General features: G+C 33.0%; 59 protein-coding genes, 3 tRNA genes and 2 pseudogenes (1 of these 64 running past the window's edge). 35 read left to right on the forward strand and 29 right to left on the reverse strand.

Annotated elements, in window-relative coordinates:
* From H6578_03980 to H6578_04000, 5 genes are all read right to left on the reverse strand, one after another.
* A partial coding sequence (locus tag H6578_03980; GenBank protein MCB9226313.1) for an efflux RND transporter periplasmic adaptor subunit occupies positions 1-304 on the reverse strand: 304 nt, incomplete at its 3' end.
* Positions 305-322: 18 nt separating this feature from the next.
* Positions 323-1,570: an ABC transporter permease gene (locus H6578_03985; protein ID MCB9226314.1), complete on the reverse strand. Its 1,248-nt coding sequence runs from the start codon at positions 1,568-1,570 to the stop codon at positions 323-325.
* Positions 1,563-2,228: an ABC transporter ATP-binding protein gene (locus H6578_03990; protein ID MCB9226315.1), complete on the reverse strand. Its 666-nt coding sequence runs from the start codon at positions 2,226-2,228 to the stop codon at positions 1,563-1,565. The genes H6578_03985 and H6578_03990 overlap by 8 nt, the downstream gene beginning before the upstream one ends.
* Positions 2,229-2,414: 186 nt before the next feature.
* On the reverse strand, positions 2,415-2,714 hold the full coding sequence (locus H6578_03995; GenBank protein MCB9226316.1) for a two pore domain potassium channel family protein: 300 nt from the start codon (positions 2,712-2,714) through the stop codon (positions 2,415-2,417).
* Positions 2,715-2,725: 11 nt separating this feature from the next.
* Positions 2,726-4,252, reverse strand: a complete 1,527-nt coding sequence (locus H6578_04000; GenBank protein ID MCB9226317.1) for an aldehyde dehydrogenase family protein — start codon at positions 4,250-4,252, stop codon at positions 2,726-2,728.
* Positions 4,253-4,456: 204 nt separating this feature from the next.
* Between H6578_04000 and H6578_04005 the strand changes: the two genes are divergently transcribed.
* Positions 4,457-5,428, forward strand: a complete 972-nt coding sequence (locus tag H6578_04005) for a D-glycero-beta-D-manno-heptose-7-phosphate kinase (GenBank protein MCB9226318.1) — start codon at positions 4,457-4,459, stop codon at positions 5,426-5,428.
* Positions 5,429-5,431: 3 nt separating this feature from the next.
* The gene (locus H6578_04010; protein MCB9226319.1) at positions 5,432-6,058 is read left to right on the forward strand and encodes a hypothetical protein; all 627 of its coding nucleotides are present in this window, start codon (positions 5,432-5,434) and stop codon (positions 6,056-6,058) included.
* Positions 6,059-6,076: 18 nt separating this feature from the next.
* Here the strand turns inward: H6578_04010 and H6578_04015 are convergent, their stop codons facing one another.
* The 4 genes from H6578_04015 to H6578_04030 all read right to left on the reverse strand — a co-directional run bounded on the left by H6578_04015 (position 6,077) and on the right by H6578_04030 (position 8,405).
* Complete coding sequence (locus H6578_04015; GenBank protein ID MCB9226320.1) at positions 6,077-6,646, reverse strand: aminoacyl-tRNA hydrolase; 570 nt, start codon at positions 6,644-6,646, stop codon at positions 6,077-6,079.
* Between the two features lie 13 nt (positions 6,647-6,659).
* Positions 6,660-7,298, reverse strand: coding sequence for a 50S ribosomal protein L25 (locus tag H6578_04020; protein ID MCB9226321.1), 639 nt, complete (start codon positions 7,296-7,298; stop codon positions 6,660-6,662).
* Between the two features lie 8 nt (positions 7,299-7,306).
* On the reverse strand, positions 7,307-8,251 hold the full coding sequence (locus H6578_04025; GenBank protein ID MCB9226322.1) for a ribose-phosphate pyrophosphokinase: 945 nt from the start codon (positions 8,249-8,251) through the stop codon (positions 7,307-7,309).
* A gap of 80 nt (positions 8,252-8,331) precedes the next feature.
* Positions 8,332-8,405: transfer RNA gene (locus H6578_04030), tRNA-Arg, on the reverse strand.
* Positions 8,406-8,625: 220 nt separating this feature from the next.
* On the opposite strand from H6578_04030, the gene H6578_04035 reads away from it, so the two are divergent.
* From H6578_04035 to H6578_04045, 3 genes are read left to right on the forward strand one after another with little or no spacing between them, the layout of a single operon-like run.
* Positions 8,626-9,144, forward strand: coding sequence for an acyl-CoA thioesterase (locus tag H6578_04035; GenBank protein ID MCB9226323.1), 519 nt, complete (start codon positions 8,626-8,628; stop codon positions 9,142-9,144).
* A 22-nt stretch (positions 9,145-9,166) separates the two neighbouring features.
* Positions 9,167-10,126, forward strand: a complete 960-nt coding sequence (locus H6578_04040) for a magnesium transporter CorA family protein (GenBank protein MCB9226324.1) — start codon at positions 9,167-9,169, stop codon at positions 10,124-10,126.
* Between the two features lies 1 nt (position 10,127).
* A complete protein-coding gene (locus H6578_04045; GenBank protein MCB9226325.1) occupies positions 10,128-11,081 on the forward strand; it encodes an alpha/beta hydrolase in 954 nt (317 codons plus the stop codon).
* 7 nt (positions 11,082-11,088) lie between these two features.
* On the opposite strand, the gene H6578_04050 is transcribed toward H6578_04045, so the two are convergent.
* The 3 genes from H6578_04050 to H6578_04060 all read right to left on the reverse strand — a co-directional run bounded on the left by H6578_04050 (position 11,089) and on the right by H6578_04060 (position 13,646).
* Positions 11,089-11,643, reverse strand: a complete 555-nt coding sequence (locus H6578_04050) for a hypothetical protein (protein ID MCB9226326.1) — start codon at positions 11,641-11,643, stop codon at positions 11,089-11,091.
* 59 nt (positions 11,644-11,702) lie between these two features.
* Positions 11,703-12,614 carry a methionyl-tRNA formyltransferase gene (locus tag H6578_04055; GenBank protein MCB9226327.1) on the reverse strand — a complete coding sequence of 304 codons (912 nt, stop codon included), beginning with the start codon at positions 12,612-12,614 and terminating at the stop codon, positions 11,703-11,705.
* Positions 12,615-12,722: 108 nt separating this feature from the next.
* Positions 12,723-13,646, reverse strand: coding sequence for a hypothetical protein (locus H6578_04060; GenBank protein ID MCB9226328.1), 924 nt, complete (start codon positions 13,644-13,646; stop codon positions 12,723-12,725).
* Positions 13,647-13,699: 53 nt separating this feature from the next.
* On the opposite strand from H6578_04060, the gene H6578_04065 reads away from it, so the two are divergent.
* Positions 13,700-14,290: a methyltransferase domain-containing protein gene (locus H6578_04065; GenBank protein ID MCB9226329.1), complete on the forward strand. Its 591-nt coding sequence runs from the start codon at positions 13,700-13,702 to the stop codon at positions 14,288-14,290.
* Here the strand turns inward: H6578_04065 and H6578_04070 are convergent.
* Together H6578_04070 and H6578_04075 are read right to left on the reverse strand one after the other, a co-directional pair.
* Positions 14,287-14,670: a transcriptional repressor gene (locus tag H6578_04070; protein ID MCB9226330.1), complete on the reverse strand. Its 384-nt coding sequence runs from the start codon at positions 14,668-14,670 to the stop codon at positions 14,287-14,289. The genes H6578_04065 and H6578_04070 overlap by 4 nt on opposite strands.
* Positions 14,657-15,670, reverse strand: a complete 1,014-nt coding sequence (locus tag H6578_04075; GenBank protein MCB9226331.1) for a tetratricopeptide repeat protein — start codon at positions 15,668-15,670, stop codon at positions 14,657-14,659. The genes H6578_04070 and H6578_04075 overlap by 14 nt, the downstream gene beginning before the upstream one ends.
* Before the next feature lie 249 nt (positions 15,671-15,919).
* Here H6578_04075 and H6578_04080 point away from each other — a divergent pair, with 249 nt between their 5' ends.
* The 9 genes and pseudogenes from H6578_04080 (at position 15,920) to lon (ending at position 31,623) form a co-directional block, all read left to right on the forward strand.
* Positions 15,920-16,306, forward strand: a complete 387-nt coding sequence (locus H6578_04080; GenBank protein MCB9226332.1) for a hypothetical protein — start codon at positions 15,920-15,922, stop codon at positions 16,304-16,306.
* A 26-nt stretch (positions 16,307-16,332) separates the two neighbouring features.
* Complete coding sequence (locus H6578_04085) at positions 16,333-19,554, forward strand: hypothetical protein (protein MCB9226333.1); 3,222 nt, start codon at positions 16,333-16,335, stop codon at positions 19,552-19,554.
* Positions 19,555-19,615: 61 nt separating this feature from the next.
* Entirely contained in the window at positions 19,616-21,478 is a 1,863-nt protein-coding gene (locus H6578_04090; GenBank protein MCB9226334.1) for a hypothetical protein, read from the forward strand.
* A 359-nt stretch (positions 21,479-21,837) separates the two neighbouring features.
* Positions 21,838-22,026: a hypothetical protein gene (locus H6578_04095; protein ID MCB9226335.1), complete on the forward strand. Its 189-nt coding sequence runs from the start codon at positions 21,838-21,840 to the stop codon at positions 22,024-22,026.
* A gap of 281 nt (positions 22,027-22,307) precedes the next feature.
* On the forward strand, positions 22,308-22,577 hold the full coding sequence (locus H6578_04100) for a hypothetical protein (GenBank protein ID MCB9226336.1): 270 nt from the start codon (positions 22,308-22,310) through the stop codon (positions 22,575-22,577).
* A 202-nt stretch (positions 22,578-22,779) separates the two neighbouring features.
* Positions 22,780-24,561: a hypothetical protein gene (locus H6578_04105; protein ID MCB9226337.1), complete on the forward strand. Its 1,782-nt coding sequence runs from the start codon at positions 22,780-22,782 to the stop codon at positions 24,559-24,561.
* Positions 24,562-24,684: 123 nt separating this feature from the next.
* Entirely contained in the window at positions 24,685-26,412 is a 1,728-nt protein-coding gene (locus tag H6578_04110) for a gliding motility-associated C-terminal domain-containing protein (protein ID MCB9226338.1), read from the forward strand.
* Positions 26,413-26,530: 118 nt separating this feature from the next.
* Positions 26,531-29,149: an ATP-dependent chaperone ClpB gene (gene clpB, locus H6578_04115; protein ID MCB9226339.1), complete on the forward strand. Its 2,619-nt coding sequence runs from the start codon at positions 26,531-26,533 to the stop codon at positions 29,147-29,149.
* A gap of 81 nt (positions 29,150-29,230) precedes the next feature.
* Positions 29,231-31,623, forward strand: a pseudogene (gene lon, locus H6578_04120) (endopeptidase La).
* Between the two features lie 10 nt (positions 31,624-31,633).
* Here lon and H6578_04125 read toward each other — a convergent pair.
* Both H6578_04125 and lysS read right to left on the reverse strand, forming a co-directional pair.
* Positions 31,634-33,401, reverse strand: a pseudogene (locus tag H6578_04125) (arginine--tRNA ligase).
* A gap of 2 nt (positions 33,402-33,403) precedes the next feature.
* A complete protein-coding gene (lysS, locus tag H6578_04130; GenBank protein ID MCB9226340.1) occupies positions 33,404-35,116 on the reverse strand; it encodes a lysine--tRNA ligase in 1,713 nt (570 codons plus the stop codon).
* 145 nt (positions 35,117-35,261) lie between these two features.
* Here lysS and H6578_04135 point away from each other — a divergent pair, with 145 nt between their 5' ends.
* From H6578_04135 to H6578_04170, 8 genes are all read left to right on the forward strand, one after another.
* Positions 35,262-35,486, forward strand: a complete 225-nt coding sequence (locus tag H6578_04135) for an addiction module protein (GenBank protein MCB9226341.1) — start codon at positions 35,262-35,264, stop codon at positions 35,484-35,486.
* A complete protein-coding gene (locus tag H6578_04140; protein MCB9226342.1) occupies positions 35,483-35,776 on the forward strand; it encodes a type II toxin-antitoxin system RelE/ParE family toxin in 294 nt (97 codons plus the stop codon). The genes H6578_04135 and H6578_04140 overlap by 4 nt, the downstream gene beginning before the upstream one ends.
* A gap of 151 nt (positions 35,777-35,927) precedes the next feature.
* A complete protein-coding gene (locus H6578_04145; protein ID MCB9226343.1) occupies positions 35,928-36,155 on the forward strand; it encodes a hypothetical protein in 228 nt (75 codons plus the stop codon).
* Positions 36,145-36,543, forward strand: coding sequence for a type II toxin-antitoxin system VapC family toxin (locus tag H6578_04150; protein ID MCB9226344.1), 399 nt, complete (start codon positions 36,145-36,147; stop codon positions 36,541-36,543). The genes H6578_04145 and H6578_04150 overlap by 11 nt, the downstream gene beginning before the upstream one ends.
* Before the next feature lie 145 nt (positions 36,544-36,688).
* Complete coding sequence (locus H6578_04155; protein MCB9226345.1) at positions 36,689-38,218, forward strand: DUF853 family protein; 1,530 nt, start codon at positions 36,689-36,691, stop codon at positions 38,216-38,218.
* 87 nt (positions 38,219-38,305) lie between these two features.
* Positions 38,306-38,378, forward strand: a tRNA-Gly gene (locus H6578_04160).
* Between the two features lie 105 nt (positions 38,379-38,483).
* Positions 38,484-38,567: transfer RNA gene (locus tag H6578_04165), tRNA-Leu, on the forward strand.
* A 108-nt stretch (positions 38,568-38,675) separates the two neighbouring features.
* Positions 38,676-39,059: a hypothetical protein gene (locus H6578_04170; protein MCB9226346.1), complete on the forward strand. Its 384-nt coding sequence runs from the start codon at positions 38,676-38,678 to the stop codon at positions 39,057-39,059.
* Here H6578_04170 and H6578_04175 read toward each other — a convergent pair whose 3' ends face one another.
* The gene (locus H6578_04175; protein MCB9226347.1) at positions 39,060-40,046 is read right to left on the reverse strand and encodes a glycosyltransferase family 2 protein; all 987 of its coding nucleotides are present in this window, start codon (positions 40,044-40,046) and stop codon (positions 39,060-39,062) included.
* A gap of 33 nt (positions 40,047-40,079) precedes the next feature.
* Between H6578_04175 and H6578_04180 the strand changes: the two genes are divergently transcribed.
* From H6578_04180 to H6578_04190, 3 genes are read left to right on the forward strand one after another with little or no spacing between them, the layout of a single operon-like run.
* Positions 40,080-40,583 carry a DUF4112 domain-containing protein gene (locus H6578_04180; GenBank protein ID MCB9226348.1) on the forward strand — a complete coding sequence of 168 codons (504 nt, stop codon included), beginning with the start codon at positions 40,080-40,082 and terminating at the stop codon, positions 40,581-40,583.
* Positions 40,584-40,601: 18 nt separating this feature from the next.
* Positions 40,602-40,820 carry a hypothetical protein gene (locus H6578_04185; protein MCB9226349.1) on the forward strand — a complete coding sequence of 73 codons (219 nt, stop codon included), beginning with the start codon at positions 40,602-40,604 and terminating at the stop codon, positions 40,818-40,820.
* A gap of 12 nt (positions 40,821-40,832) precedes the next feature.
* On the forward strand, positions 40,833-41,534 hold the full coding sequence (locus H6578_04190; GenBank protein ID MCB9226350.1) for a hypothetical protein: 702 nt from the start codon (positions 40,833-40,835) through the stop codon (positions 41,532-41,534).
* A 73-nt stretch (positions 41,535-41,607) separates the two neighbouring features.
* Here H6578_04190 and panB read toward each other — a convergent pair whose 3' ends face one another.
* Entirely contained in the window at positions 41,608-42,423 is an 816-nt protein-coding gene (gene panB, locus H6578_04195) for a 3-methyl-2-oxobutanoate hydroxymethyltransferase (protein ID MCB9226351.1), read from the reverse strand.
* A gap of 220 nt (positions 42,424-42,643) precedes the next feature.
* Between panB and H6578_04200 the strand changes: the two genes are divergently transcribed.
* From H6578_04200 to H6578_04210, 3 genes are all read left to right on the forward strand, one after another.
* Positions 42,644-44,140, forward strand: coding sequence for an asparagine--tRNA ligase (locus H6578_04200; GenBank protein MCB9226352.1), 1,497 nt, complete (start codon positions 42,644-42,646; stop codon positions 44,138-44,140).
* A 12-nt stretch (positions 44,141-44,152) separates the two neighbouring features.
* On the forward strand, positions 44,153-44,584 hold the full coding sequence (locus H6578_04205; GenBank protein ID MCB9226353.1) for a GNAT family N-acetyltransferase: 432 nt from the start codon (positions 44,153-44,155) through the stop codon (positions 44,582-44,584).
* 77 nt (positions 44,585-44,661) lie between these two features.
* The gene (locus tag H6578_04210) at positions 44,662-45,567 is read left to right on the forward strand and encodes a hypothetical protein (protein MCB9226354.1); all 906 of its coding nucleotides are present in this window, start codon (positions 44,662-44,664) and stop codon (positions 45,565-45,567) included.
* A 40-nt stretch (positions 45,568-45,607) separates the two neighbouring features.
* Here the strand turns inward: H6578_04210 and H6578_04215 are convergent, their stop codons facing one another.
* The 8 genes from H6578_04215 to H6578_04250 form a co-directional block, all read right to left on the reverse strand.
* Positions 45,608-45,805, reverse strand: coding sequence for a hypothetical protein (locus tag H6578_04215; protein MCB9226355.1), 198 nt, complete (start codon positions 45,803-45,805; stop codon positions 45,608-45,610).
* Positions 45,759-46,187 carry a hypothetical protein gene (locus H6578_04220; GenBank protein ID MCB9226356.1) on the reverse strand — a complete coding sequence of 143 codons (429 nt, stop codon included), beginning with the start codon at positions 46,185-46,187 and terminating at the stop codon, positions 45,759-45,761. Before H6578_04220 ends, H6578_04215 begins: the two co-directional genes overlap by 47 nt.
* A 95-nt stretch (positions 46,188-46,282) precedes the next feature.
* The gene (locus H6578_04225) at positions 46,283-47,272 is read right to left on the reverse strand and encodes a putative sulfate exporter family transporter (protein MCB9226357.1); all 990 of its coding nucleotides are present in this window, start codon (positions 47,270-47,272) and stop codon (positions 46,283-46,285) included.
* Between the two features lie 5 nt (positions 47,273-47,277).
* A complete protein-coding gene (locus tag H6578_04230; GenBank protein ID MCB9226358.1) occupies positions 47,278-47,664 on the reverse strand; it encodes a rhodanese-like domain-containing protein in 387 nt (128 codons plus the stop codon).
* A complete protein-coding gene (locus H6578_04235; protein MCB9226359.1) occupies positions 47,651-47,863 on the reverse strand; it encodes a hypothetical protein in 213 nt (70 codons plus the stop codon). The genes H6578_04230 and H6578_04235 overlap by 14 nt, the downstream gene beginning before the upstream one ends.
* Positions 47,864-47,966: 103 nt before the next feature.
* A complete protein-coding gene (locus H6578_04240; GenBank protein MCB9226360.1) occupies positions 47,967-48,869 on the reverse strand; it encodes an alpha/beta fold hydrolase in 903 nt (300 codons plus the stop codon).
* Entirely contained in the window at positions 48,850-49,575 is a 726-nt protein-coding gene (locus H6578_04245; GenBank protein ID MCB9226361.1) for a lysoplasmalogenase, read from the reverse strand. The genes H6578_04240 and H6578_04245 overlap by 20 nt, the downstream gene beginning before the upstream one ends.
* Positions 49,576-49,596: 21 nt before the next feature.
* Positions 49,597-50,007, reverse strand: a complete 411-nt coding sequence (locus H6578_04250) for a 6-carboxytetrahydropterin synthase (GenBank protein MCB9226362.1) — start codon at positions 50,005-50,007, stop codon at positions 49,597-49,599.
* A gap of 44 nt (positions 50,008-50,051) precedes the next feature.
* On the opposite strand from H6578_04250, the gene H6578_04255 reads away from it, so the two are divergent.
* From H6578_04255 to H6578_04275, 5 genes are all read left to right on the forward strand, one after another.
* Positions 50,052-51,167 (forward strand): hypothetical protein, encoded by a 1,116-nt coding sequence (locus tag H6578_04255; GenBank protein ID MCB9226363.1) that lies wholly within the window; start codon positions 50,052-50,054, stop codon positions 51,165-51,167.
* A gap of 65 nt (positions 51,168-51,232) precedes the next feature.
* Positions 51,233-52,366 carry a hypothetical protein gene (locus H6578_04260; protein MCB9226364.1) on the forward strand — a complete coding sequence of 378 codons (1,134 nt, stop codon included), beginning with the start codon at positions 51,233-51,235 and terminating at the stop codon, positions 52,364-52,366.
* Complete coding sequence (locus H6578_04265) at positions 52,356-52,829, forward strand: gliding motility lipoprotein GldH (GenBank protein ID MCB9226365.1); 474 nt, start codon at positions 52,356-52,358, stop codon at positions 52,827-52,829. The genes H6578_04260 and H6578_04265 overlap by 11 nt, the downstream gene beginning before the upstream one ends.
* Complete coding sequence (locus H6578_04270; GenBank protein ID MCB9226366.1) at positions 52,826-53,707, forward strand: sterol desaturase family protein; 882 nt, start codon at positions 52,826-52,828, stop codon at positions 53,705-53,707. Before H6578_04265 ends, H6578_04270 begins: the two co-directional genes overlap by 4 nt.
* Complete coding sequence (locus H6578_04275) at positions 53,697-54,200, forward strand: hypothetical protein (GenBank protein ID MCB9226367.1); 504 nt, start codon at positions 53,697-53,699, stop codon at positions 54,198-54,200. The genes H6578_04270 and H6578_04275 overlap by 11 nt, the downstream gene beginning before the upstream one ends.
* A gap of 7 nt (positions 54,201-54,207) precedes the next feature.
* On the opposite strand, the gene idi is transcribed toward H6578_04275, so the two are convergent.
* Positions 54,208-54,729 (reverse strand): isopentenyl-diphosphate Delta-isomerase, encoded by a 522-nt coding sequence (gene idi, locus H6578_04280; protein ID MCB9226368.1) that lies wholly within the window; start codon positions 54,727-54,729, stop codon positions 54,208-54,210.
* Complete coding sequence (locus H6578_04285) at positions 54,726-55,250, reverse strand: gamma carbonic anhydrase family protein (protein MCB9226369.1); 525 nt, start codon at positions 55,248-55,250, stop codon at positions 54,726-54,728. The genes idi and H6578_04285 overlap by 4 nt, the downstream gene beginning before the upstream one ends.
* A gap of 69 nt (positions 55,251-55,319) precedes the next feature.
* Here H6578_04285 and H6578_04290 point away from each other — a divergent pair, with 69 nt between their 5' ends.
* Positions 55,320-57,176 (forward strand): ABC-F family ATP-binding cassette domain-containing protein, encoded by a 1,857-nt coding sequence (locus H6578_04290; protein ID MCB9226370.1) that lies wholly within the window; start codon positions 55,320-55,322, stop codon positions 57,174-57,176.
* A 3-nt stretch (positions 57,177-57,179) separates the two neighbouring features.
* Here H6578_04290 and frr read toward each other — a convergent pair whose 3' ends face one another.
* A protein-coding gene (gene frr / locus H6578_04295; GenBank protein ID MCB9226371.1) for a ribosome recycling factor crosses the window boundary here: on the reverse strand, positions 57,180-57,671 show its 3' portion. 72 nt of this gene lie beyond the right edge of the window; 492 of the gene's 564 nt are visible here — the last part of the coding sequence; its start codon lies beyond the right edge, outside the window; the stop codon is at positions 57,180-57,182.

The following is a 57,671-nucleotide window of genomic DNA, read 5'->3' on the forward strand; positions in this document are numbered from 1 at the left end:
GTGTTAAATTTTCGGTATTAGGTATAATTTTTATTTTGGCTATTAAATCGCCTTTGGTAACTATAGAACCCGAACCCACATAAATTTCATCTAACAAACCCGACACCGAAGATTTTACATTCACTTCTTTTCGGGGTAAAATAGAACCGTTTGCCATTGTTTTTTTATAAATATCTATATACGTTCCTTGCTCGGTTTGATATACAATTTCGGGTGTTTTAGATTTTTTAATAACAAAACTTGCAAACCAAATAATACCGCCTAAAAGGCACGCAAAAAGAAATCCGAAAAAAAGGTTTTTCATAATACTGTTTTTTAAAAATTATTCTGTTCTTAAGGCTTCAATAGGTTTAATTTTAGAGGCAATAATAGCAGGAATTAAACCGGCAATAAATCCTGCGAAAATAAAAATAATAAGGGCTGTTACTGCCACAGAAACATCTACTTCCGGATTGGCAAAATATTCTATTTCTATTCCCATAGAAACCAAAGCATCGGCAAAAGTTTGTATTAAAAGCATACCTGCTATCAAACCAAAAAATCCGGAAATAGAAGTGATAACCAAGGCTTCTTGCGTAACTAACGACACCACCGACCACGGTGTAGCTCCTAAGGCTTTTCGCACACCTATTTCTTTGGTTCTTTCTTTTACCGTTATGAGCATTATTACCGAAATAGCAATAACGCCCGCCAATATAGTGCCTAATGAGGCAAACAAAACAAAGCCATTTATACCTAAAAATAAGCCTTGAAACATTTTAAATTCACTCTGTGTATTCCACGAGCCTACAGCCATATCATCATCCGGATGAATTTTGTGTTTAATGTTAAGTACTTTTCTTGCAGATTCTTCTATTTCATCAGCATCATAACCCTCTTTCATAGTTAAAATAATAGTGCCTGCTTTGTTAGACATATTAAATGTTTGCTGCAAAGCTGTGTATGAAGAATAAATAGTTTCTTCATCATCTTTGGCTTGCTCTCCCATAGAAACAGATTTAAAAACACCCACTACATTAAAATAAGCTCCTTTTATATTTACATATTGCCCTATGGGATTTTCTCCCTCAAATAAATTATCGGCTATTAGTTTGCCTATTACTACCACTTTCCTTTTTTCATCTATATCTTTTTTGTTAATCATTCTGCCTTCTATAATATTGAAGTTTTGTATATGACTGAAATCTTGATTAACTCCCTGCAAATTGTACGAACCATTTTTTTTACCTCTACTAATAATTATTCCCCAAAAACCTAAGCGTGGTGTAATATATTCTACACCTTCCACTTTGCTTTTAAGTAAATTAATATCATCTATATCTAATTCTATTCTTCTGCCCGGGGGCAAACCATTGTAGGGCATAGAGGTTTTCCAGCTCCACAAAAACATAGAATTATTAGCCAGTCCTTCAAAGTTTTGCATTACGCCATTTTCTAAGCCTTTGCCTGCACCCAAAAGAAAAACTAACATAAAAATACCCCAGCCAACCAATATAGACATTAAGCTGGTTCTAAACTTATGCTGCCAAAGACTGCTCCCTATTTCTTGCCATGTTTCTAAATCAAACATTTTGTACTAAACCGTCTTTAAGTTGAATAATTCTATTGGTATTATTGGCTACTTCTTTATCGTGGGTAACAATAATTATAGTCATACCTTCTTTATTTACTTCTTTAAATAAAGTTATAATTTCTTTAGAAGTGTTAGAATCTAAAGCACCTGTAGGCTCATCGGCTAATATTAATCTTGGATTTCCTACTAAGGCTCTGGCTATAGAAACTCTTTGATTTTGCCCTCCCGATAATTCATTAGGAAGATGATTCCAGCGGTCGCCCAAACCTACACGCTCTAAATAATCTCTTGCTATTTTATTCCTTTCCTTTCGTTTTATGCCTTTGTAGTAAAGCGGAAGTGCCACATTTTCCATTGCATTTTTAAAGGGAAGTAAATTAAACGATTGAAATACAAAACCCAAGTAATGGTTTCTATATTGTGCCGATTGCACTTGCGATAAATCTTTTATTAAAGTATCGCCCAGCCAGTATTCGCCTTCATTATAGTTATCTAAAATACCAAGCACATTTAGCAAGGTAGATTTCCCGGAACCCGAAGGTCCCATTATAGAAACAAAATCGCCTTGGCTAACGGTTAAATCTATACCTTTCAGCACTTTTAATTCTTGCGTTCCTGTTTTATAGCTTTTATGTAGGTTTTTTATAGTAACCATATCAATTAATGGGAGATGAATATAAGTAAATTTTTCTATTCTATGTTTTTTCTATGATAGCTTAGGGTTTATTAACAAAATAGCCTTTGGTATATTCTAACTGCTAATTGACTAATAAATTGTTTGAAGAAAAGGGTAAATTCAAAATAGTTTGCAATAAGAAACAATATAAAAATGACAGTATAATTATTTTTTATCTTTATTATTAATCCTGTGGTCGTAAAATTCATTTATAAAAGCCAACACTAACCCTATACCCATAATTACATAAAAAACAGTAAATATTTTACCTGCATTTGTTTGTGGGCTAAAATCGCCATAACCTACTGTTGTTAATGTAATAACTGAAAAGTAAAAAGAATCTAACCAGTTCCATTTTTCAATAAAGTGATAAAATACCGTACCCACAGATAGTGTAAGTATTGTTGCTATAATCAACCCTCTATTTTTGCTACTTCTAAAAAAACTATTTTTATCAAACAGCATAAAACAAGATTTTACAAGTCAAATTTTATTCCCTGTGCCAATGGTACTGTTTTACCATAATTAATAGTATTAGTTTGTCTTCGCATATAAGCTTTCCATGCGTCTGATCCGGACTCTCTGCCACCTCCTGTTTCTTTTTCTCCACCAAAAGCTCCACCTATTTCTGCTCCGCTGGTACCTATATTTACATTAGCTATACCACAATCGCTACCTGCCGAGCTTAAAAACTCTTCCATTTCAATCATATTAGTCGTCATAATGGCAGAGCTAAGTCCTTGAGGTACATTATTTTGCATAGCTATGGCATCTTCTATATTTTTGTACTTCATTACATATAGTATAGGAGCAAATGTTTCGTGTTGTACTATTTTATAATAATTTTCTACTTCCGCAATACAAGGTTTTACAAAACAGCCACTTTCATAATTATTGCCTTCTAATACTCCTCCTTCTACTATAAAGTTTCCACCTTCTTCTTTCACTTTTTCTATACTATTTAGGTAAGCTTTTACAGCCTCTTTATCTATTAACGGTCCTACATGGTTGTATTCGTTTAAAGGATCTCCTATTTTTAATTGCCCATAAGCTTTTTTAAGTGTTTCGGTTACTTTATTATAAATACTTTCATGAATAATTAACCTACGAGTAGAAGTACAACGCTGCCCACAGGTGCCTACTGCTCCAAATACTGCTCCTACTAAAGTAGCATCTAAATCGGCACTTTCTGTTATAATAATAGCATTATTTCCACCTAACTCCAATAAACTTCTTCCCAATCTTTCTCCTACTGCTCTGCCCACGGCTTTTCCCATTCTGGTGCTTCCCGTAGCAGAAACTAAAGGTACTCTGTTATCGTGGCTTAACAATTCGCCTATTTTATAATCTCCATTAACTATACATGAAACGCCTTCCGGAACATTATTTTTCTTAAAAACTTCTTTTACAATATTTTGGCAGGCAATACTACACAAAGGCACTTTTTCTGAAGGTTTCCAAACGCAAACATCTCCGCACACCCATGCTAAAGCGGCATTCCAACTCCATACTGCTACAGGAAAATTAAATGCCGAAATAATACCCACTATTCCTATGGGATGCCATTGTTCATACATTCGGTGGTTTGGTCTTTCAGAGTGCATGGTTAAACCGTGTAATTGTCGGGAAAGACCAACGGCAAAATCGCAAATATCTATCATTTCTTGCACTTCACCATAGCCTTCTTGTAGGCTTTTTCCCATTTCGTAGGAAACCAGTTTACCTAAAGCATCCTTATGTTTACGTAGTGCCTCGCCTACTTGGCGTACCACTTCTCCCCTTTTTGGTGCCGGCCATTTTCGCCATTCTACAAAAGCTTGCTGAGCTGTTTCTATAACCTTGTTATAATCATCTTTAGATGCACTTGTAGATTTAGCTATTAAACTACCATCTACAGGAGTATAAGAATTTATTGTTTCTCCATTTCCTTTTAAGAAATTAGAGCCTGTGCTAACACCTAAATTTTCTTGATTTATTCCTAATTCTTGCAAAAAATCTTTCATTATTGTGGTTTTGTTTGTTTGATAGCAAAGATAAGATTTATATATTAACCTAACTTAGGTTATTAACTTAACTTGGGTTATAAATGCAAAAAATGAGATGACTTTTATAAGGTTAAAAGAACAAGTGTAGTACAAAATTCCTTATTTAGTGCAAGAAGATTAACCGAACTCAGGTTTAAAATTAAACATTACCTTTGCCACACAATGTTTAATAGGAAATTTGATAAAAACACATTTTCAAAACTCAATGTATTAGTAATAGGCGATGCTATGATAGACGCTTATTATTATGGCAAAATAAACAGGCAAAGCCCGGAGGCAAATGTTCCTATTGTAGAAATAGACAATAAGGAAAACAGATTAGGCGGAGCGGCAAATGTTGCTTTAAATATTGCTACACTTGGGGCAAAAGCTCATTTAATGTGTTTTAAAGGAAATGATAATAATGCAGATGAATTGGAAAAAATGTTGCAGAAGTGCCAAATTAAGTATGTTCCTATTCCTTGCAATAGAAAAACTACCGTAAAAGCCAGAGTTTATAATGGCAATGAGTATGTGCTTCGCTTAGATGAAGAAGACACTTTTGGTATTAAGGAGCAGGAACTGCAAGTGCTTGAAAAATCACTAAATAATTTTTTGAGTTTAAATGAAATTGATACTGCCATATTACAAGATTATAACAAAGGATTTTTTACCAAAGAAAGCATTGCTATAATTTGTCAGTTATTGTATAAAATGAATATTCCATTTACGGTTGACCCTAAAAAAGATAATTTTTTTGCATACCGAAATGCTACTTTATTTAAGCCAAATTTAAAGGAGATAAACTGGGCGTTAGAATCTAAAATTGAAGGAACTGATTTTGAAAACATTAAAAATGCTTGCAGTAAATTAATAGTTAGAAATAGCAGTAAAAATATATTAGTAACCTTAGCAGAAAATGGAGCAATAGCTGTTAACAGTTCAGAAAGCTATTATGAAAAAGCACATAAAAGAAATGTGATAGACGTAAGCGGTGCTGGCGATACCGTTATAGCCGTGGCAAGTTTGCTTTTAGCATTAAATGCTCCTTTAAATGAAATTTTGTATTATAGCAATTTGGCAGGAGGATTAGTTATAGAAGAGAGAGGAGTGCAAGCCTTAAAAATTTGGAAATTAGCTAACAAAGAAAATTAATAAATGGTATTTAATTTGCCCAATAATTATAAGTTAAGAGAATCTTATAAAGAAAGAAATTTGTATTATAAGTTTTTTGCAGGGTATTTTTTTAATGAATTTATTTCTACCATAGATGAGAGAACAATAGCCTTTATAAAACGGCTTAAAGAAATTGTTTTAAATGAGGAAAATAGATTTATTGGAGATAAAAAGATTACATTAGAACAATTAGATGCTATCCAAAATGAAACTAAATACATAACTTTTGATTATCATGTAGCTCAATTTTACAAGGGAAATAAAGATAGAGGCGAAATGTCTGACATTTTAATATATTCTAAACAAAATTTTATATCCATAGAGTGTAAATATCTTTCTAATATGAGTTATAAAAAAGATATTGAAGAAGTACAAAGCAGAATTAAAATTGCAGAAAGTGAATTTAACTCTAAAGGCATACAAGTATTACTTATGAAAGAATCTAAATTTAAAAACAGTACTAATTCTAATAAAGAAAATAGTTTTGCCAAAAAAATTGAAAATCACAACCATGTAATTCCAACTATTATATTATTTTGGGAAGATTTATTAGCAATGACAACAGATACTGCTGTTAAAGAATATTTGATAAATCAGCTTAAAAGATAGCGAGTTAAAATAATGGAACTACTTTCCATTATTGGCATCCATGGCTTGTACTATACCTAAATGGATAAAATCTTTTATAGCTACAATGGCATCGTTAATATAGCTTGGAAGTGCCTCTTGCTCTTTATTAGTCCATCTTCCTAATACATAATCTATCTGCCTGCCTTTAGAAAAATTACTGCCTATTCCAAATCTTAATCGGCTATAATTTTGATTTCCCAGCACGGCTTCTATGTTTTTTAACCCATTATGCCCGCCTGCCGAGCCTTTGGGTTTTAAGCGTATTCTACCAAAATCTAAATCCTTATCATCTACTAAAACCAAAATATTTTCTATAGGAACATTAAGCTCTTGCATCCAATATTGAAGAGCTTTACCACTTAAATTCATGTAAGTAGTAGGCTTAATAATATGTACCAATTTATTCTTTAATCGGAAATCTGTATAAAAAGCAAGACGCTCCATTTGAAATGAAACGTCTTGTTCTTTAGCTATTTCATCGGCTATATTAAAACCAATGTTGTGTCTAGTATCTTCATATTCAGCACCTATGTTTCCCAGTGCTACTATTAAATACTTATTGCTCATTTGCTCTGTTGGCTTATTCTGCTGCTTCAGTAGATTCAGTAGCTTCGCCTTCAGCTCCTTCAGCATCTTCTTCGCCTTCTTCATCGTCTTTTAAGCCTGCACTTCTTAAAGTTCTTGGTACTATAACTTGTACTATTGGGTTAGAGCCCGGTGTTACCACTTCAAAAGATAAATCTTTTAACTCTTTTACTTTAATAGATTTACCTATACCTAAGTTAGTAATGTCAACTACTATTTCAGGAATAAATTCTTCCGGCTTAGCTTTAACGGTTAATTTACGTAAGTTTTGGCTAAGTACACCTCCGTTTTTTACACCTCTGGCTAATCCTGAGGTAGCAATAGGAATTTCTACTTTTACTTTTCTGCCTTTTACTAACTCTTGAAAATCAATGTGAAGGATTTTATCTGTAACAGGATGAAAATCAATATCTTTTAATACTGCTTCTCTTGTTTGCCCGTTTACAGTAACTTTTGCAATAACGAACTTATCCGTATATACAACATCTTTCAATTGGTTTAAAGTAGCTGCAAAATGTACATTGTCTTTGCCACCATACATTACGCATGGTACAAGACCTTCGTTTCTTAGGGCATTTGTTGCTTTTTTGCCCATGTCTGTTCTAGCTTGCGCTTCAAATTCAATTTTGTTCATAATTTTTTTTAAACTGATTGTGTTATAAATAGTGAATTAATAGATTTATGCTCGTGTGTATTTCTTATTGCCTTAGCAAATAAGCCCGACACAGTAAGCACTTTAATTTTATCGCTTTGTTGTTTTAGCGGAATCGTATCCGTAACAATCAACTCTGTTAATTTAGATTTTTCTATGCGTTCATACGCTGGTCCCGATAATACGGCATGGGTGCAAATAGCACGTACACTTTTAGCACCTTTTTCCATTATTAAATCTGCGGCTTTACAAATTGTGCCGGCAGTATCAATTAAATCGTCAACCAATATTACATTTTTGCCTTTAACATCTCCTATCAATATCATTTCTGCCACTTCATTTGCTTTTTTTCTATGTTTATCACATATTACAAAATCTGTTTCAAAATGATGAGAGTAAACTCTGGTTCTTTTAGTAGAGCCTACATCGGGAGAAGCAAAAAGTAAATTACTCATTTTTTGTTTCTCTAAATAAGGAATAAAAATAGCTGTAGAGTTAAGGTGATCCACCGGAATATCAAAAAATCCTTGTATTTGCCCTGCGTGCAAATCCATTGTCATTACTCTGTTTACTCCTGCTGCCACTAATAGGTTGGCTACCAATTTAGCACCTATGGCTACTCTTGGTCTGTCTTTTCTGTCTTGCCTTGCAAAACCGAAATAAGGAATTACAGCTGTTATATAATCGGCAGAAGCTCTTCTATTGGCATCTACAATCATTAGTAGCTCCATTAAATTTTGGGCAGGAGGCATAGTAGATTGAATTACAAAAACATAATTTCCTCTTACAGACTCATGTATAATAGGTTGAAACTCTCCATCGCTGAAGTATTGCATATCAAAATTAGCAAGCTTCTCTCCATAGAAATCGCTGATTTTTGCAGCCAAATCTTTAGATGCTCCACCTCCTAATAATTTTACTTCAACGTGATTCATTTTGGTAGTTGCCTTATTTGGGGTGCAAAGGTAGTTTTTTTTTGTGATTTAAGGTAATTTATTGCCTTAATTAATTAAAGTGACCTCGGAAGGATTCGAACCCTCAACCCTCAGAGCCGAAATCTGATATTCTATCCAGTTGAACTACGAGGCCATTTATTACATTGTATCCAAAAAATAATTTCACATACTTTTATAAAACCACCCCCTACCTTCGGCAGGTAAACTTTTCCCCTCCTTTCCAGGTGGGGGAACATTATGGAATGTGAAATTATTTTTCAGACTTTATATAATGCAAAGGTAAATAATTTATTGGCTTAAATTTCTAAACCAAATATAGTACTTTTGCAAATAATAAAATTTATACATCCACTATGCAGAAAAAAACGCCCAGCTATTCAAGAGCTTTTATGACAGAAATTGTGCTTCCTAACGATACTAACGCACTTAATAATCTTAGAGGTGGCAAAATTTTGCATTGGATGGATATTGCTTCTGCCATAGCCGCAGGAAAACACTCCCAAGCGGTGGTAGTTACAGTGTCTGTTGACCAAGTTTCTTTTGATAACCCTATAAAAATAGGCGATGTAGTAACTATTGAAGCAACGGTAACACGAGCTTTTAACTCTTCTATAGAAACTTATTTAGAAGTTTGGGCAGAAAACTTACCTTCGCAAAATAAATATAAATGTAATTCGGCATATTATACTTTTGTGGCTTTAGATAGTAATGGCAAACCTAAAAAAGTGGATGAACTGGTGCCTGAAACAGAAATTGAAAAACAAAGATATGAAGGAGCTTTAAAACGAAGAGAAATACGCTTAATGCTTGCAGGAAAAATAAAAGCAACCGAAGCTGACAGCCTAAAATCTTTGTTTGAACAAAATAAATAATTAATTTTAAAGCTATTGGGTTATGATTCAAATTTTTAAAAAAAATGGCAATGAACTTGTAGAAATACAAGAAATTCAAAAAGATTGTTGGGTAAATATATATCCACCTTTCACTAAGGAAAATTTGGAAGAAATAGCTGCTACTCACGATTTGCCTTTAGATTATCTTACCGACTCGCTTGACCGCGATGAGCAAAGCCGTTTTGAAAGCGAAGAAGAAGCCGATTTGGTGGTAGTAAATACGCCTATACTAAACAACGATTTAATTGAAAATGAAGCTTTATACTTAACTATTCCTATAGGAATAATAAGCAAAGAAGATTATATAATAACTATTTGTAGTTATGAAAACAGGGTAATAGATGACTTTTTAAACAATAACATAAAAGGTTTTAACCCTGCCGACCATGCCATGTTTACCCTGCTTTTGTTTAATAGAAATGTGTATTATTTTCAATATTACCTGCGTGAAATAAACAATAAACGCTATGCTTTTGAAAACGAAATTTATCGTTCTTCGCGTAGTAAAGATTTAAAACACCTACTTGACCTTCAAAAAAGCTTAATTTATTTTGTAACTAATTTAAGAAGTAACGACCTTATGATGAACAAAATAAGACGTACAAATTTTTTAAAAATACGTGAATTTGAAGAAAAAGACGATTTTTTAGAAGATGTAGTGGTAGATAGCGGACAGGCTATAGAAATGGCAGATATTTATACCAATATTTTAAATGGCACTATGGATTCATTTGCATCAATTATTTCTAATAATTTGGGAATAATAGTACAAAGGCTTACTGCGGTTACTATTGTGCTTATGATTCCTACCTTGGTAGCCAGTTTTTATGGTATGAATATTCGTTTGCCTTTTCAAGAAGGATATGAACACAGCTATATTCCCTTTTTTGTGGTAATGGGTATTTCTTTGTTTTTGTCTTTTTTATTAGGTTGGTTTTTTATGAAAAAAAGATGGTTTTAAAATGAAAATACTTAGATATACCATTATTGTTTTAACAGTACTTTTTGTTATTGTTTTTTCTGTTTTGATATTTAGACAAGACGAAACCATAAGCAGGCAAGAAGCAATAGAAAAATTAAATGTTCCTAATTCTCATTTTTATGATTGGAATGGTATAAATGTACATTATACTCAAGTAGGCGATACGGGAGATGTAGTTCTTTTAGTACATGGTTTAAGCGGTTCTACCGATAATTTTAAATTATTTACCAATAAACTTAAAGATTATTACAGAGTTTATTCCATTGATTTGCCTGCTTTTGGGCTTACAGAAGTTCCCAATATAGACGGGCTGAAAGAATATGATATAGATTTAATAGCATACCACCAACAGTTTATTTTAGATTTTTTAAAAGAAGCGGGTATAGATTCTTGCCATATTGTAGGCAATAGCTTAGGCGGTTTGGTTTCTTGGGAGGCAGTAGTGGCAGACCAAAGCAAATTTATGTCGCTAACATTATTAAACAGTGCCGGCTACGATTTAGATAAGGTAAAAAACCATGTGGCAGGTGGTTTAGATAATCCCATAGTTAAATGGATAGCCAAAAAAGGAACGCCACTTTTTGTTAGCAGAAAAATAATAGAACGCACTTTTTATAGAGATGATTTAATTTCGGACGAAGGCGTACAAGCGGCATATTATACCAATAACAAAAAAGGAACTTTGCAGTGGATGTCTTTTTTGGTAGGAAGCAATTTTACACCCGATACGGCAGATATTGCTACTATTCATATTCCTACTTTAATTGTATGGGGTCAGCAAGATGAACTTATAAATGTAGAACACGCCTTCAAATTTGAAAGAGATATAGTTAATAGTAACTTAATTATTTATGACCAAACTGGACATTTACCTATGATAGAACAAGTAGATAAATTAGCCACAGATTGGATGGCTTTTGAAAGAGATTTATAAAGTTGGTTTAAAAACCTTGTCTTTTTAATGGCACATTAAATGTACCGTTAGTAACTGTTCTTATGCTAGTTCCTAAATTTTCTTTTGCGGTATATTCAAAAGTGCCTGTTGTGCGTGTTTCTGTTATTTCTGTAAAGGTTATTGTACCATGAATTATAGCTGTGTCTGTATTTGAATAATCCGGACTTAACCATGCAAAAGGTTCATCTGACCCATAATTTTCATAATAGTAAGCATTGTGGTTTAGGTTAAATTTAAGTGGGTAAGATCCTGTTGTTGTTATCCCATTTGTATATACTGTAAAATTAATATTTCTATCAATACTGCCTTCATTTCCTGTTACATAAAGTGCATATAAATTAGAGCTACCTCCTACACCTTTTGTAAAAACAGCTTCTGCAAAGTCCGCTTCAAAATTTATTGGATTTGCTTCATTAACTACTGCTGTTAAAATACCATCATTTTGTGGCGTGTTATCATCGTCATTGCCGTCATTATCACAACTATTTGTAAAAACTAAAGCAAAACAAATAAACACTATACTTAATAAGTTCTTTTTCATAAATTATAATTTTGGTTACAGGTATGAAATTAACTATTTATTCTAATGTTTTATCTTTTTTACCCAAAATTATTTTCTAACTCTTCCTTATATGCATTTATAAAATCTAAAGCAGTGCTACGTTTTTTACCTTCCATTTGCAAACCTATTATTTCTATTGGCAATGTGCCTGTGCCTACCAATAATTTTTTATTTACTATAGTTGCTTTGCCGGGTTTTAAGTTTAAATTTTCTTTATAGAGTTTTGTGGTGTGTATTTTAACAATTTTACCGTTTAAATAAGTAAAAGCTGTAGGAAAAGGATTTAATCCTCTTACTAAATTATGTACTTCTTCAGCAGATTTTTTCCAGTCAATTAAGCAGTCTTCTTTAAAAATTTTAGGTGCGTGCTTGCTTTCTTTGCTCAAATCTTGAGGAATTTCAGTATAAGTATTATCATTTATTTGATTTAAGGTTTCTACCAATAATTTTGCTCCTATATTCATTAATCTGTAATAAACTTCTCCGGTAGTGTCGTTTTCGTTTATTGGCGTTTTGGTTTGTGCTATTATATTGCCTGTATCTATTTGATGTTTTAAAAAAAAGGTAGAAACTCCGGTTTCTTTTTCGCCATTAATAACTGCCCAATGTATGGGTGCTGCTCCTCTATAATTTGGCAAAAGCGAACCATGTAAATTAATTGAGCCTAATGGTGGCATACTCCAAACTACTTCGGGCAACATTCTAAAGGCTACCACTACATTCAAATCGGCATTTAAAGCTTCTAACTCTTTTAAAAACTCTTCATTTTTTAAATTTGTTGGTTGTAAAATATTTAAACCTTTTTCTTTGGCAAATACTTTTACTTCACTTTCTTTTAGCTTTCGTCCTCTTCCTGCGGGCTTATCGGGTGCTGTTATAACGCCTACTACATTATAGCCTGCATTTAAAATGGCTTCTAAGCTTGCTACGGCAAAATCGGGCGTACCCATAAAAACTAATCGGTTTATTTTATGCACAGTCTTTTTATTTTGCACAAAGGTAAAAATAAAAAAGCTCCGAAATTTCGGAGCTTTTTTTATTGCTGGTTGAAGGTAATCTTACTTTAATTCAAACTTCTTAATACCCACTAAATATCCTTCTTGGTATATTTCTGCGGTGTACATTCCTGCTTCTGTAATATTGTTAGCCCAATCTAAACATATTTTTTTGTTAGAACCATCGTAATCAAATTCTGCTTGTTTAGAATATCTAATTTCTTCGCCATTTTCTTTGCTGGTAAAAGTACCACTTCCTTGATTTTGTACAAACATGGTTTCGCCTTTAGGGTTTACTAATCTCAGTTGCATAGTTACTTTTCCGTCTTCACGTACTTTGTTTTCTCCGGTTTGGTAGCAAACTAAAATTTTATCTAATGCCTTAACTTTGTTTACTTCTCTTTCTGCACCGTTGCTTTTTACTTTAACACCGCTTGCAGTTAGTTCATCAGCTTGCAATAATGAACCTAATTCAAATTTATTAGATAAATATTTCTTCTCTTCGGTTAATATAGCTGTTGTTTCTTTTTGCGAAGTTAAATCTTGCTCTAATTGATGTTTTACTTCAATTAGCTCTTCATTTTGTGCAGTTAGGTCGTCTATTTTACTTAAAAATTCTATTCTTTCAGACTCAAATTCTACAATTTTATCTTTTAATTTATTTAATTGCGATTTATTATATGAACTTTGATTTTTCCATTTTTGAATTTCTTCTAAATGACCTTTAATTTCATTTTCTCTTTCTAATAATAAGGCATCTAACTCTGCATTTTTGCCTTTTAAGCTTTCAATTTCGGTTAATTGACTATTAAATTCAGCCTGCAAACCCGCTAAATCGTCTTTTAAATTAACTACTTCTGTCTTTTCAGCCTCTAAATCTTTAGAACCTTTAAACAAGAAATAGGCACCAACAAGGTTGATTAACAATAATATAAGTATGATTACTAAATAGATTGTCTTTTTTGAGCTTGGATTAGTCTCACTCATTTTCTTTAAATTTGTGTGCAAAAATAAGATTATTCTTCTAAATACAAACAGTTATGCATACAAACACAAAAGAATTTTGGGACAATCAGTATAAAAAAAATCAAACGGGGTGGGATTTGGGCAATATTTCTACACCTTTAAAAGAGTATTTTGACCAAATTAAGAACAAATCAACTAAAATTCTTGTTCCCGGTGCGGGCAATGCTCATGAGGTAGCGTATTTGCATAACAATGGTTTTGACAATGTTTTTTTATTGGATTGGTCTGAAAAAGCTATTGAAAATTTTAAGCAAAATAATCCAAATTTTGATGAAAAATACTTGTTGTGCAAAGATTTTTTTGAGCTTGATAATAAGTTTGAACTGATAATAGAACAAACATTTTTTTGTGCTTTACCTCCAACAATGAGAAGCGATTATATTGCTAAAATGCATGAATTGCTTACAGAAAATGGAAAACTTGTTGGACTTTTGTTTAATATTCCTTTAAATAGCGAACATCCTCCGTATGGAGGCAATAAAAGTGAATATGAAAGTTTGTTTGAAAATAAATTTGACTTTAAAATATTAGATGCAGCTTACAATTCAATAAAACCAAGAGCCGGCAGTGAATTGTTTTTTATAGCCAAAAAGAAAGCTGTTTAATTACATTCCGGGCAAACACCGCTTACTGTAAAGTTATAATCTTGTGCGGTATAATTTTCGGGAAGCTTAAATGTAGGTATTACATTGTGTAGGCAGGTTACTTTATTGCAAACCGTACAGCTAAAATGTACATGGTGGTGGTCGTGGTGATGGTCGTGTTCGCAATTTTCGCAAGATGAATATTTAGCTACACCGTCAAAATCTAATACTTTGTGCACCTTACCTTCTTCTAAAAGCCTTTCTAAAACTCTATATGTTGTTACTCTATTGCATAAATTACCTATTTTATCTTGAATATCTTGTTGAGACAAGGCAATTTCAGAGTTTTCTATTAAGCCAATTATTGTAGTTTTAGCGGTAGTGGTTCTATAGTTCTTCATTTGTAAGTCTTTTTATAGCTTGCTGTATTGCCGTATCATTAGGCAATAATTTTAAAGCTTGATTGTAGTTATTTATAGCTTCTTCTTTGTTGTTCATCAGTTCGCAAACATAGCCTTTCATGTAGTATGCTCCTGTATATTGCGGTTGTATTTTAGTAGCTATATCAAAATTTTTATATGCTTTATCAAGGCTGTCCAAGTCTATATAACAATATCCCACATTAAAAAAAAGTTCTTCATCTTTAGGGTTTTTATTTATCATTTCTTTATAGGTATTTATTGCTTTTTTTGTCTGTTTATTTTGCTGATAATGGTAAGCAATGGCGTATTTAGCTTCCCTACTGTTTGAATCTATACGCAAGGCGTTATTAAAATATTGTAATGCTGTTTCATTGCCTATTTCGTCATACATAAGACCTAATTGCATATAGGCATTATAAAACTGAGGATCCATTTCTACACAAGTTTGAAAATTTGAAATAGCCTTATCCAAGTTATTTAAGTCTCTATAAATCAATCCTTTAAAAAAGTAAGCATTAGCATTAAATTTATTAATTCTAAGTAAATCATTTGCAAAGTTTAAAGCTTGTTCGTATTGTTTAGCATAAAAGCTGTACTCTATTATTCTTTCATACAGTGTTTCATTTTCTTTATTATTATTAATTCCCTTTCTTAATGCATTAATTGCATCTTCTACCCTACTTAGTTTTAAGTATAATTCCGATTCGTTAATAACATAATTGATATTGCTACTATCTAAAAAAGTAGCACTATAAGCATCGGTTAGAGCTTTAGGAAAATTTCCGTTATTTTTATAGTAAATAGACCGATTATAGTAATTTTCGGCATTTCTTGGTGCTACTTCAATTAAGCTATCTAAAGAAGCTAATTCAGCGGGTTTATTATTGCTGTTTTTTTCTAAGGTATTGTTTTCATTTCCTTGATTTGAATGGCAAGAAATTAGAAAAATTAAGAAAAATAAAAAAAAAGATATTTTCATGAGGTTAAATTAAGAGATATTGGTTTTTTATTATTATATTTACACCCATTAGAGACTAACTAATTTTAAAACTAACCTTTACATAAGTAAAAAACTCTGTTTTAAGTATTGTTTTGTGTAAATCAACCACAAAAGTAATACAATTGTTATTATTTGCCAATCAAGTTTTTTTTGACAAATGGTAACAGAAAAAATTAAAGTGTAGTTATTGAATTACAAGTCCTTATTTTTTTATTTAAAAATATATTTATGAGAAATTTAATCTATACCGTCCTGTTATTATTTTTTGGCATTTTTTATTCCAACTTATCTGCTCAAACTTTTAAATCACCTGAAGAGAAAATATTGTATAATGTTAAAAACAATATAGACAGATATGAAGGCGTCTATAGAAAATATGAAATTTCATTTGAGCACAATGTGGATGAAGAAAAAATGTCAAATGAAGAAATGGAAGCGTATATTAAAGCTAATTTTCCAGAAGGAACTACTATGCAAAAATACTCTTCTAAAGAGGATAAAATAATTTTAATAATTCTTTTTCCTGCAGCTCTTAATATTTTTGAGTATAAAAATACGATTTACTCACTAAAAACGAACGCTGTTAGTTTTAAATTTATAGAGTACACTATCTAACTCATTACCTAAAAAAACACAAAAAAATGATAAAAAAAATACTGACCTTTTTATTAATAATTTTCGCTATTTCAGTGTACGCACAACCAGCAAATGACAATCCTTGTGGTGCCATTACACTCAATGTGGGTAGTAGTTGTAACTATTCTACATATACTACGGTAGGTGCAACATATACTTCTTCACCTTCAGCCACATGTGGTTATTATAGCAGTTGCTCAAGTAGAATACGTGATGTTTGGTTCAAATTTACTGTTAGTTCTTCTTCACCCACCTTTATAAGTACATCTGCATTAGGATTAACTGATGGAGTTATAGAAATATTTTCAGGAAATGTTTGTGGGGGAACAGGAACACTAATAACATGTATAGATGATGGTTCGCAAGGAACAATGCCAGACTACTTACTTAACGGGGTACCTATAGGAACAGAAATATATATTAGATTTTACTCATACCAAGGTGGGTATTGGTTCTTCGGCACTAGTTGTAATAGTGCTAATACAGGTACTTTTGGGTTATGTGTTTCCACTAGTCTTTGTAATGGTGTTGATATACCGGGGCAATCATGTGCCACAGCTACTCCAATATGTGATTTGAATGGACTTTGTGGAAGAACATCTGAATACTATACGGTAGATACTTGGTCTTCATTGACTAATAGTTTTAATAACTGTGGAGGTGCATCAATAGAAAATAATAGCTTTATCAGTTTTATAGCAGCAGCTAGTACTGTTAATTTAAATGTAACGGTTTCAAATTGTTATGATGGTGATGGAATACAAATGTTTGTTTTTACTGCTCCTTCTTGTGGTGGATCTGTAACTTCAATATTTTGTGGCGGTAGTGGAAGTGTAGGACTAACGGGAAGTAATAACTTAACGTTTACAGGATTAACTCCATATAATACATATTATTTAATGTTTGACGGTTTTGCAGGAGACGTATGCGATTACACCATCAACGTTGATGGTGGATCTGGTATTCTACTACCCGTAGATGCAGGTAGTGATAAAACAATTTGTGTCGGTAGCAGCACAACATTGAACGTTACAGGTGGACAAGGACCATATACATGGTCTGTAATAGGTGGTTCTACAGTGGGAACAGGAAGCTCAATAAGTGTCAGTCCATCAACTACAACTAGTTATGAAGTTGACGGAACTTCAGGCAATATACTATGCCCGCAATCAAGTAAAGATACCGTTGTAGTAAATGTGAACCCAACGAAATATGGCACAGATACAAAATCTGCATGTGGTTCTTATACTTGGATAGACGGTAATACTTATACATCAGATAACAGTACAGCTACACATACTATATCTGGTGGTGCTGCTAATGGTTGTGATTCTGTAATAACTTTAGATTTAACTATCAATAATACTGTTAATAGCACGGATGTGCATACCGCTTGTAATACTTTTGACTGGATAGACGGCAATACTTACACTTCTTCTAATACCTCCGCTACGCATACTATATCTGGTGGTGCAGCTAATGGTTGTGATTCTGTAATAACTTTAGATTTAACTATCAATAATACCGTTAATAGCACGGATGTGCATATCGCTTGTAATACTTTTGACTGGATAGACGGCAATACTTACACTTCTTCTAATACCTCCGCTACACATACTATATCTGGTGGTGCTGCTAATGGTTGTGATTCTGTAATAACTTTAGATTTAACTATTAATAATACTGTTAATAGCACAGATGTGCATACCGCTTGTAATACTTTTGACTGGATAGACGGCAATACTTACACTTCTTCTAATACCTCCGCTACACATACTATATCTGGTGGTGCAGCTAATGGTTGTGATTCTGTAATAACTTTAGATTTAACTATCAATAATACTGTTAATAGCACGGATGTGCATACCGCTTGTAATACTTTTGACTGGATAGACGGCAATACTTACACTTCTTCTAATACCTCCGCTACGCATACTATATCTGGTGGTGCAGCTAATGGTTGTGATTCTGTAATAACTTTAGATTTAACTATTAATAATACCGTTAATAGCACGGATGTGCATACCGCTTGTAATACTTTTGACTGGATAGACGGCAATACTTACACTTCTTCTAATACCTCCGCTACACATACTATATCTGGTGGTGCTGCTAATGGTTGTGATTCTGTAATAACTTTAGATTTAACTATCAATAATACTGTTAATAGCACAGATGTGCATACCGCTTGTAATACTTTTACCTGGATAGACGGCAATACTTACACTTCTTCTAATACCTCCGCTACACATACTATATCTGGTGGTGCTGCTAATGGTTGTGATTCTGTAATAACTTTAGATTTAACTATTAATAATACTGTTAATAGCACAGATGTGCATACCGCTTGTAATACTTTTGACTGGATAGACGGCAATACGTACACTTCTTCTAATACCTCCGCTACACATACTATATCTGGTGGTGCAGCTAATGGTTGTGATTCTGTAATAACTTTAGATTTAACTATTAATAATACTGTTAATAGCACGGATGTGCATACCGCTTGTAATACTTTTACCTGGATAGACGGCAATACTTACACTTCTTCTAATACCTCCGCTACACATACTATATCTGGTGGTGCAGCTAATGGTTGTGATTCTGTAATAACTTTAGATTTAACTATCAATAATACCGTTAATAGCACGGATGTGCATACCGCTTGTAATACTTTTACCTGGATAGACGGCAATACTTACACTTCTTCTAATACCTCCGCTACACATACTATATCTGGTGGTGCTGCTAATGGTTGTGATTCTGTAATAACTTTAGATTTAACTATCAATAATACCGTTAATAGCACGGATGTGCATACCGCTTGTAATACTTTTACCTGGATAGACGGCAATACTTACACTTCTTCTAATACCTCCGCTACACATACTATATCTGGTGGTGCTGCTAATGGTTGTGATTCTGTAATAACTTTAGATTTAACTATCAATAATACTGTTAATAGCACAGATGTGCATACCGCTTGTAATACTTTTACCTGGATAGACGGCAATACTTACACTTCTTCTAATACCTCCGCTACACATACTATATCTGGTGGTGCTGCTAATGGTTGTGATTCTGTAATAACTTTAGATTTAACTATTAATAATACTGTTAATAGCACAGATGTGCATACCGCTTGTAATACTTTTGACTGGATAGACGGCAATACGTACACTTCTTCTAATACCTCCGCTACATACTATATCTGGTGGTGCTGCTAATGGTTGTGATTCTGTAATAACTTTAGATTTAACTATTAATAATACTGTTAATAGCACGGATGTGCATACCGCTTGTAATACTTTTACCTGGATAGACGGCAATACTTACACTTCTTCTAATACCTCCGCTACACATACTATATCTGGTGGTGCTGCTAATGGTTGTGATTCTGTAATAACTTTAGATTTAACTATCAATAATACCGTTAATAGCACGGATGTGCATACCGCTTGTAATACTTTTGACTGGATAGACGGCAATACTTACACTTCTTCTAATACCTCCGCTACACATACTATATCTGGTGGTGCTGCTAATGGTTGTGATTCTGTAATAACTTTAGATTTAACTATCAATAATACTGTTAATAGCACAGATGTGCATACCGCTTGTAATACTTTTACCTGGATAGACGGCAATACTTACACTTCTTCTAATACCTCCGCTACACATACTATATCTGGTGGTGCTGCTAATGGTTGTGATTCTGTAATAACTTTAGATTTAACTATTAATAATACTGTTAATAGCACAGATGTGCATACCGCTTGTAATACTTTTGACTGGATAGACGGCAATACGTACACTTCTTCTAATACCTCCGCTACACATACTATATCTGGTGGTGCTGCTAATGGTTGTGATTCTGTAATAACTTTAGATTTAACTATCAATAATACTGTTAATAGCACGGATGTGCATACCGCTTGTAATACTTTTGACTGGATAGACGGCAATACTTACACTTCTTCTAATACCTCCGCTACACATACTATATCTGGTGGTGCTGCTAATGGTTGTGATTCTGTAATAACTTTAGATTTAACTATCAATAATACCGTTAATAGCACAGATGTGCATACCGCTTGTAATACTTTTACCTGGATAGACGGCAATACTTACACTTCTTCTAATACCTCCGCTACGCATACTATATCTGGTGGTGCAGCTAATGGTTGTGATTCTGTAATAACTTTAGATTTAACTATTAATAATACTGTTAATAGCACGGATGTGCATACCGCTTGTAATACTTTTACCTGGATAGACGGCAATACTTACACTTCTTCTAATACCTCCGCTACACATACTATATCTGGTGGTGCTGCTAATGGTTGTGATTCTGTAATAACTTTAGATTTAACTATCAATAATACCGTTAATAGCACGGATGTGCATACCGCTTGTAATACTTTTGACTGGATAGACGGTAATACTTATACATCAAATAACAGTACAGCTATGCATACCATTACTGGTGGTGCTGCTAATGGTTGTGATTCTGTAATAACTTTAGATTTAACTATTAATAATACTGTTAATAGCACGGATGTGCATACCGCTTGTAATACTTTTACCTGGATAGACGGCAATACTTACACTTCTTCTAATACCTCCGCTACACATACTATATCTGGTGGTGCAGCTAATGGTTGTGATTCTGTAATAACTTTAGATTTAACTATCAATAATACCGTTAATAGCACGGATGTGCATACCGCTTGTAATACTTTTACCTGGATAGACGGCAATACTTACACTTCTTCTAATACCTCCGCTACACATACTATATCTGGTGGTGCTGCTAATGGTTGTGATTCTGTAATAACTTTAGATTTAACTATCAATAATACCGTTAATAGCACGGATGTGCATACCGCTTGTAATACTTTTGACTGGATAGACGGCAATACTTACACTTCTTCTAATACCTCCGCTACGCATACTATATCTGGTGGTGCTGCTAATGGTTGTGATTCTGTAATAACTTTAGATTTAACTATCAATAATACTGTTAATAGCACAGATGTGCATACCGCTTGTAATACTTTTACCTGGATAGACGGCAATACTTACACTTCTTCTAATACCTCCGCTACACATACTATATCTGGTGGTCAGCTAATGGTTGTGATTCTGTAATAACTTTAGATTTAACTATCAATAATAATACTGTTAATAGCACAGATGTGCATACCGCTTGTAATACTTTTGACTGGATAGACGGCAATACTTACACTTCTTCTAATACCTCCGCCACATACTATATCTGGTGGTGCAGCTAATGGTTGTGATTCTGTAATAACTTTAGATTTAACTATCAATAATACTGTTAATAGCACGGATGTCATACCGCTTGTAATACTTTGACTGGATAGACGGCAATACTTACACTTCTTCTAATACCTCCGCTACCATACTATATCTGGTGGTGCGCTAATGGTTGTGATTCTGTAATAACTTTAGATTTAACTATCAATAATACTGTTAATAGCACGGATGTGCATACCGCTTGTAATACTTTTGACTGGATAGACGGCAATACTTACACTTCTTCTAATACCTCCGCTACACATACTATATCTGGTGGTGCTGCTAATGGTTGTGATTCTGTAATAACTTTAGATTTAACTATCAATAATACCGTTAATAGCACAGATGTGCATACCGCTTGTAATACTTTTACCTGATAGACGGCAATACTTAACTTCTTCTAATACCTCGCTACGCATACTATATCTGGTGGTGCAGCTAATGGTTGTGATTCTGTAATAACTTTAGATTTAACTATTAATAATACTGTTAATAGCACGGATGTATACCGCTTATAATACTTTTACCTGGATAGACGGCAATACTTACACTTCTTCTAATACCTCCGCTCACATACTATATCTGGTGGTGCTGCTAATGGTTGTGATTCTGTAATAACTTTAGATTTAACTATCAATAATACCGTTAATAGCACGGATTGCATACCGCTTGTAATACTTTTGACTGGATAGACGGTAATACTTATACATCAAATAACAGTACAGCTATGCATACCATTACTGGTGGTGCTGCTAATGGTTGTGATTCTGTAATAACTTTAGATTTAACTATTAATAATACTGTTAATAGCACGGATGTGCATACCGCTTGTAATACTTTTACCTGGATAGACGGCAATACTTACACTTCTAATACCTCCGCACACATACTATATCTGGTGGTGCAGCTAATGGTTGTGATTCTGTAATAACTTTAGATTTAACTATCAATAATACCGTTAATAGCACGGATGTGCATACCGCTTGTAATACTTTTACCTGGATAGACGGCAATACTTACACTTCTTCTAATACCTCCGCACACATACTATATCTGGTGGTGCTGCTAATGGTTGTGATTCTGTAATAACTTTAGATTTAACTATCAATAATACCGTTAATAGCACGGATGTGCATACCGCTTGTAATACTTTTGACTGGATAGACGGCAATACTTACACTTCTTCTAATACCTCCGCTACGCATACTATATCTGGTGGTGCTGCTAATGGTTGTGATTCTGTAATAACTTTAGATTTAACTATCAATAATACCGTTAATAGCACGGATGTGCATACCGCTTGTAATACTTTTACCTGGATAGACGGCAATACTTACACTTCTTCTAATACCTCCGCTACACATACTATATCTGGTGGTGCAGCTAATGGTTGTGATTCTGTAATAACTTTAGATTTAACTATCAATAATACCGTTAATAGCACGGATGTGCATACCGCTTGTAATACTTTTACCTGGATAGACGGCAATACTTACACTTCTTCTAATACCTCCGCTACACATACTATATCTGGTGGTGCAGCTAATGGTTGTGATTCTGTAATAACTTTAGATTTAACTATTAATAATACTGTTAATAGCACAGATGTGCATACCGCTTGTAATACTTTTGACTGGATAGACGGCAATACGTACACTTCTTCTAATACCTCCGCTACACATACTATATCTGGTGGTGCTGCTAATGGTTGTGATTCTGTAATAACTTTAGATTTAACTATCAATAATACTGTTAATAGCACGGATGTGCATACCGCTTGTAATACTTTTGACTGGATAGACGGCAATACTTACACTTCTTCTAATACCTCCGCTACGCATACTATATCTGGTGGTGCTGCTAATGGTTGTGATTCTGTAATAACTTTAGATTTAACTATTAATAATACCGTTAATAGCACGGATGTGCATACCGCTTGTAATACTTTTGACTGGATAGACGGCAATACTTACACTTCTTCTAATACCTCCGCTACACATACTATATCTGGTGGTGCTGCTAATGGTTGTGATTCTGTAATAACTTTAGATTTAACTATTAATAATACTGTTAATAGCACAGATGTGCATACCGCTTGTAATACTTTTACCTGGATAGACGGCAATACTTACACTTCTTCTAATACCTCCGCTACACATACTATATCTGGTGGTGCTGCTAATGGTTGTGATTCTGTAATAACTTTAGATTTAACTATCAATAATACTGTTAATAGCACGGATGTGCATACCGCTTGTAATACTTTTGACTGGATAGACGGTAATACTTATACATCAAATAACAGTACAGCTATGCATACCATTACTGGTGGTGCTGCTAATGGTTGTGATTCTGTAATAACTTTAGATTTAACTATTAATAATACTGTTAATAGCACGGATGTGCATACCGCTTGTAATACTTTTACCTGGATAGACGGCAATACTTACACTTCTTCTAATACCTCCGCTACACATACTATATCTGGTGGTGCAGCTAATGGTTGTGATTCTGTAATAACTTTAGATTTAACTATCAATAATACTGTTAATAGCACAGATGTGCATACCGCTTGTAATACTTTTACCTGGATAGACGGCAATACTTACACTTCTTCTAATACCTCCGCTACGCATACTATATCTGGTGGTGCTGCTAATGGTTGTGATTCTGTAATAACTTTAGATTTAACTATCAATAATACCGTTAATAGCACGGATGTGCATACCGCTTGTAATACTTTTGACTGGATAGACGGCAATACTTACACTTCTTCTAATACCTCCGCTACGCATACTATATCTGGTGGTGCTGCTAATGGTTGTGATTCTGTAATAACTTTAGATTTAACTATCAATAATACCGTTAATAGCACGGATGTGCTACCGCTTGTAATACTTTTACCTGGATAGACGGCAATACTTACACTTCTTCTAATACCTCCGCTACATACTATATCTGGTGGTGCAGCTAATGGTTGTGATTCTGTAATAACTTTAGATTTAACTATCAATAATACCGTTAATAGCACGGATGTGCATACCGCTTGTAATACTTTTACCTGGATAGACGGCAATACTTACACTTCTTCTAATACCTCCGCTACACATACTATATCTGGTGGTGCTGCTAATGGTTGTGATTCTGTAATAACTTTAGATTTAACTATCAATAATACCGTTAATAGCACGGATGTGCATACCGCTTGTAATACTTTTGACTGGATAGACGGCAATACGTACACTTCTTCTAATACCTCCGCTACACATACTATATCTGGTGGTGCTGCTAATGGTTGTGATTCTGTAATAACTTTAGATTTAACTATCAATAATACTGTTAATAGCACGGATGTGCATACCGCTTGTAATACTTTTACCTGGATAGACGGCAATACTTACACTTCTTCTAATACCTCCGCTACACATACTATATCTGGTGGTGCTGCTAATGGTTGTGATTCTGTAATAACTTTAGATTTAACTATTAATAATACCGTTAATAGCACGGATGTGCATACCGCTTGTAATACTTTTGACTGGATAGACGGTAATACTTATACATCAAATAACAGTACAGCTATGCATACCATTACTGGTGGTGCTGCTAACGGTTGTGATTCTATTGTTACGCTTAATTTAACTATAACAAATACAGTAAATAGTATAGATATACAAACTGCTTGTAACACTTATACTTGGATAGACGGTAATACTTATACATCAAATAACAGTACAGCTACGCATACTATTGCAGGTGGAGCAGCTAACGGTTGTGATTCTATTGTTACGCTTAATTTAACTATAACAAATACAGTAAATAGTATAGATATACAAACTGCTTGTAATACTTTTACCTGGATAGACGGCAACACCTATACATCTTCTAATAATACAGCAACGCATACTATAACAGGCGGAGCAACTAACGGCTGTGATTCTATTGTTACACTTAATTTAACTATAACAAATACAGTAAATAGTATAGATATACAAACTGCTTGTAACACTTATACTTGGATAGACGGTAATACTTATACATCAAATAACAGTACAGCTATGCATACCATTATTGGTGGAGCAGCTAATGGTTGTGATTCTATTGTTACGCTTAATCTTACGATTAACAATTCAGTAGTAGCCACATCAACATCTACCTCTTGTAATCCTGCCGATGTAGGTACTAACATGACAGGACCATTTACTATGGCAAACGGTTGTGATTCTACGCATTATGATACCGTAAGTTTAGCCTCTATAAATGTAAGTGCTCATGCCAGCGATACATTAATATATCAAGGTAATGAAATAGTGCTATATAGTATAGGCGATAATGTTACCAGTTATTCATGGACAGCAAATAATAATCTAATTTCAACAGATTCTTCATTTACACATACGCCTAATGAAACTGCTACTTACTATTTGTTGGCAACTAATGGAGATTGTGAAGATGTAGATAGTATAACCATACAAGTGCTTTTAGAAACTGCTCCGTTAATACCAAACTCATTTACACCAAATGGAGATACTCATAATGATATTTTCCAAGTGGTAAATGCCGATAAATTTAGAAGTGTAAGTATAAGAGTTTATAATAGATGGGGAGAAGAAGTATTTAATCAAAGTGGATCAAATCCTGGGTGGGATGGCAATTTTAAACTAAAAGAGCAACCCGTTGACTATTATCAATACGTTATTTCTGTTGAATCATTTACAGGAGAAGTAACAACAGTTTCTGGAAGTTTAGCTTTATTTAGATAAGCAAACAATAACAATTAATTGTAAAAATGGCAGTTTTATTCAATATAAACTGCCATTTTTGCTTTATTTAAACAAAGGTTCAATTATTGATTTATCAATGCCAGATAAATTGATAATTATGAATCAAGATAAATATACACAAAAATCGCTGGAGGCATTAAGCTCTGCACAGCAGCTGGCTTATAATAATGGCAATCCCAGTTTAGAAACCATACATCTACTTAAAGGTATTGAAGATGTAGATAAAGACGTTTTTCCATTCTTAATGGATAAAATGGGTGCCAATATGCACTCCATTTCTCAAGAAATAAATAATCAAATAAATGCACTGCCCAAACAAAGTAATACTCAAGGGCAAGTAACGCCTTCAAGAGCATTGAGTAATGTTTTACTTAAAGCCAATAAAATAATGACCGATATGGGCGATTCTTACGTAAGTATAGAACACTTAATTTTAGCCATTATAGCACAAAATGATAATACTGCTAAAATACTTACTCAGTTAGGCGTATCGGAAAATAAAACTAAAAACGCCATAGAAGAACTGCGTAAAGGAAGCAAAGTAACCGACCAAAATGCAGAATCTAAGTACAATGCTTTATCAAAATATGCCTTAAACTTAAATGAAAGAGCAAAAGAAGGACGTTTAGACCCTGTGATAGGGCGAGATGAAGAAATACGCAGAGTACTGCATATATTATCAAGACGTACTAAAAACAACCCTATATTAGTGGGAGAACCCGGAGTGGGTAAAACAGCTATAGCAGAAGGTATAGCCATGAGAATAGTGAATGGCGATGTGCCTGAAAATTTAAAAAGTAAAGAAATTTTTGCTTTAGATATGGGCTTACTTACAGCAGGGGCTAAATATCGTGGTGAGTTTGAAGAAAGACTAAAAGGTGTGGTAAAAGAAGTGCAGGAAGCTCATGGAGAAATTATACTTTTTATAGATGAAATACACACTTTAGTAGGTGCAGGAGCTACAGAAGGAGCTATGGATGCCGCCAATATTTTAAAACCCGCTTTGGCAAGAGGAGAGTTAAGAGCCGTGGGAGCTACAACCAATAAAGAATATCAAAAATATTTTGAAAAAGATAAAGCTTTAGAAAGAAGATTTCAAAAAGTAATAATTGACGAACCAAGTACTGAAGATTCTATTTCAATACTTAGAGGCTTAAAAGACCGCTACGAAATGCACCATAAAGTAAAAATTAAAGATGATGCTATTATTGCAGCCGTTGAGCTTTCAAATAGATATATTACTGACCGCCAACTACCCGATAAAGCCATAGATTTAATAGATGAAGCTGCCGCAAAATTGCGTTTAGAAATAGATTCCTTGCCTGAAGAATTAGACGAAATAGAAAGAAAAATTCGCCAATTAGAAATAGAACGAGAAGCTATTAAAAGAGAAAAAGACGAAAAGAAAATAGAAGAATTGAATAAACAATTAGCCGATTGGAATGAAAAAAGAGATGCTTTTAGAGCCAAATGGCAAAAAGAGAAAGAACTTTTAGACAGTATTCAAGCAAAAAAGAAAGCTATAGACCAATATAAACTGCAAGCCGAGCAATACGAACGCAATGGCGACTATGGAAAAGTAGCAGAAATACGCTATGGCAAAATAAAAGAAAATGAAGACGAAGTAAAAACTTTAGAAGCTAAACTAAGTCAAATAAATGAAGATTCAAGACTGCTAAAAGAAGAAGTAGATAGTGAAGATATTGCCGAAATAGTTTCTAAATGGACAGGCATACCCGTAAGCAAAATGATGGAAACAGAAAGGGCTAAACTCATTCGTTTAGAAGATGAATTAGGCAAACGTGTTATAGGACAAAGAGAAGCTATAGAAGCCGTTTCTAATGCTATAAGAAGAAATAGAGCCGGCTTGTCTGACGAAAATAAACCCATTGGTTCTTTCCTTTTTATAGGTAGTTCGGGAGTAGGAAAAACAGAGTTGTCCAAAGCTTTAGCCTCTTATTTGTTTAATGATGAAAATGCCATTATTAGAATAGACATGAGCGAATATATGGAGAAACATTCAGTTTCCCGACTAATAGGAGCACCTCCGGGATATGTGGGTTATGACGAAGGCGGACAGCTTACCGAACCTGTGCGTAAAAAACCTTACTCCGTAGTTTTGTTAGACGAATTTGAAAAAGCTCATCCCGATGTTTTTAATATTTTACTTCAAGTTTTAGACGAAGGAAGACTGACAGATAATAAAGGTAGAATTGCTAATTTTAAAAATACCATTATTATTATGACCTCAAATATAGGTTCAGACATTATTCAAGAAAACTTTAATAATGCCAGCATGAAAGAGATGCCAGCAATCTATGCCGCCACTAAAGTGCAAGTTTTAGAACGATTAAAAAAATCTGTGCGACCTGAGTTTTTAAATAGAATAGATGAAATTACTATGTTTGAACCTTTAACAAGAAGCAACTTAAAAGAAATAGCTCAGTTACAGCTAAATAAACTGAAAGAAAGATTAAATCAGCAAAATGTTAAGCTTGAAGTTTCTGACAAAGCCTTAGATTTAATAGCAGATGAAGGCTACGACCCACAGTATGGTGCCAGACCGATTAAACGAATTATACAAAAAGACATTATCAACTTATTATCCAAAAAAATATTGGGTAATGAAGTTCGTGAGGGCTCAATTTTTATAATTGATGTTTATAATGGCGAACTGATGGTAAGTTTAGACGTGAAAGCTGAAAAATTAGCGTAAATTTGTAATCAATAAAAATAGCGGTTAGTCATATTTTTTTGACCGACCGCTTTTTTATCTAAAAAAAAGAGAAAATAAAATATGAGCTTTAAAGAACAAATGTTTCCAATTGATGATGATGCTGAGTTTTTACCCATTATTAATGATGAAGAAATAGAAGAAAATGAAAATGTAGATTTAAAAGACGCAATGCCCGTATTGGCACTACGAAATTCCGTAATATACCCCGGAGTAATTATGCCGATAACCGTAGGTAGAGAAACATCTATTAAAGCAGTTAGAAATGCTTATAGAAAAGATAAATTAGTTGCCGTTTTAGCTCAAACTAATGCTAAAGAAGAAGACCCCGGTTTTGACGATTTGTATCCGGTAGGTACTTTAGCCCGAATTTTAAAAATGCTAAAAATGCCTGATGGCACCAATACCGTTATTTTAAAAGGCGTTATAAAAATTAAATTAACTCAAAGTGTAGAAGAAGAACCATTTTTAAAAGCTCATTTTGAAAAAATAGACGAAAAAAAACCTAAACAAACCAAACAATTCAAAGCTTTAATTTCTACTATAGAAGATACAGCTAAGGAAATTATAGAAAAATCAAACAACATACCTAATGAAGCTGTTATTGCTTTAAAAAATATTAAAAACAGAGAATTTCTTATAAATTTTATTTCATCAAACATAAATAGTGGCGTAGCCGAAAAACAAACTTTATTAGAAGTAGATGATATAGAACTAAGAGCCAATAAACTATTAGAGCACTTAAACAATGAAGTGCAAATGCTGGATTTAAAGAATAAAATTCAGGATAAAACCCGAGTGGATATAGAAAAACAGCAACGAGATTATTTTTTGCATCAGCAGTTAAAAGCTATTCAAGAAGAATTAGGACAAGAAAGCCCTGCTAAAGAGTTGGAAACATTAAAAGCTAAGGCTGCCAAAATGAAATGGCCTAAAAAAGTGGGAGAAAAATTTGATAAAGAATACGTTAAACTACAGCGTACCAATCCCGCTTCGCCAGATTATGCTTTAACCTTAAATCATTTAGAACTGCTTTTAGATTTGCCTTGGGCTACTACTACTAAAGATAAACTTGACTTAAAAAAAGCCAAAGAAGTTTTAGATAATGAGCACTACGGATTAGATAAAATAAAAGATAGAATTTTAGAATATTTAGCCGTACTAAAATTAAAAGGCGATTTAAAATCGCCCATACTTTGCTTTGTAGGCCCTCCGGGAGTGGGAAAAACCTCTTTAGGAAAATCAATAGCAACAGCTTTAGGCAGAAAATATGTGCGTATGTCGCTGGGTGGCTTGCATGACGAAAGTGAAATACGCGGACACAGAAAAACCTACATAGGAGCTATGCCGGGGCGTATTATTCAGTCTATAAAAAAAGTAGAATCATCAAATCCTGTTTTTATTTTAGATGAAATAGACAAAGTAGGAAATGATTTTAGAGGCGACCCAAGTTCGGCTTTGTTAGAAGTATTAGACCCTGAGCAAAATAGTACTTTTTATGATAATTATTTAGAAACAGAGTTTGACCTTAGCAAAGTTATGTTTATAGCTACAGCAAATAATTTGAGTTCTATTCAGCCGGCTTTAAGAGATAGAATGGAAATTATATTTTTAAGTGGTTATTCTGTAGAGGAAAAAATTGAAATTGCTAAAAGGCATTTAATTCCCGAGCAAAGAAAAGCCCACGGACTTAATGCCAATCAAGTAAAATTAAACAAAAGTGTTATTGAAAACATTATACAAAATTATACCAGAGAAAGTGGCGTAAGAGATTTAGAAAGAAAAATAGCCGGAGTAATGCGTGCTATTGCTAAAAGAGTAGCCACAGAAGAAGTGTATAATATATCGGTTAAAGAATCAGATTTAGAAACATATTTGGGTATTTCGCACTTAAATATTAAAAAAGCTTTGAGCCAGAATGTACCCGGTGTGTCTATTGGTTTAGCATACACGGCTGTAGGTGGCGATATACTTTTTATAGAAAGTGTAAAATACAAAGGCAAAGAAGGTTTAAAATTAACGGGAAATTTAGGTAATGTAATGAAAGAAAGTGCTAACACGGCACTAACTTATTTAAAAGCCAATGCTTCTAAATTTAAAATAAGCGAAAAAGAGCTAAAAGAAAATGTAGTTCACTTACATTTTCCGGCAGGAGCCACACCAAAAGATGGTCCTTCGGCAGGAATAACTATACTTACAGCTTTAGCTTCTTTATTTACCGGCAAAAGTGTAAAACCCTATTTGGCAATGACAGGCGAAATTAGTTTGCGTGGCAAAGTAATGCCTGTAGGCGGCATAAAAAAAAAGTGTTAGGAGCAAAACGAGCAGGCATTAAGGAAATAATAATGTGCACCGAAAACGAAAAAGATGTAAAAGAAATTAACGAAGAATACATCAAAGGAATTACTTTCCATTATGTAGAAACCATGGACGAAGTTCTGGAAATAGCGTTGTAATGACAATTCCTTACATTCTTTCAGGCATATCTATACCCAATATAGCAAAACTGCTTTTTAAAGTATTAGCCACATAAGCAGAAAGTTGTAAACGGAAATTTTTAGTATTCTCTCTTCCACATTTAATATTGATGTGCTTGAGTAAAACTTGCTAAACCCTTTAGCTAATTCATAGCTATAAGATGTTATCATACTAATATCAAAATTATTAGCAGATTGTTGTATTACGGGTTGATATTTATACAATATTTTAATCAATTCTTTTTCTTCTGCCGTTAAGCTAACTTTAGTTGTATCAATTTCCCCACAGTCTGTTTTCTTAATAAAGATTGAATACGCACATAGTTAAACTGCACAAAAGGACCTGTATCTCCTTGAAAATCAATAGATTCTTCTGGATTAAAAATCATAGATTTTTTAGGATTAACTTTAAGTATAAAATACTTTAAAGCTCCCATGGCTAATATTTTGTATAGTTTTTTGGCTTCTTCTTCAGTAAAATCTTCTACTTTGCCCAACTCTTCTGTATGTTTTTGAGCTGTGGCAATCATTTCCGCTATTAAATCATCGGCATCTACTACCGTACCTTCACGGCTTTTCATACGTCCATCGGGCAGGTTTACTAAACCATAACTTAAATGATATATACCTTCGGCATAAGGTTTTTCCAGTTTTTCTAAAGTTAATTTCAATACTTTAAAATGGTAGTTTTGCTCGTCTGCCACCACATAAATAGAGTTGTCATAATGATAATCTTTATAGCGAGCTTCTGCCACGCCTATATCTTGCGTTATATAAACCGAAGTACCATCTGAACGCAACAATATTTTTTTATCTAAGCCTTTGTCTTCTAAATTTACCCAAACAGAACCGTCTTTATGTTGCTCAAATTTCCCTTCTTTTACTCCTTTAAGTACTTCTTGTTTCCCTTTCTCAAAGTAATCACTTTCTTTGTAATGTTTTTCAAAATCAACACCCAACGCTTCAAAAGTTTGTTCAAAACCATCATAACACCATTGGTTCATTTTTTCCCATAAAGCTTTGGTTTCTTTATCTCCTGCTTCCCATTTCAACAACATTTCTCGGGCTTGCTTCATTAGTGGAGCAGCTTCTTCGGCATCTTTTTTATCTACTCCATTTGCTATAAGTTCAGCTATTTGTGCTTTATGCTTCTTATCAAACTCAACATAATATTTCCCTACAAAATGATCGCTTTTTATACCTGTGCTTCCCGGTGTTTCGCCATTGCCAAACAATTTATACGCCAACATACTTTTACATATTGCTATACCTCTATCGTTGTATATGTTTACTTTGTGTACATCATTGCCTGCATAAGAAAGCAACTGTGCGGTACTATAACCCAGCAACATATTACGTATATGTCCTAAATGAAGCGGTTTATTAGTATTTGGCCCACAATATTCTAATACCGTTGTGGTATTGTTTTTAGCTAAACTAAAGTCTGTTTTGATACTGTTTTCATTAAAATAACTTAACCAAAAATCATTTGACAGCTCCAAATTTAAAAAGCCTTTTACTACATTAAAATCAGCAACTATCTTTAATTTATCCTTTAAGTAAGCTCCAATTTCTTGCCCTACTTCTTCCGGCTTCTTTTTGGCATATCTTACTAAAGGAAATACCACCACCGTTGTATCTCCGGCAAATTCTTTTAATGTTTCATTTAGCGATATATCTTCTGTAGTGAGTGCAACATTATATAAGTTTTGCAATGCGGCTACTACACCTTCCTTTATTTCCTTTTCAAAATTCATTATTACATTATTTTCACATAAAGCTTTTCTGCTTCTTTATGTACTTTAGCCAATCCGCTACTTGTTAGAGATTTTATGGCTTTATCCCATTTCTTATTACTTAATCCCGTTATGTTTTTTAATTCGTCTAAAATACCGGATTCTAATTTTTCTAAATGCTTAAACACCAATTTAGCATCATCGCTAAGTTGTTCAAAACCTTCATTTACTTTTTTCTTTTTCTCAGGTCGCATTTGTGGGAAAAACAGCACCTCTTGTATAGACGGATTATTAGTTAAAAACATAATTAACCTATCCATTCCTATGCCCAAACCCGATGTTGGCGGCATACCATATTCTAAAGAACGCAAGAAATCTTGGTCTATAAACATGGCTTCGTCATCCCCTTTTTCAGACAATTTCAATTGCTCTTCAAATCTCTCACGCTGGTCTATTGGGTCGTTTAGCTCGCTATACGCATTAGCTACTTCTTTGCCACACACCATTAGCTCAAAACGCTCTGTAAGTTCAGGATTATCTCTATGCTCTTTGCACAACGGACTCATTTCCTTAGGATAATCTGTAATAAATGTAGGCTGAATGAAATTTCCTTCACATTTTTCTCCAAAAATTTCATCTATCAGCTTGCCTTTACCCATAGTTTCATCTACTTCTATACCTAATTCCTCTGCTTTAGCTCTAATTTCTGCTTCGGTTTTTCCTGTTATGTCAAATCCTGTAAACTTTTTTATAGCATCTGTCATAGTAACACGAGCATAAGGAGCTTTAAAATCTATATTTTGTTCTTTAAATACAGCTTTTGAAGTTCCATTAACAGCAATAGCACAATGTTCCAATAATTGCTCTGTAAATTCCATCATCCAATTGTAGTCTTTGTAAGCTACATATATTTCCATTACGGTAAATTCAGGATTATGGGTTCTGTCCATTCCTTCATTTCTAAAATTTTTAGAAAACTCATAAACACCTTCAAAACCACCAACTATCAATCTTTTTAAATACAACTCGTTAGCTATACGCAAATACAAAGGAATATCTAAAGCATTGTGGTGGGTAATAAACGGACGAGCCGCAGCACCTCCCGGTATTGATTGCAAAACAGGCGTTTCTACTTCCATATAACCACGAGCATTAAAAAACGCTCGCATAGCATTATACATTTTAGTACGCTTAATAAAAATATCTTTTATTTGAGGATTTACCACTAAATCGGCATAACGCTGGCGATACCTCATTTCTACATCAGTAAATCCATCGTGCACCACACCCTCACTATCTGTTTTAGGCAAAGGCAAAGGTTTTAAAGCTTTACTTAACAAGGTAAAATCTTTTACTCTAACCGTTTTTTCTCCTACCTGAGTTGTAAATAAAGTACCTTCTATGCCTACAAAATCTCCAAAATCTATTAGTTTTTTAAAAATTTCATTGTATTTGGTTTTGTCTTCGCCAGTGCATATTTCATCTCTATTAAAATACACTTGTACCCTACCCTTTTCATCTTGTAGCTCAGCAAAAGAAGCTTTACCTTGCACTTTTATAGACATTAAACGCCCTGCTATTTTCACAGCTTTATCTTCTTTATAATTGTTTTTTATATCGGAAGAATTACTATTTACTTCAAATAAATTGGCAGGATAAGGATTTACACCCAATTCTCTCAATTTTACCAGTTTTTCTCTTCTTACAAGCTCTTGTTCAGATAGTTGTTGACTCACGTTTACTTTAATTTTTAGCAAAGGTAATACTTAGCTCTTAATTCTTATAAAACTAATGGCGTATGCCTAATAAGTTTCATAATTTACTTTTGAAATTATTTTGTTCAAAAAATCGTTATTTTTGAAGAATCAATTTATAATGCCCATGAATATTAAGGAAATGGAACATGAAAAATTAAATCTTATTACTTGGATTGCCCAATTGCAAGATGCGAAGCTAATTCAAAAGCTAAAAAATTTTAGAACAGATAATTTTTCTATACCCCAATGGCAAAAAGAGGAGTTAGACAAACGAACTAAAGCTCTTGAAAATGGAACAATGAAAACTCGCTCTTGGGAAGAAGCTAAGAAAGAAATTTTTAAAAAATGAGGTACTTATTAGAGATTGGTACAGAAGCTGAAAATGATATTTCTGAATCCTTTCTTTGGTATGAAGAACAACAAAGTGGTTTAGGCAATAAATTTGAACGAGTAATTACTGACTTATTAGCTGATATACAAAGAAATCCCCTTGCTTTTCAAAAAAGATATAAAAATATTAGAATTGCTTTTTCACAGAAATTCTCTTTTGGTATTCATTTTATAGTAAAAGAAAATATTATTACTATTATTGCTGTTTTTCATACATCAAGAAATCCTAAGTTGTGGGTTAAAAGATAATTAAAACTGTTGACTCACGTTTACTTTAATTTTTAGCATAGCCGTTAATTCTTATAAAACTAATGACGTATGCCTAATAAGTTTCATAATTTACTTTTGAAATTATTTTGTTCAAAAAATCGTTATTTTTGAAGAATCAATTTATATACTTATGGATATTAAGTTAGAAAAAGATAATATAATTAAGCGGTTTGAAAAAATTAACGACATTGATTTAATTAAAGCAGTTAAAAGTTTATTAGACTTTGGTCTAAAAAGGAATTCTAAAAAAAAGAAAGAATTATCTAAGTTTTTTGGCATTATGAATGAAGATGAAGCTAATGAATTTGACCGTATCATTAATGATGGCTGTGAAAATATAGATAAGAATGAGTGGTGATAATTCTTTGATATTAGATACAAATGTTGTTATTGAAATTTTTAAAGGGAACAAAAAAGTAAAGGAATTATTTGAGCAAGACTATAATTTATTTATCCCTGCTACAGTTATTGGCGAACTTTATTATGGCTGTTATAATTCTAAAAATCCAAAAAAACATTTTAACCAAATTAATGAATTTATAACAGAACTAAATATTTTAAACACAAACGAAGAAGTTTGTATTTCATACGGAAAAATTAAAACATCTTTAAAAAAGAAAGGAACTCCTATACCAGAAAATGATATTTGGATTGCAGCTTTTTCTAAAGCTAACAATATCTTACTATTTAGTTTTGATTCACATTTTGATTTTATTCCAGATTTTAAATATCTAAAATCTCTTTAAGCTATTTAATTTGCTTTATTGAACTGCTACTATTATTTCTTACAAAATAATAGAACGCACAATTGGCTTTATACAAAATTTACAACAATGAAAAAATAGCCTTATTGTTTGTACTTTTGTAGTCTATACAAATAATACTGAGTTTATGAGTAAAGAATCTTTTAAAGAATATATAGATAATGGCTATACTTTTAAAGGCGACAGCATAGTGCTGGGAACAGCTATTTTTGAAAAGCAACCCATAGAAAATACTTTAATAAAAATACCGCTTAAAACACTTACAAGACATGGATTGATAGCCGGAGCTACGGGTACAGGAAAAACTAAAAGTCTTCAAGTTTTAGCCGAGCAATTAAGCAATAAAGGTATCCCCTCTTTAGTAATGGATTTAAAAGGCGATTTAAGTGGATTGGCTCAACCTGGCGAATTTAATGACCATGTAAAATGGCGACATGGATTAATAGGTATTCCTTACGAACCAGGTGCTAAACCTGTAGAATTACTCACTTTATCTGAAGAAAAAGGAGTAAGACTACGAGCCACGGTTTCTGAATTTGGTCCTATTTTAATTTCTAAAATTTTAGACTTAAACGATACACAAGGCGGTATAGTAGCTGTACTTTTTAAGTATTGCGATGACAATAAACTGCCTTTATTAAATTTAGAAGATTTTAAAAAAGCACTTCAATATGTTATAGACGAAGGCAAAGAAGCTTTTACTGAAGAATATGGGAGCATGTCGCCCGTTTCTGTAAATACCATTATTAGAAAAGTAATTGAATTAGAGCAGCAAGGAGCCGATAAGTTTTTTGGAGAAATATCTTTTGAAGTTAATGACTTACTTAGAACAACAAGAGACGGAAAAGGCATTATAAATATTATACGCCTTACCGATATACAAGACCGACCTAAGCTTTTTTCTACATTTATGCTAAGCTTATTAGCAGAAGTTTATAGTGTATTTCCCGAAGAAGGAGATGTAGAAAAACCTAAGTTATGCATTTTTATAGATGAAGCACATTTGGTTTTTAACAATGCATCTAAAGCATTATTAGATCAAATAGAAGCCATCATTAAATTAATAAGATCAAAAGGTGTGGGCGTTTATTTTATAACTCAAAACCCTACAGATGTGCCGGACGCTGTCCTTAGTCAGTTGGGATTAAAAGTGCAACATGCCTTGCGTGCTTTTACGGCAAAAGACCGAAAAGAAATAAAACAAACAGCAGAAAATTATCCTATTTCAGAGTTTTATAATACCGATGAAGTATTGACTTCTTTAGGAACAGGAGAAGCATTAGTAACCGCTTTAAACGAAAAAGGAATACCTACGCCATTATCTGCCACGCTTATGCGTGCTCCGGAAACCAGAATGGATATTCTTAGTGAAAAAGAAATAGATGTAGTCATTAGCCAGTCTAATTTAGTGAGTAAATACAACCAAGAAATAGACAGAGAAAGTGCCGCAGAAATATTAGAGAAAAAAATAGGAAAAGCTCAAGATAAAGCCGAACAAGAAAAAAAGGCAAAAGAACAACAAGTAAAAAAATCTACATCAACCAAAAAAGAGATCGGCACCTTTGAAAAACTAAGCAAAAACACAATGGTACGTCAAATGGGAAGGACTTTAGTTAATACTTTAACAAGAAGTTTGTTGGGGATACTAAAAAAATAATTTTTTTTAAGCAATAAAAGTTTGAAGATTTGATATTATCCGTATATTTGCAGTCCGTTAAAATAAACGGGCAGTTCTAAACATAATGCGAGAGTAGCTCAGTTGGTAGAGCACGACCTTGCCAAGGTCGGGGTCGCGAGTTCGAATCTCGTCTCTCGCTCATAAATGAGTTTGTGTGAGAGTTTGAGTGTAAAGTGTGTGGAATATTGATTTCCACTTTTCTTTTCACATACCAAACCCACACTCCATATCCACACCTTTTTATACCCTGGTGGTGGAACTGGTAGACACGCAAGACTTAAAATCTTGTGACAGCAATGTCGTGCGGGTTCAAGTCCCGCCCGGGGTACGTAAAAGCCTTAGTTAGCAATAACTGAGGCTTTTTTGTTTTCTATTTTCCCCACAATTGAAATATTTTCTATAACTTTTATTATATTAGAGTAATATTTTATTCTAAATGAAAAATCTACTTTTTATATCAATTATATCTATACTAATTTGTGCTTGCAACAAAAAAGAGAGTATCTGTACCAACGATGATTTTTGTACATTTATAAACACACAAAATTTTGAAGATTCAAGAAGTGTGGTCAATCATTTTCTTGCAGGGATAGATGATAAATTGCCTAAACAAGAAAAAATTAACCTTTTAATAGAATGGTTGAATTGCAAAAATTGTATTCTTAATACAGAATTAATTTGCGTTTCTTGTATTAGAACTAATCCTCCTCAATCTGAATTAAACATTACTATAATAGAAAATGGTACAGAAAAAGAATACACTATGGATATTATAATGGGTTCACCTTTAGTATTAAGTAGATACCACGAACCACAATAATTACACAAAAAACCAAACTTCTTTATTTCTTAACAACGCTTTAATTTCTTTTTGTTCATCTCCATTAGCCACAGCTATAATAAACTGTTGCTTTTCTGTTGGTATAATAGATTTATAATGAAGCATTTTCTGCTTATAAATTATATGCCCTACTTTCTTCTCATTATTGCACAGCCAAGTGAAAGGAATATTTTTATTGTTTAAATATTTAGCTATCTGTTTGCCTTTTGTGCCCGCACCCCAAAGTATCAATTCCTTATTTTTATTATAATCTACAAGCAGAAAATAGTGGCATTTCAAATCAATAAAAGTATTATTTGCATAATTACTATCATTTCTTGAAGCTCTTGTTTCGTGGTCTCGCCATAAATGACAAGTTTCTTTTACATTAACCACTTTTAATTTATGCTGATACATTCTAAAACATAAATCATAATCCTCAGGATAAATATCAAAATCAAATGCTCCAATTTTATTTAAAGTAGCCTTTGCCATTAACCAGCAAGGCGATGGAATAACACACTCTTTGTATATTTCGCTAAAATTATTTTCGCTTTGCATTAAGGAGTTTAGCCATTGCTCGTATTTTTTGTAGCCGTTTCCTACATTGCCGTCAGAAAAATATTGAACAAATCCTGTAGCTACGGTATTTTCTTTATTTTTTAAGGCATTTTCTAAAAATTCCAATTTCCCTTTGGGCATTATATCATCTGCATCCATACGGCTTATTAAATTGCCCACACTTTTGCTATAAGACAAACGCAAAGCATTAATAATTCCTTTTTGTTCATTATTAAAAACCCTAATTCTACTATCGTTTTGGGCAAATGTGCTAAGCAATTTCAAACTGCCGTCTGTAGAGAAATCATTTATAGCTATCAACTCCCAATTTTGATATGTTTGATGAATAATAGAAGATAAGCATTCTGTTAAATACTGCTCGGCATTAAAAACGGGCATTAATATTGAAATCTTATTATTATCCAATTTTGAGGTATAATTATTGCTATTAAATTTTTGATGAGCAAATTGTCGGAAAAATACGACCCTAAAAATAAGAAAAGTTTACAAACCATTAAATTTTTAACGGAATGGATGGATACTAAATTTACTATTCCTTTTACCAATATAAAATTTGGCTTAGATCCACTATTAAGTTTAATGCCCGGTGCAGGAGATATAATAAGTAGTGGTATAAACGTAGGAATTTTGGGACTTATTTTAGCCAAAGGCGTTCCGGTTAAAACAGCTTTTAAAATGATGTTTAATACCATATTTGATACTTTATTTTCATCTATTCCGTTTTTAGGAACTATAGTAGATGTTGGCTTTAAATCTAATACCAAAAATTTACACTTATTAGAGCAACACTTAAAAAACAACCCAAATGGAAAATATGAATACGGAATTTGGATAGTTTTTGGAATAACTATTTTTATGATTATTGCAATAATTTTATCTTTAGTATTCTTATTGCTATATTTAGCCAGTAAAATAGAACCTACAACTATAAATTATTTTTAAACTAAAAAACAAAAAACTATGAGAAATTTAATTTTTTTAACGCTATTATTAGCAGGCTTTTTAGTAGGCTGCAAACAAAATGGCACAAATGTTGAACAGCAAATTGAAACTGAAGAAGACAAACTTAGTGAAAAAGAAGCTGTTTTTATGGATTCTGTTTCAAATGAAATAGAAAAAGCAGGAGACGATATTAAGGATAAATCTGAAGAGTTGGATAGTTTATTAAATGAATTGTAAAATTTAAAAATGATGAAAAAAACAATAAAAACAATATTTGTATTAGCCGGTTTTGTGTTAATGGCTAATTTATCTTTTGCTCAAGGCAATGGACATGGAAAAGAGTATAAAGACAAAGTAAAAGAACCGCTACCTCACAGAGAGGAGTTGAACGACAAAGGCAAAAAGGATAATTATTCTAAAGCAGAAAAAGAGGGTAAGGAGTACATGAAAGAAAAAGAGCATGAGCATACCCAAGGTAAAGGACATGAAAAAAATCATGGAGAAGAAAGAGAGTTTGAGCAAGGAAAAGACAAAGAATGGAAAGGAGAAAAAGGAGAACATCCTGAAGGAAAACCTGAAATGCCTGAGGGTAAAAAACAAGGACCTCCTCCTCATGACGATAAAGGCAACGGACATGGATATGGAAAAGATAAAGCTGGTTTAGAAGGAAAAGATTTTGGTCAGCACAGAGCTGAAGAAGCTAAAATGAACAAAGAAACTAAAGCTAAGGAATTAGATAGCAACATAACTACAGGAGAGGATAAAGTGGCAGCCGCTAAAGAAAAAATTAATGCTTCAAAGCAAAAATTAGAAGAAAGCAAAAAGACCGGTAAAATTAATGATGCTCAGTACAAAGAAGAACTTCAAAAAATTAACAGAGCCGAAGAAGCTGTAAAAAACTTAGAAAATAGCCTTCAAAAAGGAAAAGAGTTAAATATGCAAGCTAAATAAGCAATTGAAATTTTTATTTATAAAAAAAAGCTATTGACATTAGGTTGATAGCTTTTTTTTATTCTCACATCTATCAATACTGCTCCTTATCACTTGGGAAATCTTGACTTCTTACATCTTCAATGTATTGCTCCACAGCACCTTTAATATCATCATAAAGATTCAAATAGCGTCTTAAAAAACGGGGGCTAAACTCTGAAGTAATGCCCAGCATATCGTGAAGTACGAGCACTTGCCCGTCCACCTCATGCCCTGCACCTATACCAATAACAGGAATGTTTACACTTTCGGCAACTTTTTTAGCCAGTTTAGCAGGAATTTTTTCTAAAACTAAAGCAAAACAGCCTATTTCTTCCAGCATTTTAGCATCTTCTAAAAGCTTTTCTGCCTCAGCTTCTTCTTTAGCTCTTACCGTATATGTTCCAAATTTATAAATACTTTGAGGTGTTAAACCCAAATGTCCCATCACGGGAATCCCTGCCGTTAAAATTCTAATTATAGAATCTTTTATTTCTAATCCGCCCTCTAATTTAATAGCATGAGCTCCACTTTCTTTCATTATTCTAATGCTGGAATCTAAAGCCGCACGACTATTGCCTTGGTACGAACCAAAAGGTAAATCTACCACTACCAAACAACGCCCCACAGCACGCACCACCGATGAAGCATGATAAATCATTTGGTCTAAAGTAATAGGCAAAGTAGTTTCGTGCCCTGCCATTACATTACTGGCACTATCGCCTACCAGTATAATATCTATACCCGCATCATCTACAATTTTAGCCAAAGAATAATCATAGGCCGTAAGCATAGATATTTTTTCATTATTATCTTTCATTGCTTGTAGCGTATGGGTTGTTACGCGTTTTACATTACCGTGTACCGACATATTTTTATGTTTTTTGCATTACAAAAGTAATAATAAATTATGGGTTTAATCTTTATCCATTATGTATTTTGACTTTTTTGAAGATTAAGTTTAGATACCAAAAAAATATGAAGTTTAGTATGTTTCAATTTTCTGTTTTCCGATTAAACAAATAACACATAATTCCTTTACCTTTGCACCTCAAAAATAATTAATTATGTCTTGGATATATATCAATCAAATGCAGGATAATGTTGGCAAAAAAGTAACTTTAAAAGGTTGGGTTGCCAATAAAAGAGATAGCAAAGGACTGTCATTTGTAAATTTGCGTGATGGAAGTGGATTTTGTCAGTGTGTTATTTCTGAAGATGTAGTAGGCAATAAATTTGAAGATACAAAACAACTTAGCCAAGAAACTTCATTAAGTATTACAGGAACTGTGGTTCAAGATGAAAAACAAATTGGAGGTTTTGAGCTTCAAGCTACAGACTTTGAAATTATCCATGTTTCTGAAGATTATCCTATAACTCCAAAAGAACATGGAGTAGATTTTTTGTTAGAAAGAAGACATTTATGGTTAAGAAGTTCTCAGCAATGGGCTATAATGCAGGTGCGTAATGCTACTATTTTTGCATTACATTCTTTCTTTCAAGAAAAAGGATTTATGCTAATGGATTCGCCTATTTTTACGGGAAGTGCTGCTGAGGGAACTACAGATTTATTTGCTACAGATTATTTTGGGCAAGAAGCTTATTTGGCTCAAACAGGACAACTTTATGGCGAAGCTATGGCAATGGCTCAAGGCAAAATATATACTTTTGGACCTACTTTTAGGGCAGAAAAATCTAAAACAAGACGCCACCTTACAGAGTTTTGGATGATAGAGCCTGAAATGGCATTTTTTGACTTGGATATGGATATGGACTTAATTGAAGACATGCTAAAATATGTTGTAAATAAAGTAATAGACCGCTGCCAAAACGAACTGAATATACTGGGTAGAGATATAGAAGCTTTAAAAAGTGTAAATGAGAAATTCCCACGTATTACTTACGATGAAGCTATAGATATTTTAACGGGCAAAAAAGATGTAAATGGTAAAAATGCCATTAAAATGTTGGAAGAAGATTTAGCTGACACCAAAAACAAAATAGCTGAAATAAATAAGGAAATTGAAGAAAGAGAAATTATTGTTAACGATAATGTAAGCAAAAAAGGCATTAAAAACTTTAATAGAAATAAAGTAGGGCAGCTAAAAGCCGAACTTAAAGAACTGGAAGAAGACGAACGCAATATTCCTCAATGGATGAATTCTGCTAAAAACTTTAAACACGGTGGCGATTTGGGTGGTTCAGACGAAACAGTTTTAACACGTATGTATGGTTGCCCAATAATGGTGTACAACTGGCCACGAGCTATAAAAGCTTTTTACATGAAGCGTGTAGAAAATAATATAGAATACGTAAAAGGCGTAGATGTATTAGCTCCTGAAGGATACGGAGAAATAGTGGGCGGTAGCGAGCGAGAAACGGACTTAGATTTCTTATTAGAACAAATAGAAGAGGAAGGTTTAAACAGAGCCGATTATGAATGGTATTTAGATTTAAGACGCTTTGGTTCTGTACCTCACAGCGGTTTTGGTTTAGGTTTAGAACGTTTAATAACTTGGATTTGCAAATTAAAACACATTAGAGAAGCTATTCCTTTTCCTAGAACAAGCCAAAGATTATTCCCTTAATTCTTTTTTCATTTGCAGTTTACTTTAGTAAAACATAATAGTGAAGCGTATTGGAAATGCGTAGCTCTTAGAGATAAACTTTTAAGAAAGCCTTTGGGTTTAGCATTTAGCAAAGAAGAATTGATGCAAGAAAACAATCAAATTCATTTTGCTTTAATAAAAAATAATGAAGTAATAGCCTGCCTTAGTTTAGTGCCAAATGATGATAAACAAATAAAAATGAGGCAAGTTTGTGTTGATTCTACTATACAACAAAAAGGTGTGGGTAGAAATTTAGTGTTAAATGCAGAAAAATGGGCAATAGAAAATCATTATAATAAAATGTATTGTCATGCTCGGGCTAATGTGCTTCCTTTTTATGAAAAAATGGCTTATAAAAAAATAGGAAATACATTTTTGGAGGTAGGCATACCCCATTTTAAAATGGAAAAGGTATTGATATAAGCCTACATTAACATAACTTTGTGATTATTTAATTCAAGCCTTAATACCTAAGGTACACTATTTGCGTTATTACTATTATGAAAACAAAAGGATTAATTTCTCTTATTTTTTGTGGTTTAATATCTTTTGGTTTTGCTCAAAAACTTAATGAAAAAGAAATAAAAAAGTTTGAAGCTGCCGAAGATATTTTAAAAACATACACCGAAGAGTTTAAATATGATAGTTTAGATTTTAAGGTTCGGGTAGAAAACATACATGATTTTATACCAAAATTTGTAGCCATTTTAAAAGAAAAAAATTCATTTCAGTATGCGTTTGATTCCCTTCAAGGAGTAATGAAAGTGTATGCACCAGATAGTAGTTTTAGAATTTTTACTTGGCAACTGAGAGAACCATTAGGCACACATAGATACTATGGTGCACTACAACTTAATACGCAAAATTTAAGTCTTTTTCCATTATTTGATTTTTCAGATACCATGACCGTACATCCACAAGAAATACTAAATAAAGATAATTGGTATGGAGCAATTTACTATAAATGTCTTTTAAATACTGTTGACGGTAAAAATTATTACACACTATTTGCTTATGATGATGCAGACTTTGTAAGCAATAGAAAATTTTTAGAGTTTTTGAGTTTTAACGAAAATAATGAACCTGTTTTTGGAGCTCCATTAGTGTCCATAACGGATAGCAATAATGTAACCACTACTTTTAATAGATTCTTTTTAGAATATACAGATAAAGCAAGCGTAAAATTAAACTACGATACAGATAAAAACATCATTATTTTTGATCATTTAGTGCCTCCTTCTGAGCATGAAAAAGATGCTTATTTTACTTATGTTCCAGATGGAACTTATGAAGGTTTTGAATGGAAAAACAACAAATGGACATGGATAGATAAAATTTTCCATTATTCTATTGACAAAAATGATGCTCCACCAATGCCACACCCTATTTTAGATAATAGGGATTAATACCGAGCGACTACAACATAGTTTTTGAGGTAAAATAATCCTATTGCTCTTTATCTTTATAAGCATATACATACCAATACACTTCTGCATTGTCTATGCCTATTTCCACATCTTTTTGGTCAAAAATCCAGCGGATATATGTGAAATCATCTAAGTTTACTTCTTGTTCTTCGCCATATTTAGTTAAAAAATCAGCTTTTAAGGTCTTTGTAAAAAGCCAAAGCTTGGTCTTTATCATAAGCTCCTTTGCTGTCATAAAAACGCACATAGCCGTCTATGGAGTTTAGCTTATCTTCTCCATCAAAAAATAAGTCTAAATTATAAACGTGATCACCTATATTCCACTTGTAATATAAATAACTTTCCGACTCATTATCAAAAGCATCTTCCGGCAGTTTTTGCTTTACTGAGGTTCTGGTTTCTCCAATTTCTATTCCCGAAAATTCTCCGGAATTAGATAAAACAATATCATCATAATAAGGCGATTCGTGTTCACTATCCGCTTTTCCTTGTAAAGAAGTAGAAGCATTTTCTCCATTAGCACCACCGCAAGCTATAAACCCAAAAAAAGTAATAGAAAAAAGAAAAAATAGAACTTTATTAAATAAGGTATTTTTCATAGTTAGTCAAATTTTGGTATAAATATAAATAATTTGGCGAAATACTGTTATACTGATGCCTGTAAAATATTAATGTTTGCCTTACAGAAGCAATATTAAAAGCTTAAAACCAACAATAAAGCCAATGCTATTTGTAATAAAAATATAATTAACCCAAAACCAATAGCACTTTTGCCCGACTGCCATAAATTTTTAAAGCTAACGCCCAAACCTATTGCTGCCATGGCTACAGTTAGTAATATTTCGCCTACTTGCTTTAATACTTTTAAAATATCAGGTGGCAAATTAATAAGTGAGTTAAGTATGGTTATGGCTATAAATATCCATAAAAAAGTAGGCAACTTAAAGCTAAATTTTTTCCCTTCATTTTCACTTTCTTGCTTATTTACTATAAAACTAAACAATATAACCGCAGGAGAAAGTAAAGCTACTCGGGCTAACTTAACCGTAAGAGCTGTCTCAAAAACGGTTTCACTAATGGCTTTGCCGGCTCCTGCCACATTGCCCACCGATTGTAAACTGCCACCTAATATAAAACCTAAATCAAACTCATTTTTAATAAATATAGCCAGTACAAAAGGCAAAACAACCATAGCTACACTTCCCAATAAATTTACTACCGCAATAGAAACACCTATAGACGCTTTATCTTTTTCATTTTTTACTAAAACGGGTGCTACTGCCGCTATAGCAGATGAACCGCATATTGCTGTTCCAAAACCTACAAGAAGTGTAGTTATATTTCCTTTGTAAAATTTTTTGGCGATAAAAATGGTGGCAAGCAAAACAAAAACTACAATAATGACAATAAACAAAAATTTAAGCCACCCCATTGCTGCTATGCTTTTAAAATTGATGCTAAAAGCAAGAAAAATAATAGCAGTTTCTAATAAAAAAGAACTTGAAAATTTTATACCCGGTTTTGTACTTGCAGGTAGTTTAATAATATTGCCAACAACAACGGCAAGTAAAAAAGCAAGAATAACGGCATTAAAGCCCGGCACATAATCTTCTAAAAGAAAAGCCACAGCAGCTAATGCCACAGAAAGTAATATGCCCAGTGCTTTTTCCTTTATAAAAGGCATATTTGTTATTTAACTAATTCTCCTTTATCCCAAGCCATAATGCCACCGGTAAGATTGTATAAATGTTTAAATCCCATGTCGTTCATTTGTTTTATAGCGTTAGCACTTCTTGCTCCGCTTCTGCAATATACAATATAAGTTTTGTCTTTATCTAAAGCATTTACTTTTTCTTTAAAACTTTTATCATAAATATTTATAAAATAATCAGCTCCGGCTATGTGTCCCTGTGCTACTTCGTCTGGCGTACGAACATCTATAACTAAAACATCTTCTTTCGATTCCATTTCTACATATTCATCAGTACCTATAGCTTCAATGCCATTTTGCCCGGTACATGATGTACTAAAAAGGATAGCGATAATTGCAAAACTTAGTAATTTAATTTTTCTCATTTTCTTTAATTTCTTCTTTTTTAAATAATCCAACAAATAAATATCCGAGCAAAGCACCGTACAAAGTAGAATTTATAGGAGAAGAAGTAATGGCACAAGTGCCGGAAACACAACCTACTTTACTATAATACAAAAATCCCGCAAAAGCTCCCAATATTATTCCTACAATTACAAACCTGTGTTTAGATAAAAAATTCATTGCCACAAAATTAAAAAATGGCGCATTTAGCTATTGTGATATTTGTCGCAGACTAAATTAATTAATCTTGTAAATACCATTAAGCCAATTAATAATATCATCTTTAATTAAATCTACGTTTTCTACCATTATGGCATGGTCGCAGTCCTTTATAAAGTTTTAATTGTTTTTTGCACTTTAGCTTTTTGTATAATTTTTGGGTGTATTCTACAGGAAAAACAATATCAGAAGTGCCTTGAAAAACAAATATAGGAATATCAATTTCCTCTACTGGGCGTTCCATTTTGGCATTTACTAAAGATTTTGCAGCTCTTAAACTAATTTTTGAAACCGTAAAAGGGTCGTCAACTATAAAATTGTGCAAACTACCAAAGTATTTGATTTTTATACTTTTTAAATCTAAATAACTAAGTGTAGATACTTTAGCATTTGGTAGCATACTTCCAGCAAGTTTAACAAACGGTTTTCCTATTTTAGCAAGTTGAGGATATCGGGTTATAGTATGTGTTTCGCCCCACTGCAAATCAGCAAAATTTTGGCAAATAATGGTGTCCACATCTATTCCTCTTGCTGCCAAATAAAAAGAAACAATGCCCCCTTGGCTACTTCCCATTATGCTTACTTTGTTATTAAACCTTTTTTTAGCATAAGCTACTACGGTTTCTACATCTTCCATAAGTTCTTCTATGGTGTAGTTGCCTCTATCGCCTGTACTTCTACCGTGCCCACGAGGATCCATAGCTATAATATTGTAGCCCTTTTTGCCTATTTCGTATAGTATTTCGGCATAGCATAAACCATAAACGGAGGTACCCGGCACAAAAACTACCGTAGGAGCATCTTCGTTGTAGGTGTGTATGTCTATATTGAGCATTATTTTACCCGAAGGGATAAACTCACTTTCAAAAAAATGTAAAATATCGGGAAATCCCAGTTCGTTAATTAAAAATTGAAAATACTGAAGGTAATTTTCAAAGCTTCGGTCTTTATATTTGATTGTTTCCATTTGCGTTCTGCAAGATACAACCTTTTGCTATAAAATACTGCCCCAAGACATATAATGGCATAATTAAAAATCGTGCTATTAGCTTATTTTCGCCAAATAAATATGAAAAATTTTGGAAGGCAATTACAGAATCGGAAATCATAAATAATACAGCACCTATAAAAACCCATTTAAAACTCGGATGATTTACTTTTTCGTATCTATTAAGTGCTGTTAATACCATTATCATTATAACAGTAGCATATACAATAACGGGTATGCTCATAGGCGCAAAATCAGGATGTTTTTGATTGAATAAAAATGAAATCATACCAAACAAAAATAAAATAAAAGGAAAAACCAGCCACGGGCGTTTTAGTAGCACACTTTTAGCTTTAATAGGCGTTTTTACAAAAGCTACTATATACAAAACATGAGCTATAAGAAAAGATGCTAAGCCCAATAAAAAGTTTATATCGGTTTTAAATATACCCGGCATTAAAAAATTATCGCCCCACCAGCTAAAAAATAAGGAAACCAAAATTATTTTATCAAAAGAAGTTTTAGCCTTAGTATTTTGATAATACCAATAAGCCAAAATAGGCATGAGCAAAGGTTTAGTAAGCCAAACGCCCAAAGCACTACCGTTTAAGTCAAATAAATAATCGCCAGTGAGTTGAATAGCTAAAATGGCAAAATAGATATAAATAAGTTTGTTTTGTTTCATAAGGTTTTAAAGGTATGAATTTTAGGCAGGATATTCTACAAAATTTCTTTTGGTTTCGTACAAACGAACTTTTATTTCGTATTTTTTATCTAATTTATTTTTTAGAATATTGTAAATAACCACAGCTATATTTTCTACTGTAGGAATTAAGTTTTCAAATTCAGGACACTCTTCATTTAGGTTTTTGTGGTCAAAGCGTTCTTCTATTTCTGTTTTAATAATATCTCTTAACACACCTAAATCTATTACATATCCCGTGTCTTTATCTATTTCACCTATTACACATACTTCTAAATCGTAGTTGTGTCCGTGCCAGTTTGGGTTATTGCACAAACCAAAAACTTCATTATTTTTTTCATTACTCCAGTTTTTATTGTACAAACGATGTGCTGCATTAAAATGTGCTTTTCTATAAACGGCTACTTTTGTCATATTCCTTACTAATTTTTGTAAATTTACAAACTCTAAATTATACAATGCAATTTAAAGACGTAATAGCTCAAAATCATTTAAAAAAACAGTTCATAGCATCGGCTAAAAACAATAAAGTAAGCCAAGCAATGCTGTTTTTAGGAAACGAAGGTACAGGAAAACTCTCTATGGCTTTAGCTTTTGCCCAGTATTTAAACTGCGAAAATCCTACGGAAGATGATAGCTGTGGCGTGTGTGCATCATGTGTAAAAACACAAAAACTAATACACCCCGATATTTTTTACACCTACCCCACTATTGGAGCAAAAAGTGTAGCTAAAGACGATATAGTAAAATGGCGAGAAATTTTAAGCAACACAAGTTATATAACTTACAATGATTGGATAGCTTATTTAGATAATGAAAACAAACAAGGCAATATAACAGCCGAAGAATGTAATCAAATAATACGGCAGCATGGATTGAGGCATTTTGAAGGGAAATACAAAGTGCAAATAATATGGGGTGCCGAATATTTAAGAAAAGAAGGAAATAGACTTTTAAAATTAATAGAAGAGCCACCGGAAAACACTATTTTCATTTTAATAGCTCAAAATCAAGATGAAATATTGCCTACAATTTTAAGCAGAACTCAGCTTGTGAAATTTAACGCTCTTACTTTAGAAGATATAAAAAGTAATTTGCTTAAAAATTTTCAAATAAGTGAAGCAGAAGCTCATAAGATAGCTCAAATAGCGGATGGAAGCTGGAAAGATGCCGTAAGTTTAATAGGAAATACAGAAAATGATTATTTTCAGAATTTTAGACAATGGATGTTGTTTATTATTCAGCTAAGAGCCCGACCAAATTTAGAGTTTGCCAATGGTTTAATAAACTGGTGCGATGAAATGGGCAGTACAGGCAGGCAAAATCAAAAAGCATTTTTAAAGTTTGCCCTTTTCTTTATAAGAGAAGGCTTTGCTTCGCAAAATGAGGTTTTTAGCAAATTAACAGAAGAAGAACAGGATACGGCTTTAAAAATGATAAACACATTTAGTTGGCAAAAAATGATAAGCATTTCCCAAATAATCAATAACTTGCACTATGAAATAGTGCGAAATGCAAATGCTAAAATTGCATTTTATAGTACAAGTATGAAAATAAAGGCTTTATTAAATTAAAGTCAAGACTATTAAATAATCCTTTTTCTCAAAAAAAGAAAAAGACCAAATAAATTAAAAATATAATGGCGTGTGCAACAGGATGTAGTACATCATCGGACGGATGTAATAAAATGAATACTTTTGATTGGTTTAAAGATATTCCTTTATCCAACAACTACAATTTTAATATAATAGAAGTTAGCTTTAAAGACGGAGCAAGAAAAGCCTTTTACCGAAATAAAAACCATATAGATTTATATAAAAACGATTATGTGGTAGTAGAAAGTTCGCAAGGCTACGATATAGGGAAACTTTCACTTTCGGGCGAATTGGTTAAGCTACAAATGAAAAAGAAAAATGTAAAAAACCACCCCGATAATATTAGAGATATAGTACGAAAAGCTACGGAAGATGATATAAATAAGCTTGAGAATTATAGAAATAAAGAAAAGCAAATGCTGGTAAAAGCCAGAGTTATAGCCCGAAATTTGAATCTTGATATGAAAATAGGCGATATAGAATATCAAGGCGATGGCAAAAAAGCTACATTTTATTATACTTCCGATAACAGAGTAGATTTTAGAGAGCTGGTAAAGCAATATGCTTCAGAATTTAAGATAAAAATAGAAATGCGTCAAATAGGAGCAAGACAAGAGTCGGCACGTATTGGAGGCATGGGACCTTGTGGTAGAGAATTGTGCTGTTCTTCGTGGCTAAGCGATTTTGATAGTGTAAGCACCAGTGCTGCTCGTTATCAGCAGTTGAGTATTAATCCGGATAAGCTTTCGGGGCAGTGTGGCAGACTTAAATGCTGCTTAAACTACGAGTTAGACACCTACATGGATGCCTTAAAATCTATTCCTAAAAATTGCGACAAGCTAAAAACCCAAGAAGGTATGGCTTACTTGCGAAAAACGGATATTTTTAAACTTGAAATGACCTATTTTGTAGAAGAAACTAATAAGTATTTTAAGCTTAGCACAAAAGATGTACTACAAATAAAAGCCATGCTTAAAGATAAGAAAACGCCTTTAAGTTTGGCAGAATTTAGCATAATAGAGCAAACAGAAGAAAAAGAACTTGAAGATGCTTATGCTACCGATTTAGTGGGCAGTGTAAGCCTTAATACCTTAGAACAAAAAGGTAAAAATAAACGCAGAAATAAAAATAAAAACAAGAATAGGAGAAACCCTAAAAATAGGAGAAATGACAAATAGAATCTGGTTTATTTTTGCTGTAGTCATCTTTCTTTTTTCATGCAATGAAGGTTCTTTGTATGAAAAAAACATGGATATAGAAAAAGGTTTGTGGCAAATAACTGATACACTAAAATTTGAGCCTAAAATACAAGATAATTTACCTAAAAACTTATACGTAAACATACGCCACACTTCGGCTTTTAACTGGAGAAATTTATGGTTAAACCTACAGATAGTTTTTCCTAATGATAGTGTGGTTAATGAAAAAATAAATATACAGTTATCGCAACCTAACGGGCAGTGGTATGGCAAATGCTCCGGAGATGTTTGTTTAATTCAAATACCCGTTGAAAATTATGAGCAGTATAGCTTTACAGATACAGGAGTATATACGTTTGCTTTATCGCACGAAATGAGAGAAAATCCTTTAGAAAATATTTTGAGCATGGGTATAAAAATAGAAGATATAAAAGAAGAATGAAACTAACGCCCGATAATATAATTTTGGCATACAGCATTCCCATTTTTATGGTTTTAATAGCCATAGAAGCTTTGATAGCTTATAAGCAACACAAAGATTTATATGTAGGCAAAGATTTTTTGGCAAGTATTAGCATGGGCATAGGTTCTGCATTTATAGGAGCAGGCATGAAAACTTTGGCTTTTATAGTTTATTCCTTTTTGTATCAGTTTAGACTTTTTGATTTGGGAACAGAATGGTGGGTGTGGGTTCTTCTATTTTTTGCAGATGATTTTACTTTTTACTGGCATCACCGCTTAAGCCACGAAGTGAGGGTGCTGTGGGCGGCACATATAAACCATCATTCTTCTGTTAAAATGAATTTGGGTACGGCACTACGGCAATCGTGGGCAGAGTTATTATATAAATATGTATGGTGGATGTGGTTGCCATTGGTGGGTTTTGCTCCCATTATGATATTTATAATGCAAACCATAAGTTTAGTGTATCAATTTTTTCAACATACCGAATTGGTAAGAAAATTACCTAAGCCAATTGAATTTATTTTCAATACGCCTTCACACCACAGGGTACACCATGGAAGTAATATTAAGTATTTAGATCAAAATCATGCAGGTGTTTTAATAATTTGGGACAGAATGTTTAACACTTTTCAAAAAGAAGAAGAAAAAGTAGTGTATGGAATTACCACTAATATACATACTTACAATCCATTTAAAATAGCCACTCATGAGTTTGTGGCATTGTTTCATGATGTTAAAAATGCTCCGGGATTAGCTAATAAGCTAAAATATATTTTTTACGCCCCCGGGTGGAGCCACAATGGAGAAGATTTAAGAGCCAAAACATTAAGAAAAAAAATAAAAAATGAAGAATAGCTTAATTGCTGTATTTTTAATTGCACTGCTGTCAGCGTGTTCTTATTCAGAAAAGCCTAAAGAAGTAAAAACAGAAATGTTTGAAGTATCATATCCGGGATATATGAAAAGCACAGATGATTTGCTTGAAGGAGCAGATTTGCAGTATAAAAATGCTTACAGAAATATATACAGCATAGTTAAAGTTTCAGATAAAGGAACGCAAACTTTTGAAGATTTTCAAAAGAAGACAGTGGATGTTATAAGAAACTTTCAATTACTTGAAAAGCCTGTGGTAACAGATTCTGTGTATAGAGAAAATGACAATTTTAAAGCTATAGATCTTCAAATTTATGGCATCATGAATAATGAAAATATTTATTATTGGCATTCGGTTTTTGAAACTAAGGATAAGTTTTATGAGTTAGCCGTTTGGACCCGCACTATGGACAGAAAGCAACGCTACGGTGAAGATATAGCTAAAATAATAGAAAGTTTTAAGCCTTTGAGGTAAAGAAAATTTACACCATCCCCCTCACTTCCATTTCTTTTAAAATAATTTTAAACCAAAAAGAAAACTGTTCCGAATTTTTTGAAATTTCTTTATCTAAATCGGTTTTACTTATCCAGCGTACAGCTTTTACTTCTTCGGTATTAAAAGGAATTTTGCCTCCATAATTACCAATAAAAACATGGTCAAGTTCGTGTTCTGTTAAGCCACTTTCTTCGTCTTTGGCTTTGTATATAAAATGAAAAATTTGTTTTAAGTCAGCATTAATACCCAATTCTTCTTCTAATCGTCTATTTGCAGCATTTTTATAGCTTTCATTTTCCCTCGGGTGGGTACATACCGTATTGCTCCATATCCCAGCCCAATGGTATTTTTTATCGGCACGCTGTTGTAGTAAAATTTCTTTTTTGTCATTAAACAAAATAATACTTATAGCTCTGTGCAATAGCCCTTTTTCATGAGCTTCTTGTTTGCCCATTAAACCAAGCACTTTATCTTGTTCGTTTACTAAAACTACTTTTTCTTCATTCATTTTTCTTCTTTTTTATACCACGAAGCATATTTAACATAGTTATTTGCTAAACGCTCTAATTTGTCAAAAGTTTCATTTCTATCTAAGTCTTTTACCTTTTTGGCAGGTATTCCCGCCCATAAAGTATAGGGTGGCAACACTTCATTTTCTTTAACCACAGCTCCGGCAGCCACTATTACGCCTTCATTTACTTGTGCATCATCCATTACTATAGCTCCCATGCCTATCAATACATTATCTGCTATTTTACAACCATGAACAATGGCATTATGCCCTATGCTCACGTTATTCCCAATTGCAGTTGCTGCTTTTTGATAAGTGCAATGTATCATGGCATTGTCTTGCACATTTACTTTGTTTCCTAAAGTTATACTATTTACATCTCCTCGCAATACTGCATTATACCATATAGTACACTGGTGCCCCATTCTTACATCTCCAATAACGGTAGCTGTTTCAGCAAGCCAGCAGTCCTCTCCAAATTGTGGAGTTATATTATTTAATGTTTTAATTATGGGCATAAGTTTTTTAAAAGTGTAAAAATACAAGTAAAATATTGAATGAGCTTTATTTTATCTTTGCAGTTAATTATGCAGTACTTAAATGTAAAAAATGTAGCCAAGCGTTATGGCGAAAAACTATTGTTTGAAGATGTTTCTTTTATCATAAACGAAGGAGAAAAAGTGGCATTAGTTGCCGCTAATGGCACAGGGAAATCTTCTTTAATACGTGCTATGGCAAATATAGAACCTGCCGATGCGGGAGAAATAGCATTTGCCAAAAATATTAATGTAGCATTTTTAATGCAAGAGCCTGATATTGACACAACTATTTCTATTCTTGAAAACGTGCTATATGCCCAAAACGATACTACAAAAGCTATTTTAGCTTATGAAAAAGCACTACAACAACCTAATGATACCATAAAACTAAACCAAGCCATTGCTAAAATGGACGCTTCGCAGGCGTGGGATTATGAAACAAGAGTGAAACAAATTTTATTTAAACTCAATATTCCCGATATTCACGCCAGTGCTAAAAATCTTTCAGGAGGAGAAAAAAAGCGTGTAGCTCTGGCAAAATTACTGGTTAATAATCCGGATTTTTTAATTCTTGACGAACCTACCAACCACTTAGATTTAGAAATGATAGAATGGCTTGAAGAATGGCTGATTCAAAGTAAAATAACGCTTTTGCTTATTACACACGATAGATATTTTTTAGAAAATATTTGCGATAGAATAATTGAACTGGAAAATGGATTGATTTATAGCTACTCGGGAAATTATTCTGAATATTTAGAGAAAAAAGAAGCCCGAGTTGCCAATGAACAAGCCAATATTTCTAAGGCTAAAAATTTAATGCGGACAGAAATAGAATGGATGCGTAGAATGCCCAAGGCAAGAGGAACTAAATCTAAAGCACGTATTGAATCTTTTTATGAGCTTAAAAATCAAGCCAATAAGAAAATAGAAAATAAAGAAGTAGAATTAGAAATTAACCCGGAAAGATTGGGTAGTAAAATTTTAGAACTACATAATATTAGTAAAAATTATGGCGATAAAATTTTATTTAAAAACTTAAACTATAAGTTTAAACGGTTTGACAAATTAGGAATAATAGGCAAAAACGGTTCGGGAAAATCTACTTTAATTAAAACTATTTTGGGACAAACTCAGCCCGATACCGGCAAAGTTGTAATAGGCGAAACCGTAAAATTTGGCGTTTACAGCCAAGAAGGAATGGTTCTTAAAGAGGGCATGCGAGTTATAGAAGTAGTAAGAGAGTTTGGCGAATATATTCCGCTTAAAGGAGGTGGCAAAATAACGGCAGCACAGCTATTAGAAAAGTTTTTGTTTCCCGGCTATATGCACTACGTACACGTGAATAAGCTAAGTGGTGGCGAAAAACGCAGATTGTATTTGCTTACGGTTCTTATTCAAAATCCTAATTTTTTAATTCTTGACGAGCCTACAAACGATTTAGACTTAATAACCTTAAATATTTTAGAGGAATTTTTGGCAGATTTCCCGGGTTGCCTAATTATTGTTACTCACGATAGGTTTTTTATGGATAAATTGGTAGAACACGTTTTTGTTTTTGGCAATAATGGCGAAATAGCTGATTTTCCCGGAAATTATACTCAGTATAGAATTAAAGAAAACGAAACAAAAGAAACCGCAACTGCACCTAAAGAACAAGATAAAAATACAATAAGCACAGAAGTAGAAGGCGAAAAATTAAGTTATGAAGAACGCAAACTTTTTAACCGTTTAGAAAAAGAAATTGAGAAATTAGAACTAAAAAAGGAAGCCTTGCATACTAAAATGGCATCTTGTGTAAATGACTATGAAAAGCTAAATGAACTTAGTCAAGAAAGTAAAAATATTGAAGAGCAAATAGACGAAAAAACCATGGAATGGTTAGAGCTAAGTGAAAGAGCATAAAAACTACACCGTCATTATTTCTTTTTCTTTACTGTCCAATATAGCCTGAATTTTTGCAGTATATTCATTCACTATTTTTTGAACTTCGTCTTCGTTTCTTTTGGCTTCGTCTTCGCTTAAGCCGTCTTTTTCTAAATTTTTAATGTAATCTAAAGCATCTTTTCTTGCCGAACGAATAGAAATTTTAGCATCTTCGCCTAAAGTGCCTGTTTGTTTTACTAAAGAAACACGTCTTTCTTCTGTTAGCGGTGGAATATTTAAACGAATAAATTCTCCGTCATTTTGAGGTGTTAAACCAATATTAGCAGCCAGTATTCCTTTTTCAATATCTGATAATATAGATTTATCAAAAGGCTGTATTGAAAGTGTTCTGGCATCGGGAGTGTTAACATTGGCAAGCTGGTTTAATGGCGATTGCACACCATAAGCATCTACCATAATATTGCTCAACATTGCAGGGTTTGCCTTTCCTGCTCTAATTTTAATTAATTCTTT

Source organism: Chitinophagales bacterium (genome assembly GCA_020635995.1).
In the GTDB taxonomy this organism is placed as follows: domain Bacteria; phylum Bacteroidota; class Bacteroidia; order Chitinophagales; family UBA8649; genus JAFMKE01.

Coding starts and splice junctions, on each gene's coding strand:
- H6578_04190 (MCB9226350.1), top strand. CDS start 40,833: ATGAAAAAAACAATAAAAACAATATTTGTATTAGCCGGTTTTGTGTTA.
- H6578_04025 (MCB9226322.1), bottom strand. CDS start 8,251: ATGAATCACGTTGAAGTAAAATTATTAGGAGGTGGAGCATCTAAAGAT.
- H6578_04035 (MCB9226323.1), top strand. CDS start 8,626: ATGCAGAAAAAAACGCCCAGCTATTCAAGAGCTTTTATGACAGAAATT.
- H6578_04270 (MCB9226366.1), top strand. CDS start 52,826: ATGAAACTAACGCCCGATAATATAATTTTGGCATACAGCATTCCCATT.
- H6578_04070 (MCB9226330.1), bottom strand. CDS start 14,670: ATGAAGAACTATAGAACCACTACCGCTAAAACTACAATAATTGGCTTA.
- H6578_04005 (MCB9226318.1), top strand. CDS start 4,457: ATGTTTAATAGGAAATTTGATAAAAACACATTTTCAAAACTCAATGTA.
- H6578_03995 (MCB9226316.1), bottom strand. CDS start 2,714: ATGCTGTTTGATAAAAATAGTTTTTTTAGAAGTAGCAAAAATAGAGGG.
- H6578_04265 (MCB9226365.1), top strand. CDS start 52,356: ATGACAAATAGAATCTGGTTTATTTTTGCTGTAGTCATCTTTCTTTTT.
- H6578_04235 (MCB9226359.1), bottom strand. CDS start 47,863: ATGAATTTTTTATCTAAACACAGGTTTGTAATTGTAGGAATAATATTG.
- H6578_04080 (MCB9226332.1), top strand. CDS start 15,920: ATGAGAAATTTAATCTATACCGTCCTGTTATTATTTTTTGGCATTTTT.
- H6578_04240 (MCB9226360.1), bottom strand. CDS start 48,869: ATGGAAACAATCAAATATAAAGACCGAAGCTTTGAAAATTACCTTCAG.
- H6578_04220 (MCB9226356.1), bottom strand. CDS start 46,187: ATGAAAAATACCTTATTTAATAAAGTTCTATTTTTTCTTTTTTCTATT.
- H6578_04275 (MCB9226367.1), top strand. CDS start 53,697: ATGAAGAATAGCTTAATTGCTGTATTTTTAATTGCACTGCTGTCAGCG.
- panB (MCB9226351.1), bottom strand. CDS start 42,423: ATGTCGGTACACGGTAATGTAAAACGCGTAACAACCCATACGCTACAA.
- clpB (MCB9226339.1), top strand. CDS start 26,531: ATGAATCAAGATAAATATACACAAAAATCGCTGGAGGCATTAAGCTCT.
- H6578_04215 (MCB9226355.1), bottom strand. CDS start 45,805: ATGATAAAGACCAAGCTTTGGCTTTTTACAAAGACCTTAAAAGCTGAT.
- H6578_04170 (MCB9226346.1), top strand. CDS start 38,676: ATGAAAAATCTACTTTTTATATCAATTATATCTATACTAATTTGTGCT.
- H6578_03985 (MCB9226314.1), bottom strand. CDS start 1,570: ATGTTTGATTTAGAAACATGGCAAGAAATAGGGAGCAGTCTTTGGCAG.
- H6578_04040 (MCB9226324.1), top strand. CDS start 9,167: ATGATTCAAATTTTTAAAAAAAATGGCAATGAACTTGTAGAAATACAA.
- H6578_04255 (MCB9226363.1), top strand. CDS start 50,052: ATGCAATTTAAAGACGTAATAGCTCAAAATCATTTAAAAAAACAGTTC.
- H6578_04050 (MCB9226326.1), bottom strand. CDS start 11,643: ATGAAAAAGAACTTATTAAGTATAGTGTTTATTTGTTTTGCTTTAGTT.
- H6578_04230 (MCB9226358.1), bottom strand. CDS start 47,664: ATGAGAAAAATTAAATTACTAAGTTTTGCAATTATCGCTATCCTTTTT.
- H6578_04290 (MCB9226370.1), top strand. CDS start 55,320: ATGCAGTACTTAAATGTAAAAAATGTAGCCAAGCGTTATGGCGAAAAA.
- H6578_04060 (MCB9226328.1), bottom strand. CDS start 13,646: ATGAGTGAGACTAATCCAAGCTCAAAAAAGACAATCTATTTAGTAATC.
- H6578_04200 (MCB9226352.1), top strand. CDS start 42,644: ATGCAGGATAATGTTGGCAAAAAAGTAACTTTAAAAGGTTGGGTTGCC.
- H6578_04285 (MCB9226369.1), bottom strand. CDS start 55,250: ATGCCCATAATTAAAACATTAAATAATATAACTCCACAATTTGGAGAG.
- idi (MCB9226368.1), bottom strand. CDS start 54,729: ATGAATGAAGAAAAAGTAGTTTTAGTAAACGAACAAGATAAAGTGCTT.
- H6578_04010 (MCB9226319.1), top strand. CDS start 5,432: ATGGTATTTAATTTGCCCAATAATTATAAGTTAAGAGAATCTTATAAA.
- H6578_04225 (MCB9226357.1), bottom strand. CDS start 47,272: ATGCCTTTTATAAAGGAAAAAGCACTGGGCATATTACTTTCTGTGGCA.
- H6578_04020 (MCB9226321.1), bottom strand. CDS start 7,298: ATGAACAAAATTGAATTTGAAGCGCAAGCTAGAACAGACATGGGCAAA.
- H6578_04055 (MCB9226327.1), bottom strand. CDS start 12,614: ATGGGTACGCCCGATTTTGCCGTAGCAAGCTTAGAAGCCATTTTAAAT.
- H6578_04145 (MCB9226343.1), top strand. CDS start 35,928: ATGGATATTAAGTTAGAAAAAGATAATATAATTAAGCGGTTTGAAAAA.
- H6578_04045 (MCB9226325.1), top strand. CDS start 10,128: ATGAAAATACTTAGATATACCATTATTGTTTTAACAGTACTTTTTGTT.
- H6578_04185 (MCB9226349.1), top strand. CDS start 40,602: ATGAGAAATTTAATTTTTTTAACGCTATTATTAGCAGGCTTTTTAGTA.
- H6578_04065 (MCB9226329.1), top strand. CDS start 13,700: ATGCATACAAACACAAAAGAATTTTGGGACAATCAGTATAAAAAAAAT.
- H6578_04140 (MCB9226342.1), top strand. CDS start 35,483: ATGAGGTACTTATTAGAGATTGGTACAGAAGCTGAAAATGATATTTCT.
- H6578_04150 (MCB9226344.1), top strand. CDS start 36,145: ATGAGTGGTGATAATTCTTTGATATTAGATACAAATGTTGTTATTGAA.
- H6578_04180 (MCB9226348.1), top strand. CDS start 40,080: ATGAGCAAATTGTCGGAAAAATACGACCCTAAAAATAAGAAAAGTTTA.
- H6578_04000 (MCB9226317.1), bottom strand. CDS start 4,252: ATGAAAGATTTTTTGCAAGAATTAGGAATAAATCAAGAAAATTTAGGT.
- H6578_04075 (MCB9226331.1), bottom strand. CDS start 15,670: ATGAAAATATCTTTTTTTTTATTTTTCTTAATTTTTCTAATTTCTTGC.
- H6578_04245 (MCB9226361.1), bottom strand. CDS start 49,575: ATGAAACAAAACAAACTTATTTATATCTATTTTGCCATTTTAGCTATT.
- H6578_04015 (MCB9226320.1), bottom strand. CDS start 6,646: ATGAGCAATAAGTATTTAATAGTAGCACTGGGAAACATAGGTGCTGAA.
- H6578_04085 (MCB9226333.1), top strand. CDS start 16,333: ATGATAAAAAAAATACTGACCTTTTTATTAATAATTTTCGCTATTTCA.
- H6578_04210 (MCB9226354.1), top strand. CDS start 44,662: ATGAAAACAAAAGGATTAATTTCTCTTATTTTTTGTGGTTTAATATCT.
- H6578_04250 (MCB9226362.1), bottom strand. CDS start 50,007: ATGACAAAAGTAGCCGTTTATAGAAAAGCACATTTTAATGCAGCACAT.
- H6578_04260 (MCB9226364.1), top strand. CDS start 51,233: ATGGCGTGTGCAACAGGATGTAGTACATCATCGGACGGATGTAATAAA.
- H6578_03990 (MCB9226315.1), bottom strand. CDS start 2,228: ATGGTTACTATAAAAAACCTACATAAAAGCTATAAAACAGGAACGCAA.
- H6578_04155 (MCB9226345.1), top strand. CDS start 36,689: ATGAGTAAAGAATCTTTTAAAGAATATATAGATAATGGCTATACTTTT.
- H6578_04135 (MCB9226341.1), top strand. CDS start 35,262: ATGAATATTAAGGAAATGGAACATGAAAAATTAAATCTTATTACTTGG.